At 50.4% G+C, this 57671-nt stretch carries 51 protein-coding genes (2 of these 51 cut by a window edge); 14 read left to right on the top strand and 37 right to left on the bottom strand.

Annotation, left to right across the window (positions count from 1 at the left end; all coding sequences use genetic code 11):
* From BLP63_RS05975 to BLP63_RS05945, 7 genes are all read right to left on the bottom strand, one after another.
* A protein-coding gene (locus BLP63_RS05975) for an ABC transporter ATP-binding protein (protein ID WP_092589995.1) crosses the window boundary here: on the bottom strand, window positions 1-1801 show its 5' portion. Its footprint begins 14 nt before the window's first position; 1801 of the gene's 1815 nt are visible here — the first part of the coding sequence; the start codon lies at window positions 1799-1801; its stop codon lies off the left edge, out of view.
* A gap of 329 nt (window positions 1802-2130) precedes the next feature.
* Complete coding sequence (locus BLP63_RS05970; protein WP_092589994.1) at window positions 2131-2373, bottom strand: hypothetical protein; 243 nt, start codon at window positions 2371-2373, stop codon at window positions 2131-2133.
* A 3-nt stretch (window positions 2374-2376) separates the two neighbouring features.
* Window positions 2377-4614, bottom strand: coding sequence for a hypothetical protein (locus tag BLP63_RS05965; RefSeq protein ID WP_092589993.1), 2238 nt, complete (start codon window positions 4612-4614; stop codon window positions 2377-2379).
* A 69-nt stretch (window positions 4615-4683) separates the two neighbouring features.
* Window positions 4684-5238, bottom strand: a complete 555-nt coding sequence (locus tag BLP63_RS05960) for a cob(I)yrinic acid a,c-diamide adenosyltransferase (RefSeq protein ID WP_242870815.1) — start codon at window positions 5236-5238, stop codon at window positions 4684-4686.
* 24 nt (window positions 5239-5262) lie between these two features.
* Entirely contained in the window at window positions 5263-6189 is a 927-nt protein-coding gene (locus BLP63_RS05955; RefSeq protein ID WP_092589992.1) for a CobW family GTP-binding protein, read from the bottom strand.
* A gap of 95 nt (window positions 6190-6284) precedes the next feature.
* A complete protein-coding gene (locus BLP63_RS05950; protein ID WP_092589991.1) occupies window positions 6285-6833 on the bottom strand; it encodes a BMC domain-containing protein in 549 nt (182 codons plus the stop codon).
* The gene (locus tag BLP63_RS05945; RefSeq protein WP_170829324.1) at window positions 6818-8704 is read right to left on the bottom strand and encodes a diguanylate cyclase; all 1887 of its coding nucleotides are present in this window, start codon (window positions 8702-8704) and stop codon (window positions 6818-6820) included. Before BLP63_RS05945 ends, BLP63_RS05950 begins: the two co-directional genes overlap by 16 nt.
* 250 nt (window positions 8705-8954) lie before the next feature.
* On the opposite strand from BLP63_RS05945, the gene BLP63_RS05940 reads away from it, so the two are divergent.
* A complete protein-coding gene (locus BLP63_RS05940; RefSeq protein WP_242870814.1) occupies window positions 8955-9365 on the top strand; it encodes a Fur family transcriptional regulator in 411 nt (136 codons plus the stop codon).
* A gap of 84 nt (window positions 9366-9449) precedes the next feature.
* Here BLP63_RS05940 and BLP63_RS05935 read toward each other — a convergent pair whose 3' ends face one another.
* On the bottom strand, window positions 9450-10067 hold the full coding sequence (locus tag BLP63_RS05935) for a cyclase family protein (RefSeq protein WP_092589988.1): 618 nt from the start codon (window positions 10065-10067) through the stop codon (window positions 9450-9452).
* Between the two features lie 12 nt (window positions 10068-10079).
* Window positions 10080-10664 (bottom strand): ArsR/SmtB family transcription factor, encoded by a 585-nt coding sequence (locus tag BLP63_RS05930; protein WP_092589987.1) that lies wholly within the window; start codon window positions 10662-10664, stop codon window positions 10080-10082.
* A gap of 245 nt (window positions 10665-10909) precedes the next feature.
* Here BLP63_RS05930 and BLP63_RS05925 point away from each other — a divergent pair, with 245 nt between their 5' ends.
* From BLP63_RS05925 to BLP63_RS05915, 3 genes are all read left to right on the top strand, one after another.
* On the top strand, window positions 10910-11413 hold the full coding sequence (locus tag BLP63_RS05925) for a helix-turn-helix domain-containing protein (RefSeq protein WP_092589986.1): 504 nt from the start codon (window positions 10910-10912) through the stop codon (window positions 11411-11413).
* An 18-nt stretch (window positions 11414-11431) separates the two neighbouring features.
* Entirely contained in the window at window positions 11432-13948 is a 2517-nt protein-coding gene (locus BLP63_RS05920; RefSeq protein ID WP_092589985.1) for a heavy metal translocating P-type ATPase, read from the top strand.
* 99 nt (window positions 13949-14047) lie between these two features.
* Window positions 14048-14248, top strand: a complete 201-nt coding sequence (locus BLP63_RS05915) for a heavy-metal-associated domain-containing protein (RefSeq protein ID WP_092589984.1) — start codon at window positions 14048-14050, stop codon at window positions 14246-14248.
* Between the two features lie 65 nt (window positions 14249-14313).
* Here the strand turns inward: BLP63_RS05915 and BLP63_RS05910 are convergent, their stop codons facing one another.
* The 15 genes from BLP63_RS05910 to BLP63_RS05840 form a co-directional block, all read right to left on the bottom strand.
* Complete coding sequence (locus BLP63_RS05910) at window positions 14314-14895, bottom strand: cyclase family protein (RefSeq protein ID WP_092589983.1); 582 nt, start codon at window positions 14893-14895, stop codon at window positions 14314-14316.
* Between the two features lie 6 nt (window positions 14896-14901).
* Complete coding sequence (locus tag BLP63_RS05905) at window positions 14902-15543, bottom strand: hypothetical protein (RefSeq protein ID WP_170829323.1); 642 nt, start codon at window positions 15541-15543, stop codon at window positions 14902-14904.
* A 3-nt stretch (window positions 15544-15546) separates the two neighbouring features.
* Window positions 15547-16071 carry a hypothetical protein gene (locus BLP63_RS05900; protein WP_092589981.1) on the bottom strand — a complete coding sequence of 175 codons (525 nt, stop codon included), beginning with the start codon at window positions 16069-16071 and terminating at the stop codon, window positions 15547-15549.
* Between the two features lie 73 nt (window positions 16072-16144).
* Window positions 16145-17503, bottom strand: coding sequence for an MATE family efflux transporter (locus BLP63_RS05895; RefSeq protein ID WP_170829322.1), 1359 nt, complete (start codon window positions 17501-17503; stop codon window positions 16145-16147).
* 396 nt (window positions 17504-17899) lie between these two features.
* On the bottom strand, window positions 17900-19042 hold the full coding sequence (locus BLP63_RS05890) for a CaiB/BaiF CoA transferase family protein (RefSeq protein ID WP_092589979.1): 1143 nt from the start codon (window positions 19040-19042) through the stop codon (window positions 17900-17902).
* 70 nt (window positions 19043-19112) lie between these two features.
* Window positions 19113-19901 carry a cyclase family protein gene (locus tag BLP63_RS05885; protein WP_092589978.1) on the bottom strand — a complete coding sequence of 263 codons (789 nt, stop codon included), beginning with the start codon at window positions 19899-19901 and terminating at the stop codon, window positions 19113-19115.
* Between the two features lie 98 nt (window positions 19902-19999).
* Window positions 20000-21259 carry a YlbE family protein gene (locus BLP63_RS05880; protein WP_242870813.1) on the bottom strand — a complete coding sequence of 420 codons (1260 nt, stop codon included), beginning with the start codon at window positions 21257-21259 and terminating at the stop codon, window positions 20000-20002.
* 21 nt (window positions 21260-21280) lie between these two features.
* Window positions 21281-21460 carry a fdrA domain protein gene (locus tag BLP63_RS05875; RefSeq protein WP_092589976.1) on the bottom strand — a complete coding sequence of 60 codons (180 nt, stop codon included), beginning with the start codon at window positions 21458-21460 and terminating at the stop codon, window positions 21281-21283.
* 20 nt (window positions 21461-21480) lie between these two features.
* Complete coding sequence (fdrA, locus tag BLP63_RS05870) at window positions 21481-23046, bottom strand: acyl-CoA synthetase FdrA (RefSeq protein WP_092589975.1); 1566 nt, start codon at window positions 23044-23046, stop codon at window positions 21481-21483.
* A gap of 29 nt (window positions 23047-23075) precedes the next feature.
* Window positions 23076-24011, bottom strand: a complete 936-nt coding sequence (locus tag BLP63_RS05865) for a DUF2877 domain-containing protein (RefSeq protein WP_092589974.1) — start codon at window positions 24009-24011, stop codon at window positions 23076-23078.
* 134 nt (window positions 24012-24145) lie between these two features.
* A complete protein-coding gene (locus BLP63_RS05860; RefSeq protein ID WP_170829321.1) occupies window positions 24146-25852 on the bottom strand; it encodes a PucR family transcriptional regulator in 1707 nt (568 codons plus the stop codon).
* Window positions 25853-26129: 277 nt separating this feature from the next.
* A complete protein-coding gene (locus BLP63_RS05855; protein WP_092589972.1) occupies window positions 26130-27377 on the bottom strand; it encodes a uracil-xanthine permease family protein in 1248 nt (415 codons plus the stop codon).
* Window positions 27378-27636: 259 nt separating this feature from the next.
* Complete coding sequence (locus BLP63_RS05850; protein ID WP_092589971.1) at window positions 27637-29955, bottom strand: xanthine dehydrogenase family protein molybdopterin-binding subunit; 2319 nt, start codon at window positions 29953-29955, stop codon at window positions 27637-27639.
* Between the two features lie 16 nt (window positions 29956-29971).
* Window positions 29972-30496: a (2Fe-2S)-binding protein gene (locus BLP63_RS05845; protein WP_207646422.1), complete on the bottom strand. Its 525-nt coding sequence runs from the start codon at window positions 30494-30496 to the stop codon at window positions 29972-29974.
* Window positions 30493-31326: an FAD binding domain-containing protein gene (locus BLP63_RS05840; protein ID WP_170829320.1), complete on the bottom strand. Its 834-nt coding sequence runs from the start codon at window positions 31324-31326 to the stop codon at window positions 30493-30495. The genes BLP63_RS05845 and BLP63_RS05840 overlap by 4 nt, the downstream gene beginning before the upstream one ends.
* A gap of 366 nt (window positions 31327-31692) precedes the next feature.
* Here BLP63_RS05840 and BLP63_RS05835 point away from each other — a divergent pair, with 366 nt between their 5' ends.
* Both BLP63_RS05835 and BLP63_RS05830 read left to right on the top strand, forming a co-directional pair.
* Entirely contained in the window at window positions 31693-33798 is a 2106-nt protein-coding gene (locus BLP63_RS05835; protein ID WP_170829319.1) for a vWA domain-containing protein, read from the top strand.
* A gap of 28 nt (window positions 33799-33826) precedes the next feature.
* Window positions 33827-35125 carry an AAA family ATPase gene (locus tag BLP63_RS05830; RefSeq protein WP_092589968.1) on the top strand — a complete coding sequence of 433 codons (1299 nt, stop codon included), beginning with the start codon at window positions 33827-33829 and terminating at the stop codon, window positions 35123-35125.
* Between the two features lie 57 nt (window positions 35126-35182).
* Here the strand turns inward: BLP63_RS05830 and BLP63_RS05825 are convergent, their stop codons facing one another.
* The 4 genes from BLP63_RS05825 to hflK are packed head-to-tail and all read right to left on the bottom strand — an operon-like array spanning window position 35183 to window position 38700.
* Window positions 35183-36121, bottom strand: coding sequence for an AEC family transporter (locus tag BLP63_RS05825; RefSeq protein WP_092589967.1), 939 nt, complete (start codon window positions 36119-36121; stop codon window positions 35183-35185).
* Between the two features lie 24 nt (window positions 36122-36145).
* On the bottom strand, window positions 36146-36769 hold the full coding sequence (locus BLP63_RS05820) for an MBL fold metallo-hydrolase (RefSeq protein WP_092589966.1): 624 nt from the start codon (window positions 36767-36769) through the stop codon (window positions 36146-36148).
* A gap of 1 nt (window position 36770) precedes the next feature.
* The gene (gene hflC / locus BLP63_RS05815; RefSeq protein ID WP_207646421.1) at window positions 36771-37769 is read right to left on the bottom strand and encodes a protease modulator HflC; all 999 of its coding nucleotides are present in this window, start codon (window positions 37767-37769) and stop codon (window positions 36771-36773) included.
* Window positions 37762-38700 carry an FtsH protease activity modulator HflK gene (gene hflK, locus BLP63_RS05810; RefSeq protein WP_092589965.1) on the bottom strand — a complete coding sequence of 313 codons (939 nt, stop codon included), beginning with the start codon at window positions 38698-38700 and terminating at the stop codon, window positions 37762-37764. Before hflK ends, hflC begins: the two co-directional genes overlap by 8 nt.
* A 272-nt stretch (window positions 38701-38972) precedes the next feature.
* Here hflK and BLP63_RS17275 point away from each other — a divergent pair, with 272 nt between their 5' ends.
* From BLP63_RS17275 to BLP63_RS05800, 3 genes are all read left to right on the top strand, one after another.
* A complete protein-coding gene (locus BLP63_RS17275; RefSeq protein WP_330387100.1) occupies window positions 38973-39299 on the top strand; it encodes a pirin family protein in 327 nt (108 codons plus the stop codon).
* Window positions 39250-39672 (top strand): pirin family protein, encoded by a 423-nt coding sequence (locus BLP63_RS17270; RefSeq protein ID WP_330387099.1) that lies wholly within the window; start codon window positions 39250-39252, stop codon window positions 39670-39672. Before BLP63_RS17275 ends, BLP63_RS17270 begins: the two co-directional genes overlap by 50 nt.
* Window positions 39673-39854: 182 nt before the next feature.
* Window positions 39855-41933 (top strand): LTA synthase family protein, encoded by a 2079-nt coding sequence (locus tag BLP63_RS05800; RefSeq protein WP_092589964.1) that lies wholly within the window; start codon window positions 39855-39857, stop codon window positions 41931-41933.
* A 91-nt stretch (window positions 41934-42024) separates the two neighbouring features.
* On the opposite strand, the gene BLP63_RS05795 is transcribed toward BLP63_RS05800, so the two are convergent.
* From BLP63_RS05795 to BLP63_RS05785, 3 genes are all read right to left on the bottom strand, one after another.
* Window positions 42025-42840, bottom strand: coding sequence for a hypothetical protein (locus tag BLP63_RS05795; protein ID WP_092589963.1), 816 nt, complete (start codon window positions 42838-42840; stop codon window positions 42025-42027).
* Window positions 42841-42921: 81 nt separating this feature from the next.
* On the bottom strand, window positions 42922-44400 hold the full coding sequence (locus BLP63_RS05790; RefSeq protein ID WP_170829318.1) for an Ig-like domain-containing protein: 1479 nt from the start codon (window positions 44398-44400) through the stop codon (window positions 42922-42924).
* Between the two features lie 363 nt (window positions 44401-44763).
* Complete coding sequence (locus BLP63_RS05785) at window positions 44764-45534, bottom strand: MerR family transcriptional regulator (protein ID WP_092589961.1); 771 nt, start codon at window positions 45532-45534, stop codon at window positions 44764-44766.
* 287 nt (window positions 45535-45821) lie between these two features.
* Between BLP63_RS05785 and BLP63_RS05780 the strand changes: the two genes are divergently transcribed.
* Together BLP63_RS05780 and BLP63_RS05775 are read left to right on the top strand one after the other, a co-directional pair.
* Window positions 45822-46196, top strand: coding sequence for a VOC family protein (locus tag BLP63_RS05780; RefSeq protein WP_092589960.1), 375 nt, complete (start codon window positions 45822-45824; stop codon window positions 46194-46196).
* A gap of 15 nt (window positions 46197-46211) precedes the next feature.
* The gene (locus BLP63_RS05775; RefSeq protein WP_242870812.1) at window positions 46212-47447 is read left to right on the top strand and encodes a DEAD/DEAH box helicase; all 1236 of its coding nucleotides are present in this window, start codon (window positions 46212-46214) and stop codon (window positions 47445-47447) included.
* Between the two features lie 407 nt (window positions 47448-47854).
* Here the strand turns inward: BLP63_RS05775 and BLP63_RS05770 are convergent, their stop codons facing one another.
* Window positions 47855-49216, bottom strand: coding sequence for an MATE family efflux transporter (locus BLP63_RS05770; protein WP_092589958.1), 1362 nt, complete (start codon window positions 49214-49216; stop codon window positions 47855-47857).
* Window positions 49217-49851: 635 nt separating this feature from the next.
* Here BLP63_RS05770 and ilvB point away from each other — a divergent pair.
* Both ilvB and ilvN read left to right on the top strand, forming a co-directional pair.
* Window positions 49852-51474 (top strand): biosynthetic-type acetolactate synthase large subunit, encoded by a 1623-nt coding sequence (gene ilvB / locus BLP63_RS05765; protein WP_170829317.1) that lies wholly within the window; start codon window positions 49852-49854, stop codon window positions 51472-51474.
* A gap of 35 nt (window positions 51475-51509) precedes the next feature.
* On the top strand, window positions 51510-51992 hold the full coding sequence (gene ilvN, locus BLP63_RS05760) for an acetolactate synthase small subunit (RefSeq protein WP_092589956.1): 483 nt from the start codon (window positions 51510-51512) through the stop codon (window positions 51990-51992).
* Between the two features lie 110 nt (window positions 51993-52102).
* On the opposite strand, the gene BLP63_RS05755 is transcribed toward ilvN, so the two are convergent.
* From BLP63_RS05755 to BLP63_RS05740, 4 genes are all read right to left on the bottom strand, one after another.
* Window positions 52103-52393: a CC/Se motif family (seleno)protein gene (locus BLP63_RS05755; protein WP_092589955.1), complete on the bottom strand. Its 291-nt coding sequence runs from the start codon at window positions 52391-52393 to the stop codon at window positions 52103-52105.
* Between the two features lie 52 nt (window positions 52394-52445).
* Complete coding sequence (locus tag BLP63_RS05750; protein ID WP_092589954.1) at window positions 52446-54071, bottom strand: carbon starvation CstA family protein; 1626 nt, start codon at window positions 54069-54071, stop codon at window positions 52446-52448.
* A gap of 112 nt (window positions 54072-54183) precedes the next feature.
* Window positions 54184-54693: a hypothetical protein gene (locus BLP63_RS05745; protein WP_139159781.1), complete on the bottom strand. Its 510-nt coding sequence runs from the start codon at window positions 54691-54693 to the stop codon at window positions 54184-54186.
* A 245-nt stretch (window positions 54694-54938) separates the two neighbouring features.
* A complete protein-coding gene (locus BLP63_RS05740; protein ID WP_092589952.1) occupies window positions 54939-55469 on the bottom strand; it encodes a YtxH domain-containing protein in 531 nt (176 codons plus the stop codon).
* Window positions 55470-55711: 242 nt separating this feature from the next.
* Here BLP63_RS05740 and BLP63_RS05735 point away from each other — a divergent pair, with 242 nt between their 5' ends.
* Window positions 55712-57319 carry a peptide chain release factor 3 gene (locus BLP63_RS05735; RefSeq protein ID WP_242870811.1) on the top strand — a complete coding sequence of 536 codons (1608 nt, stop codon included), beginning with the start codon at window positions 55712-55714 and terminating at the stop codon, window positions 57317-57319.
* A 231-nt stretch (window positions 57320-57550) separates the two neighbouring features.
* Here BLP63_RS05735 and BLP63_RS05730 read toward each other — a convergent pair whose 3' ends face one another.
* On the bottom strand, window positions 57551-57671 hold the 3' portion of the coding sequence (locus BLP63_RS05730) for a DUF4177 domain-containing protein (RefSeq protein ID WP_170829316.1). 74 nt of this gene lie beyond the right edge of the window; the window shows 121 of its 195 coding nt (coding positions 75-195); its start codon lies beyond the right edge, outside the window; its stop codon occupies window positions 57551-57553.

The following is a 57671-nucleotide window of genomic DNA, read 5'->3' as shown; positions in this document are numbered from 1 at the left end:
CCGCTTCCGAGGCGGCATTCTGAATCTCCCAGACCCGCTTGTAAAGCCCATCCTGCTGGATGAGCGCCTCATGGGTATCAAAGGCAGATACCCTGCCGTTTTCAATGATTAAAATACGGTCAGCCTCCATAAGTGTTGTAATCCGGTGGGAAATCAGCAGCACTGTGGCACCTGCGCTATTCGCCATAAGCCCCTGGCGGATCTGTCTGTCCGTTTCTGTATCCACTGCGCTGAGAGAATCGTCAAAGACCATGACGGGCATGGGCTTCAGCAGTGTCCTGGCAATAGCCACCCGCTGTCTCTGTCCGCCGGATAAGGAAACGCCTTTCTCTCCTACCACCGTTTCATACCGGTGATCGAACTGCTCGATACTGTGGTGAATCGCAGAAATTTCAGCTGCCCTGATAATTTCAGCCTCACTGGCTTCTGCCCGGATCGCAATATTTTGACCAATGGTTCTGGCATAGAGAAAAGCTTCCTGGAGCACGAGTCCAATATTGCGGCGCAGGTGCTGTTTGGCAATGTGCCGGATTGGAATCCCATCCAGAAGAATTTCCCCTGCTGTCGGTTCGTAGAGCCGGGTCAGCAGATATGCCAGAGTCGACTTTCCCGAGCCCGTAGGGCCCAGTATGCCGATAGTCTCCCCCGCGCCAACCTCAAAATCAATCCCCTTCAGGATATCTTCTCCCTTGGGGTAAGCAAAATGTACCTTTCGAAATTCAATGCGCCCCTGGATCTCAGGCGTCAATAACTTGGTCTCTGACCCATCCATCTGAAATTCTGATGCTTCATCCCGTTCCGCAGTCAGAATCTCATCAATTCTCTTCACAGCGACCATAGTCTTCCCAAATTCGCTGAGTACTCTACCCAGCTGACGGATTGGAAAAATGAGCATATTTTCATAAGTAATAAAGGCGACAACTGTGCCCAGGCTGACCGCCCCTTCAATGGCCCATTTGGCGCCAAAGTACATGACCAGCGCGATCTGCAGCAGGCACACGAAGTCAGACAAGGACCAAAAGTAAGCGAAATTGAGGATTAACTTATACACCTTTTCTTTCAGGTCCAGATTAAGGCCGGAAAATTTTTCGTATTCGAAGGGCTCTCTCCCAAGGGCTTTGACGACCTTGATCCCACTGAGATTTTCCTGAAGCATAGAAGTGACCTTTGCTTCAGCTTCATCCGCAATTTTGAACCTTTCCTTGACCCTGAAAAAAAACCAGATTGAAAAGGCAATGACCAGTGGGATTAAACTCAGGGCAATAACGGTGAGCCTTGGATCCAGTGTCCACATCAGTCCGGATACAATGCCCACCATGAGAACAATGGAAACAATCTCCACGACTTGTACAGAAAGAAATCTGCGAATGGTCTCTACATCAGAGGTCGCCCTTTGAATCAAGTCACCCGTATCATGCGTTGAGAAAAATTCGAATTTTACTTCATGCAGATGCTGCATGACCTTGTCTTTTAAATTTTTAGCTATGGCTTCTGACGCCGCAGCGCTTGCAACCCCTTTTATAAAAAGGAATAAGGCTCGCAGCAGAGATGCCGCCAGGATCAAAATGGCCACGCCAAAAAGAGTGCTGACGCTTATGCGCTGCATCCACCCAGCGAAGGCGGTGTCCGCTTCTATACCACCAATGACTTGGTCTATCGCAAAACGAATCATAAGTGGAATAGTTAGCGCGAATAAAGTCGTCAATAAAACCGCTGCCATAGCGATCATATAGAGTAACACGTTCCCCTTCATATGCTGAAGCAGCTTTCTTAAATTGCTTGAATGTAACTGGCGCGACATGCAGACTTTATCTCCTTTCGCAAAACAAAAATAGTGCAGATTCCTCTGCACTATTTTACATTTTTTACCTTTTATAGGCGTAAAAATAGCCGCAGAAGAATTTCCTGCGGCTCTATAGACGGAAAAATTAAAAGTCTACAAAATAGAAACCACAGGCTGCAAGTATGAAACTGTAGAAATAACTGAAACGTTAAATGCAATCTTTGTCATCATCATGACCGCAACCTCCTTTGTGAATTTTTGCAGCGCCAATGTGAGGCGGACGTGTCCGCCACTCAAGGACTACATTTTCATTATAGTGTGATTTGTCTCTTTGTTCAATCTTTATTTTATACTTCTTTAGCTTTTAAATAACTGGCAACCTGATCCGCGCCAACCTCTTCGACCATTTCATTGATCAGGCCCTCAGTGAGGTTCGAAAGGCTCAGCAGCGTTGTGACCAACGCCTCCATGTCACCTTCGTTCTGATACTTTTCAATCATATCTTTCAAATAAGTTTTTTGTTCGGTAAAGATTTGCTCCGTTCTCTCATTCTGAAATTCAAAAAATCTGTCGTCAATAATTACTCGCATGATTTACCTCTTCCTGAAACGGCTAAAAAAGCCTTTTTTTGTGGCACGTTCCTCAACCTGAAGGACAACATCCTCCATCTTATTCTCCAGCTTAAGGAATTTGTCCTGCTCGTTCTTTAATAAAATTTGAAAATTTCTGATCAGCTCATCTTTATTTTGAAGCTGATGGTCTTTGATTTCAAGCTGCTGTTTCAGATAATCGATCTGTTCTTTTAACGTATCAAAGACAAAAGACCATTCCTCCATGGACATACCGCGGTCGCTGTTTTGAACGGCAGCACTCACTGTTTCTGAACGAGAGGGCCTGACAGGTTCAGCGTTTCCGGCAGCCGTCCTGACATGGTTGCCTGCATAACGCTCTTCCTGTGAAAGAGGGACTTTATTTTGCCCGTGGTCTTCTTTCCCACCCATCTCTTCATGCTCAGCTTTCTTGGTCCAGCGGTGCTCCACGCTTTCTCTCTTAAGTTCTTTCAACCATGGATGCTCATGCTTATGGGACTCTGCCTTCTGAAATGGTTCGACCTCAGGTCTCAACAATTCAGCTTCATCCCTCAAGTCCGTCTCATCTTTTGACTTATCCGGGCCTTCACTCAAGGTTTCTTCCATTACTTTGTCAGCTGATTTTACCACGATTTCATCTATAACTTTGTCTTCATCCTCATCTCGGACTGCGATTGAAACTTCATCTTCAATTACATCTGAAACTTGATCCTCAATTTCTTCCGATACTTCATCCTCTATTTCGTCTGTGACATCATCTACAACTTCATCTGAGATTTCATCTTTGACGTCATCCGCTGTTTCATCCGTTATTTCATGAAAAATGGCTTCAAAAGGCTCTGCCTCATCTTCTTCCTCAATTGGCACTTCGTGGAACGAAGTCACATACTGGTACTCGCGAAAATCAATTTTTGGTTTCGAGGCTTTTGGTGGTTCAGGTAACGGCGCTTCAGCGAAATCAGCGGATTCCTCAGTCAGCTCAGCTTTATAGGGATCATAATCCTGAGACAAAAAGCCAGCTTCATCTTTCAGGATATCGACACTTTCCTCTGGTGCTTTAACATCATCAACCTCTGGCAGTTCCATTTGTGTTGGATGTGCCTCTGTGATAGATTCCGCTTCAGGTTTTTCGACATCTCCCGTCTCAGGAACTTCTACGTGATCAGGCTCTGAAACTTCGACCAATTCCTGATCAGACGTTTTGCCGGAGCCCGCCTCGATACCTTCGTCGTATTCCTCCTCGAGGCTCTCGTCGTATTCCTCCTCGAGATTCTCGTCGTATTCCCCCTCAGGAGTTTCGTCGTATCCCCCCTCAGGATCTTCGTCGTATCCCTCAGCATATTCTTCATTCAAAATCTCAATTAATCTCGACTTCAAATTCTGAGGCTTGACTTCCCCCATATCTCCATAATTTTCATTTAAAATTCGGATTAAACGTTCCTGAAAATCCTCCTGGTCAACGTTCAGCTTGATGGGATCATCAGCAGAAGCCTGCTCATTCTCGTCGCGGGCCTTAGCCTGTGCGCCATATTCCTTTAGTTTCGCTTCAGACTCAGACCGCATGGTCGTTCCCTCCTCAGGGACTTCGTCGTATTCCGCCTCATGGACTTCGTCGTATCCCTCCTCAGGGACTTCGTCGTATCCCTCCTCAGGGACTTCGTCGTATCCCTCCTCAGGGACTTCGTCGTATCCCTCCTCAGGGACTTCGTCGTATTCCCCCTCAGGGGCTTCGTCGTATCCCACCTCAGAAAAATGCGTCATGTCTAACTTTGAAAGTGCCGAAGCTGCGGACTCTGAATTTTGTGCCAACCTATTAACCGTATCCCTGTTATTCGCTTCTTCAAGGTTTGGAATCGCGGAATCCTGCTTTGATTCAACGGTCCTTGGGGTCAAGGCTTCTACTTTGGCCAGAAGCTCCAGCATCTTTTGATGCCGCTGACTCTTGTAAAAAACATGCTCTTCTATTGACATTTCCTCTACGGGTTCCCCAAACAGAATCGCCTTCAGGGCCTCCTCAGAAGGCAAAGACTCAGGCGCCTCAAAGTCGTTGGTATCCCAGTCAATACTCAGGTTTGATCCAGTTGACTCTTTAGTCTCAAGAGAAGCCATAACAGGTTCAAGGGCTTTTGCCGCCTCCTCAACTTCCTCCGGAGGTGTCGGTTTGGGATCTATTCGAAGCCCATGATTGTGTTTTAATCTGAATCTACCGAGCAACTCATCTTCAGCAAACTTCTTTCTCACGGTGACACCCCCTGTCCGTCGTTTCTGGAGTCAGGTAAAAATAGTTGATTTGCGATAGTATAATTAACGTTAAAAATCTACACGCTCATAAGTCTCCTCAACAAATCTTGAAAGCGCGTAGAAGAGGTCTGACAAGCGGTTGACATATTTTAAAAGCGTATCGCTGATTTCTCCATGTTTATAGAGCGGCACCATCAGTCTCTCCGCGCGTCTGCATACCGTACGGCAGATGTGAAGGTGGGCGCTGGCCAAATTATCTCCTGGGATGATGAAATAAGTCGGTGTCTCAAATGTTTTCAGATAGTCGTCTATTGTATCCTCAAGGAAATCGACATCTTCTTGCTGAATTGTGGTCTTCAAAATACTGAGGTCAACAGTGGCAAGCTCCGCGCCCACGTCAAATAGTTTTCTTTGAAGATCATGCAGCAGACGCGTGGTCTTCTCATCCTCTATATAGTGCTTGGCAAGACCAATAAAGCTGTTGAGCTCATCAATGGTTCCATAAGCCTCCACCCTTGGCTCATCCTTATAAATATTGGTGGTATCATACAGATTGGTTTTGCCGCCATCTCCGGTTCTCGTGTAAACCACCATTTCCTCCGGTGATCTTTTATCTTCTTTCACTTCACATTCACCTCCGCGGTTTTCTCAGTTACTGAGCTTCATTTCTGTCCCGACTTCGGTTTTCCATGCGGTGTCGACCACTCTGATAATCTGTGGGCCTATCTTGGAAAGGAACACCAGGGTCGAGGCCTCAAGCATTTTTTCTGTTTCAGCGTAATCAATTGTCCGGCTGACCACGTCTACCTGAAAACGTCCTTCAAGAGTCTCTACAAACCCTTTGATCCTGTAAGCGGACTGAGAAACAGCTTCCAGAAAACGGGTCAGATTGCCCTGGGGCACTGGACTCTGATAGGACAGCATTATGGTTTTTGGTTTGTTCTCTTCGGTGTTGTAACTGTCTCTCAGCTCTGGTACAAATACCTGCTCTATACCCTTTTCCACAAAGCTGAAATCCACGTCGAAATAACTGCTGCGCATAAGCCGGAGCTTTGGTTGAATGCTGACAATGACGGACTCCACTTCGAGGAGTGCCTCTTCGCTGACCCGGTCAATTTTGTTGACAATAGCAATGTCTGCACACTCAATTTGACGCTTCAGCGTTACCAAGTCACTGATTTGCTCCATAAAATGAAGCGCGTCCACAATACAGATTGTCCCGGCGTAGTCGTAGACCTCTGGATTTTCGACCCCTACGACTTCTAAAATCTCTGCTATATTAGAAGGATCTGCCAGTCCGGAAGATTCTACAAAGACATAGTCCAGGTCATAGCTGGCCATTTCGTTGAGCGCCCGTATGAAGGACAGTTTAAGACAGGAACAAAAGATTGAGCCTCTGTTGAGCTCAATCATGGTAAGGTCGTCTGAGTCGAGAATTGGGCCATCAATGGAAACACGGCCAAATTCATTCATAATAATGCCAATTTTTTTATCTGGAAGGTTTTCCAATAAGGCTTTCAAAAATGTAGTTTTTCCGGCACCAAGAAAACCGGAGAGCAAAAAAAGCTTGATCATAGGCTGACTCCTTTGTACATCAATAGGTGGATTTGAGGTGGCTGCGTCTTTAAACCGCCAGATTTTAAAAAGATATGCAGTACAAGCAGCCGCGATTATTTCAGGCTGTCAATCAGGGCCTGGTCAGGAGACGGTATCGCAATAGCCTCTTTAATTTTATCCTTATTTCCTATTTTTTCAACCCCAACGCTGAGTGCATTTTCGACGGAGGCTATATCTCCTGTAAACAGGACGACAGCTTTGCCGCCGAGGCCTAAGCTGATGTGTAGCTTAAGGAGTCGAACATTAGCTGCTTTTCGAATGGCGTCCGCACCTAAGAATCCCATGGCAAGGGTTTTGGTTTCGAGGATTCCAAGTGCTTTGATATCACTTTTGTCCATGATGCCGTGAATGGATTCAAGGACACCATCAGCAATACTCGCGATGACGTCTGCCTCCAGCACATGTACTCCACCGGCTGCCTTTCCTGTTTCCACCGCGCTTTTTACCGCTGCGACTTCTCCCGTAATAATAGCAATATATTTTCCAATACATGTCATGCGCGCGTCGATCACTTCAACCTGGGCTCTCTTAAGCATTGCGTCCAGGGCTTGAATGCCTGCGGCGATGCTGCTGAGTTCGAGAATTCCTACTGCGTTTGGCATATAATTTCACTCCTGTCATACCATGTCATTTTCAGGACCTCCTCGACGAAGATCCTGCTGAGCTCAGGGTCAAACTGCTTGCCTGAGCTTCTTACAATTTCACTCACCGCAACTTCAGGATTCAGGGCTTTTCTGTAGGGGCGGTCGCAGGTCATGGCGTCGTAAGCGTCCGCCAGTTGGATCATGCGGGATTCAAGGGGGATCTGGTGGCCTTTCAGACCCTTGGGATAGCCTGACCCATCCCAGTTTTCATGGTGTGCCAGGGTCAGGTCAGCAATTTCAGACATGTCATTAACCGCGCTCAGAATCCGGTAGCCAATTTCTGGGTGCCGCTTCATTTCCAGCCATTCGTCCTCGCTTAAGCTGCCGCTTTTGTTAAGTAAATGTTCGTAAATGGCAATTTTTCCTATGTCATGCATTAACCCAAAAGTCTTAAGGGCCTCAACCCGGGTGTTCGAAAAGCCATAAGCCGTGCCTAAAGCACCGCATAACTGACTCACCCGCCTTGAATGGAGTTCCTCCCTCGGATTCTTTTCGTGAAGGGTATTGAGAATTGCCTGGACAATCTGTCCCCGCATACTTGGTCCCTCATAAAGCTTATTGGAATACATCATGTTCTCAGCGTCTTTGAAGACCTCCTGAGTCAGTTCCTCGGGGTCACTCTTGACTGAGAAGCCTATGGAAACAGAAATCAATATAGAATCAATCTTTTCGTCACGGCTGGCTTCCTTGATCCGCTCGACCACCTCAATTGCAGTTTTCTTGTCCGTTTTAGGAAGCAGCACGACAAACTCGTCACCACCCCAACGGGCTATGATATCCTCCGCCCTGCAAATGCTGCGCAGTACATCAGCGGTTTTTACCAGAAGGCGGTCTCCCATTTTATGTCCAAAGGCATCATTGGTAATTTTCAGGCCGTTGACATCGCACATCAAGATAGTCAGCGGCAAATTTCGTTCGGTATCCAGTCGCTCCAGCTCCACTTCGAAAAATCGCCGGTTGTAGAGACCCGTCAGCTGGTCATGATAGCTGAGGAATCTGAGCTCATATTCAGAACGTTTTCTGACGGAGATGTCGTTAAAGATCTGATAAGCACCTACCACCTCATCTCCAATCAGAACCGGGACCCCCTTCATGCTGACTTCGCGAATCTCGCCGGTACTGTTCAGCCGCTCGGTTTCGAGTTCGAAGGCTTCCCCTCTGAACAGCTTTTCCGTCAGCTTTCTGGCTGCCTCCATATGATCGGAGCCTACCAAAATATTATCCGGTTCTTTGAATCTGAGATCCTCATTGTAATAACCAAAGAGCTGAACGAACTTTTCATTGAGGTCGACAACTTGTCTGTGATGATTGAGTATCAAAATAGCGTCTGTAGAATTTTTGAACAGCGCTTCAAACTGATTTTTCTGAAGCATTAAACCATTCTGCGCGGACTGACTCATAAAGAGGGATTCTTCAAGTTTTTGATTAACTTCCCTGAGTTTGCTCTGATCTTTTTTATATTCCCGGCTGTTGTGCCGAATCCTGAAAAGGAGCATATTGATGCCGGCTGTCAGCTCGCTGAACTTCGTCGCCCCTGAAATTTCAAGCATTTCAAGCTCAGGATTATTGAGGTCTACTTTCCTGATATGCTGCTCAGCGGCCTTAAGGGGCTTGATGTAAAAGCGCCTGTGATAGAGAAGAAGCAGGATCGCCATTATGGCCATTAAAGACAACACCACGACGTAAGTCATCATAAGCGGCGGATATTTCAAATCCGCTCCATTCTGGATCAAAGGTTCCAAATAGCGGTAACTGTAGCCCATAGCAGCGACAATGGCAAGCGCCACCACCACAATGAAAAATTTATACAGCGTTGCAGCAAATCTCAAAATAATCACCAGCCTTGAACTTGGTTTGTATCCATAAGTAATCTGCTTTGGCATAATTATTGGGCTAGCGTTTTATAAGATCGGTCGATTCCAAATTTGACACGCTACCTTTAAGAATGTTATAATTCTGACATCATTTCAGTTCTCATTTCTTTTCAAACTATTTAATATAATAAAACCATCTGATAAGAATTTTGGATGTCTGAAAACTCCGCTAAACGTCCTTTAAACTATACGGAGGTGAATCCTATTGAAAAACGCAAGCGCCATTCTATTGGATAATGGTATAAAACCCTCTTATCAAAGAATCCGAATCCTGGAATATCTGATGACCCACCGCACACATCCCACAGTCGCAGAGGTCTATAATGCTTTGATTGATGAGATCCCAACGCTGTCAAAAACCACGGTCTATAATACTTTAAAGCTGCTGATTGACCATGAGATCGTCAGCGAAATCCTAATTGAGGAGAAAGAAGTGCTTTATGATGTCGCAGAGGAGGACCATGGTCATTTTAAGTGTGTCTCCTGCGGCGCCCTCGTGGATTTTGATCTTATAGATGCGCCGCCGTCCGTTCCGGAAGGCTTTGTCGTACAGTCCGTTCACATCTATTATAAAGGACTTTGTGACAAATGTAGAGAGAAACAAAATAACGCTTAAGGCGTTTGACATTGTCTTCATAGCTGGGATCTTTGGCCGTCGGCCAGAGATCACCAGTTTTTTTTTGCAATCAATCCCTGAAGTTTATACCCCTTCCAGCAGAAGCGCCCGTACTGGAGATGCTTCGGCACCCTCAATTCTCAGCGGCAGCGCGACTAACCTGTAGCTTCCATAGGATACCGCCTTCAGCCGAAGGCCAATCAAAAGGGCACAGCCACGCTCAAACAGCAGCTCAATGATTTCCCGTTCACTTTCTTTTTCAAGTGCTATGGCATCAATACCTACACCCTTGACGCCAATCCGCGCGAGATATTTGGCGGCGTCTCTCGTTAGCTGCACATCTTTTGAGTGATTTTCTTCCAGACTGTTGCGAGTCTTGATTAAAATAAATTCACCGGTTTGAATGCCAAAGAGCGCGAGATCCGTCTCCGTGATTTCCTCCCCCGCTGTCGATAAATCGACGAGTCTGCAGGTCGTAAGGACACAGGTTGGGCTCATGAGATCTACACTGTCCCCATCCGGCCTTGCAAGAATTGGCGCGATCAGGTGGGTACCCGTTCGCAGATCTATATCCAGTCGGCTTCTTGGCAGCGCATGATCATCAGGCGCTGTCTGATGACTCAGTTTTGGGCATAGTTGCAGATCTTCCTCTGGCACAGCCATGTGCGCATGAATTCGCATGGAAATATCATAATATTTCACCTCTATGCCCCCCTAACGTTCCTCTTTGATGGCACTGCATAAAAATTGATACGTGCCACACGCCTCCTCTGGACAAGAGTGCTCCATATACTTCTCTACGAGGGTTGTCATTTCACCGTAAAAGCTTTCATAATCTTTCTGCTGAAGCTTTAAAGTGTTGTGGATCAAGAAACCCGAGCGGTTTTCAGCCGTTGGTGGAAGCTGCTTCTCAACTTTCTTGCGAATATTGTCAATAAACGTGTCTCTGAAAGCATTAAAAGTTGATATGTACAGATTTTCTGACTTTGAGTACACTGAGCTGCGGACTTTGTCAGAGATATTGGTGTAATCGATCACAAAAGAGTCCACTGAAGTCTTGTAGAACTTCGCAATAATGCCATTGATCTCTTCTGTATGATCCAATTCTATAATGCCAATACCCAATAACTTCTGAACATGATAATGCACTTTTGCAGGCGCGAGGGTCAGCGCATCAGCGACTTGTTTCGCTGTCGCAGGCTTATTGAGGTGGTGAAAAGCTTTGAAGATGGTCATTCTAAGCGGGTCTGACATGATCTTGATCTCTTCTGGGGATTTTAAAATGCGTTCAGTGCCCAACTTGAGTTCACCCTTTCTATAAGTAAGTGCGGCATGTTTTATTTTTTTGATCGTTTAAGACAATTTTAAACATTTTTCGTGTTATTTACAAGGTATCGTTTGAGGATTGTAAAATTATTTTATATGTCTCGAATTGTACACCTTTGATCTTTTCTGTACTATAATGTCCACCTTTGTCTTGACAAGTTAATTGATAGGGATTATCATTAAACTATAAGAAAGCAAAAACATTTGGAGGGACGCACATGGAAGATAAATTATTTACCATAGAAGAAGTCGCAGAGCGCCTTGGTGTTCATTCAAAGACCATACGGCGCTACCTTTACAGCGGCAAGCTTGGCGGGCAAAAGGTAGGGAGCCAGTGGCGCATCAGCCAGTCCGCCCTGGACGCGTTCCTGAAGTCCGGAGAATCCAGCTGCCACCATAGTCCGGCAGCGCCTTCCTCAGACGACTTTTGCGTGTACATGGACACGGACCTTGAGACCTTTTCCACTGAAAGAAAGCTGAGAATCTGTTCAATCATAGACTATGATGTGGACTCTGCGAAAGAAATCGCGCCGCTGTCCATTGCCCTGATGCAGGCCATCGAAACTGTGGAGAACTGTGAAGACTGCCGCTTCAATCACGTCTATGAGCCGAGTGAAAAAAGGGTCAGATTTGTACTGTGGGCCTCTCCCCTTGTCATGATTCATGCCATGGAGGCTATCCAAAAGTTTGACCAAAAGAAAACCAATTTTAAAGAAGATTAAATTAAGGAGGTGAGCCTCATGAGCGAATCAAAACTCAACTCACAAACAACAACCCTTCAGACGAAAGCGCCCGAACCCCAAAAGTCTACCAAAGACAAGAGGCTGACTTTTGACGTGGACGGCATGACCTGTGCATCCTGCTCCGCTGCCGTAGAAAAGGCCGCAAAAAAACTGCCAGGCGTTGAAATGGCCGCCGTCAATTTGATGACCAATCAGTTGACCATCACTTACGAAGACGCGCCGCCTTCTGAAGCAGACATTATAAAGGCAATTGAGAAAGCGGGTTATGATGCCAAGCCTCACCGGGACGAAAAAGAAGTGGTCATCCCTGTAGACGGCATGACCTGCGCTTCTTGCAGCGCGGCTGTAGAGCGCACTGTGAAAAAGCTTCCCGGAGTCATGTCGGTGTCTGTAAACCTTGCCACCAATAAAGCGGCTGTCAAGTATGACGGCAATCTTCTGAGACTGAGTGAAATAAAAAAAGCCATTGAGAAAGCGGGTTATACGCCTAAGGAGATTGAGAGACAATCGGCAGAAGCACTTCTTGACGACCAGCAGCAGGCCATGAACCGGCAGTGGTGGCGTTTCAGGATCGCCATAGGCTTCGCGGCAGCGCTCTTTTATCTGGCCATGGGCCACATGCTGGGCTGGCCAATCCCCGCAGCGCTCCACCCTATGCACCAGCCCCTCAGATTCGCTCTGGTCCAGGTAGTTCTATTGATCCCAATTGTGGCCGCGGGCTACAAATTTTATACGGTGGGTTTCAGGACTTTATTCTCCGGACACCCCAACATGGACTCGCTGATCGCGGTAGGCACCACGGCAGCTATTGTTTACAGCGGCTATCACACCTGGCTGATCGCAAACGGCGACTTGTCCCATACGGATCTTTACTATGAAACCGCGGGTGTCATCATTGCCCTGATCATGCTTGGGAAGACTCTTGAGCAGCGTTCCAAAGGACGCACCTCCGAAGCTATTCAAAAGCTCATGGGCCTCCAGCCTAAGGAAGCCACTGTGCTCTTCCCGAACGGGCCAATTTCCATCCCTATTGATGAAGTTGCCGTGGGCGATCTGGTTTTAGTCAAACCAGGCGAGAAAATCCCCGTTGACGGGGTGATTGCCGATGGTGTGAGTGCCGTCGACGAATCCATGCTCACCGGTGAAAGTCTACCCGTGGAAAAGAAAGAAGGCGACCGGGTCATAGGCGCCAGCGTGAATAAAAACGGCGCCCTGAAAGTCATGACTGAACGCGTGGGTCGCGACACCACCCTGTCAAAAATTGTAGGTCTCGTTGAGCAGGCTCAAGCGACCAAGGCCCCTATCGCCAAAATGGCGGACATCATTTCCGGATATTTCGTTCCGGTGGTCATAGGTCTTTCCATTCTTGCAGGACTTCTGTGGTATATTGGCACCCGTGACGTTTCTTTCTCACTGAGAATTTTCATTTCCATCCTCGTCATTGCCTGCCCATGCGCCCTGGGTCTTGCGACACCTACAGCCATCATGGTTGGCACCGGCCGCGGCGCGGATCAGGGAATCCTGATCAAGAGCGGTGTCGCGCTTGAAACGGCCCACAAGGTCAGCGCGATCATCCTGGACAAAACGGGCACCATCACCGAAGGCCGCCCTTCTGTCACAGACCTCTATACCGTCAATGGCTGGACGACGTCAAAAATCCTGTCTTTGGCAGCCGCTGTAGAATCCATGTCAGAGCATCCCCTTGCGGAAGCCATTGTGCGAAAAGCCAAAGCGGAGGGTCTTACCTGGACTGAAGCCACAGCGTTTAAGTCCGTCACAGGAGGCGGCGTCAGCGGGCAAGCAGATGGCTACAACCTTCTGATTGGCAACCGGCGTCACCTGGAAGGCACAGTCCTTTCCGAAGACGTTTTAAAAGCGGCGGACCAATTCTCAGAGCTTGGCGCAACCCCTGTGTTCGCCGTCATAGATGACCAGGTCGCCGGGGTCATCGCCATAGCGGACCCTGTCAAGGCTACAAGCAAAGCTGCTATTGCCAAGCTTCATGACTTAGGCATCAAAGTCGCCATGTTGACCGGTGACAACGCGAAGACCGCGAAGGCTATTGCCGCCCAGGTTGGACTGGACCGGGTCATGGCAGAGGTTCTGCCGGAGGACAAGGCTGGGGAAGTCAAAAAACTCCAATCTGAAGGCCACGTCGTCGCCATGGTGGGTGACGGCATCAACGACGCCCCTGCTCTGGCCCAAGCGGATGTAGGGATCGCTATAGGCTCCGGGACGGATATCGCCATGGAATCCGCGGATATAGTCCTCATGAAAGATGACCTCCAGGATGCGGTATCAGCGATCGCCCTTTCAAAAGCCACCATTCGCAACATCAAGCAGAACCTGTTCTGGGCCTTCGCCTACAACACTGCTGGTATTCCGGTAGCTGCCGGTCTGCTCTATCTCTTTGGCGGACCTTTGCTGAACCCTATGATCGCAGCCGCAGCCATGGCCTTCAGCTCTGTTTCGGTGGTCACTAACGCCTTGCGGCTCAAAACTATAAAGCTTTAGTTGTGAACGCCCTGCCAATTGGCCCTCATCCGGGCTTCAAGCGCCTGGCTGGAGATATAGCTAAATTTAAACTATCCCACTTACAAAGGAGAATGTCTTATGAAAACACTTAAAATTGACGGTATGAGCTGCGGCCATTGTGAGCGCCGCGTCAAAAATGCCCTTGAAGAAATTGACGGCGTTCAGGTCCTCAGCGTCAGCGCGGACCAAAATATTGCGACAGTTGAGACTGATGTCGAAGACGCGGTCCTGATGGCTGCTGTCGAAGAAGCGGGCTATACGGTTACAGCGATCGAATAAGGAAATGAATATAACAAAAAAGACGGGTGGGAATATATCCCATCCGTCTTTTTAATATAAACATGTCATATCACGTCTTCCACCAAAGCCATCACCCGGCACGGCAGTCCGCTCATGCCTTCAAACTTGATGGGGAACGTGAAAATCTCAAAGCGTGCATGTTTTTGACCTTGAAGCAAAGCGCCAAGATTACATAAGTTCTCTACGACGAAAACGCCCCGGTCCGCGCAGTACTGATCCATTGGGGTGTGCTCGCTGCCTCGCCGGATGCCCGCCGCGTCTATTCCTATCATGGCGACCTTTTTTTCAATCAAGGCATCAATCAGCGAATGTTCGAGCTGTGGGTGAATGCCAAAATAAGCTTCTGAACCGTAAGCCACGTTCTCAATCCTACCGGTACGAAAGATCACAAAATCCCCTTCTTGCACCAGATTCAGCGCTTCGGCGCTGAGCGAAACCTCCTGACCTGTAAAAGCCACCTCGGTCACATCAAGCACAAGTCCGCTGCGCCTGGCGTTTTCAAGAGGAAACGTCAGGTTCATGACGTCAAAATGGGTGCCCAGATGCCCAAAAGCAGTCATTTTTTCGTTGGCCCTCGCTTTTTCGGAAAGCTCAGGCGTTACGGCTACGGTCAAATCGATCCACATCTTCCTCTACACCTCTTTTTCAGCCTCGACAACAACCTCATCCACAGACCGATCCTCAATCTGAGCTTCAGCCTCAACCTCATCCTCTGCCTCAAGCCCCTCATCAGACTTGCTGAATTTCACCCTGCCGCTGGTCGCCGCTTTAAGCTTCTTTTCAGCCTTCTTCACTTGCTCCAGCAGATTTGGGTTTGGATTCAGATTCTTGACTTCAGCAATCAATGCCTTAGCCGTTTCAAAGTCCTGCTTTTCCGCGTAAAGAACCGCTAACTGAAATTTCACAATGCTGAGGTCATCCGCATGGCGAACTTTATGGGTCAGGGAGGTTTCAAAGGATTCTATGGCTTCATCTGTCTTCCCTTCAGAGGCTTCAACATACCCCTTTGCCATGAAGTGATAGGAGCGGTAAGCCGGGCTCAGCCACTCTGGACGGATGGTTTCCTTAACATGAAACTTTGCCTTTTGAAGATTATTGTCCCGAATGGCTTTGATAGCAAGGGCTACAGAGCCCTGACGCACAATTGCGAAGCCAATAAAAAGGGCCGCCATGACAAACAGAGCCGCCAAGCCTTGATTCCCGGTAAAGTAAAAATAAACGGCAATCGCGGCATACGTTAACGTGAGTGCAAGCTTCATCAATCTTCCTGTCATTTGCTACGACCTGTCCTTTCTTTTGGCATAAGAACCCGTTGCTTTTTTGACTATTTTTTCGATATCCTTCATAGTGGCCTCATCCAGGGTTTTAACGGAGATCCCAACCCGCTTGGGCTTTTTGTCTCCTTCAACCAGGAAAGAAACGCGGTTTGTTCCAACTTTGCCTTCCATAACTTTGCTCCAAGGATAAAAGCGACCTCTGACTTTTCCAAATAAATCTTGAAAAGCGACGCCAGTGTCAGTAATCATGAGGTCGTCTGCCTGGAGATAAACCATCATGAACATGAGGGAGACCCAGAAGGAAACCTCAACGCTTCGCTGCGGCGTCATTTCAACAGGACCCAGGACAAAGGCCGCCAAACTGCCGGCGATGAAAAAGAGATAGACGGCAATGAGACCGCCCTTGTAGCGGCTTTTTAAGCGGTACCGTACTTTTCCAGTGTTTTTGTTACCCGGTTGAAGCAGCATGATGCCTAAAAAAATGGTGCCAATCAATGTTCCGACGGAATGGACAAACGTAGTCAAAGGAAAACCTCCTGAAGTAAGATTGTTGCCATGGGTTGGCCTGCGTGACCATCGGCAAAAGTTTTAGTTGTATTTACAGCTCATGAATAACGTTGTTGAGCCATTTCTGGCTCATATAGCGCCTGAAGGTCAAAAGGGTCTTCAGGACTTCTTCGAGCATAAGCAGCGCTACGGTGATAATGACGCCGGCCTGGAGCCAGACAGCACCCGCAAAGGCGAGGGGCACGCCTACAAGCCACACCGCCGCCACTTCCACGTAGAGGGCATATTTGGTGTCGCCGCCGCCCCTGAGAACGCCCACAATCATCATGAGATTGAAGGTCTTTGAGAAGGTAAAGGCCGCGTACAGGTACATCAGAGACGTGGTGGTACGGGACAGGGCCGGCTCAAGACCAAAGAGGCTGATGATGCCGCCTGCGCTGAGGGCTATAAACACCGCAATCAGCAGGGCGCCAGTCTGGGAGAGCTTCAGGAAGTGGCTCGCGTACTGCCTGGCCAGGCCTTCCTCGCCAGCGCCAATCCTGTTGCCAATCATGACCTGGCAGGCGGCGGCCATGCCCATGAAAATGACCTCATAAAAGCGAAAGAGCGAGTTGGCCACCTGATAGCTGGCAATTGCCTCCGCACCAATCCTGGCAATGGCTACATTGTAGAGGACGTTGCCAATGGCCCACAGCGTTTCATTGGCAACCACGGGCGAAGCCTTATCCAGGATCTTGATCATGTAGGCTTTGCTGAAGGAGACCAGCTCCCTGGGACGCGCAGCGAGGACGTGATCTGTCTTATAGATGATGGTCAGGATCACAATGAACTCTATAAGCCTTGCGATCAGCGTCGCTATGGCCGCACCCCGAACGCCCAGCTCCGGGAGGCCCAGCTTGCCAAAGATGAGGCCGTAATTCAGTATGGTATTAACGATCAGGGAGAACGCACTGACAATGGTTGGCATTTTGGCCTGCTCAATGCTGCGGGCGGCAACCGCAAAGCTGAAGGACACCGCTGTGAAAATGTAGCTCCAGCCCACTATGCGCAGATAATCGCTGCCAAGTCGGACAATTTCCGGATTGCCGTCACTGAGAAGGCTCATGATTTGTGTGGGTGCCAGGATGGCTGCCAGCATAAAAAGTCCGGTGATGGCGACGCCAAAGGCCAGGGCGACGCCCATGGTCCGTTTGATGTTGGCCAGGTCCCGCTTGCCCCACAGCTGTGCAATGAAGACAGACGCGCCGCTGTTGATGCCAAACACCAGCAGGATCATCACAAAAAAAACCTGGTTGGCCAGTCCTACGGCGGCAATGGCTTCCTTGCCCACTTGGCCAATCATGACCGTATCCACCATGTTGAGGGAGGTTTGGATCAAATTCTGGATCATCACCGGGATCCCTATTTTGAGCATTGTATTGATAAATTGGCGGTCACTGAACCAGCGCATGTTGTCCTCCGTCATCACGTCATCTTTCTTATTATAACCGATCCCGTCTTATTTCAGAACATTATTGGCCCAGCTATATAAATAAATTTTCATGTCACTGGCAACCTCATATTTGTGATAATTGGATGCGACTTCCTGGGACACAAACCATCGGCATCATACTTTCCAGCCTCACAAAGCCGTCCGTTACACACCACCCTCCGTTACACACCGCTATACCCCAATAATCCCTATGTCTCTCAAGTATGCCATGTTAATTCAAAAAGAAAGCGGCGAGCCATATCCCCTGCGGCCCCCCGCTTCCTTTCAATCTCTCAAACTCAATTCTATCGCTGAGCGCGCAGCTATGCCCCCCATAAGTCCACGCATTGGTTCCAAACACTTTGCTGCATTTCCCTAATCGCCCAAAAATTCCTTCAGCACTTCTTCGGTATGCTGTCCAAGCGTGGGCGCCGGTGAATGAATCTCCCCTGGCGTCGCGCTGAGCTTGATAGGAATCCCTGGCATTTTAAGCCTGCCTGCCACGGGGTGCTCGACCTCGACAATCATCTCCCTGGCCAGGACCTGCTCATTGACAATGACTTTGTCCACAGAATTTATAGGACCATTTGGCACGCCGGCGTCATCTAAAAGCCGTTGCCACTCCGCCGTGGTCCTTTTGAGAATCACTTCATCGATCAGCGGCTTTAAAGCCTTATAGTGCTCAAGCCGCTTTGGATTCGTCGCGAACCGCGGGTCCTCAGCCAGCGTTTCCAGGCCCGCCACCTGGCAGAAGAGACGCCAGAGGTTATCGTTGCCGGCGGCGATCATAATCTCCCCGTCCGCAGTCTCAAACGGCTCAAAAGGCACAATGGACGCGTGCTTGTTGCCCGCTGGCCCCGGAACCTCACCCGTCACCACATACCGGGCAATGGCATTTTCAAGTATGGCCACCTGAGAGTCCAGCATGGCGACGTCCACTTTCTGACCCACACCCGTTTTATTTCTGTGGTTCAGCGCGGCCAGAATTCCAATGGCTGTAAACATGCCCGCGTTGATATCCCCTACGGACGGTCCGACCCGCGTTGGCTTGCCGCCCTCCTGGCCAGTGATGGACATGATGCCCCCCATAGCCTGAACGACCCCGTCATAGGCCGGACGCTGGCTGTATGGCCCTGTATGGCCAAACCCGGAACTCGCCGCGTAGATGATCCCTGGATGATACGCCTTGATGTCCTCATAGCCAAAGCCCAGTTTTTCCATGGTCCCCGGCCTGAAATTTTCCACCACCACGTCCATTTTCAGCAGCAGCGCTTTCAAGGTCGCTTTGCCCTCAGGACTTTTCAGGTCCAGGACTATGCTGCGCTTGTTTCGGTTCAAGCTCATAAAATAGGCGCTCTCACCTTTCTGATAAGGCCCAAAATGCCGGGAGTCGTCTCCTTTCACTGGCATTTCAACCTTGATGACATCCGCCCCGAGATCCGCCAGGATCATGGTGCAGTACGGTCCTGCCAGAACCCGCGTCAGGTCGAGGACCTTTAAACCTTCCAGTGGACCCATGGTCATCCCTCCAGTTCATAGGGTGTTCCCGCAGTGGCGCACCTGCCGCCGCGTATGGTGTTTCCTGAAACTATTCCTTCTCGTCGTAGGCGACAATGCGGCAGATGCTGGACTCGCCGCCCACGAATCTCCACGGGTAGCAGCCTACAATCAAACGCTTGTTGAGGACTTTATCAATTTCGCCGCCCAGATTTTCCGCATGGATGATATCATCCGGGAACAGGTCAACGTGCATCAGCTGATAATCATCATCCGGGAAGAAGTCTTCGAGGCTCTTGCCGTATTTGGCCTGAAGGTAAGCATCCGCTTTCTTCGCTTCCTTAGGCTCCCAGTCGCGAATCTTCGTGTTCATAGGGTGGTCCGCAGAGCCGCAGTCCACACCAATCCACTTGATGTCCATCTCCTGGCACCACTGCGAAAACTCCTTGGTCGGTCCCGGATGGCGCAGCATATAGCGGCGCTCGTCCGCCTCAGGCTGATCCCAGGCATACTTGTGGTAGCCTGTGTTGATGATCAGGATGTCACCCTTCTTAACCTCGACGCGGTCCGTAATGTCCTTGGACGTATAAATGCCATAGTCCTCCGCAATATCCGACAAATCGACGACAACCCCTGGTCCAATAAGATCCTCCAGCGGAATGGAGGCAATATCGCGGCCGTGGGTGCAGAAGTGCAGCGAACCGTCCAGGTGCGTTCCAACGTGGTTGGAGGTCGTAATCAGCTGGCCATTGGCGCCGTTTGGCGACAGGCGTTTGAAAAACTTCACCTGAAGCGGCTCATAGGTTGGCCACGGCGGTGTCAGATGGCTGAGGCCCTGTGTCAGATCAAACATTTGTACTTTGTCCCAGAATTTTAACATGAATTTCCCTCCTGTTTTCATCTTTTTTAAGTGCTTTTAAACATAAGACTGGCCGATGGTCACAAAACCCACCACCCACCAAGGAATTACCTCTTTCCTTAAATGACGCCTCGCGCCTGGGCATCCTCCACGAACGCCTCGAGTGCATCCTCGAAGCACTTCATAGGCGGACGAACAAGTCCAGCGCCAACCTGTCCCACACCTGCGTCCTTGTGGGCGATCCCGGTGTTGATGATAGGCCGGATCTGGGTTTCAATGACCTTCATGATGTCAATGCCTGTAGGTGAGCCCCTGAAGTTCATGGTTGGCAGCTTATAGGCCGCGCTCTCACCAAAGGTGATCTCATACATGGAGGACGTAAAGTTGAAGGCATCCTGCGGCGTGCCGCCCACAAACTGGACAATGGCCGGTGCCGTTGCCATGGCGAATCCGCCAATCCCGCAGGTTTCCGTGATGACGCTGTCCCCAATGTCCGGATTGGCGTCATCCTTGGTAAACCCTGGAAAGTACAGGCCGTCTATAATCTCTGCCGGCGCGGTAAACCAGCGGTTGCCCAGGCCTGAAACCCTGATGCCAAAGTCCGTGCCGTTTCTCGCCATGGTGTATACCATGGTGGCATTCTCAATGCCTTCCAGCGGATCCAGCGCGCACTTGCAGGCCGGCATGGTCAGATTGAGGAAAAAGTGGTCGTTGGAATGCATAAATTTGAGGACGTCACGCTTATCTTCGTTGGTAAATTCCGTCATGACCAGGAATGGCGCAAGCTCCCGGATTAAAAGCGATGTGCCTGCTTTGTTTCGGTTGTGGCCTTCATCACCCATTTGAACCACTTGGGCAATCATGCTCTTGAGGTCAATGGGACCCGTAAGCTCAAGGGTCGCCTTCAGTACTGACGCCAAAACATTTTCCATCCATTTCAGACGCACAATGACTTCTTCTGAGTAAGCGCCGTAGCGGAGAACCTTGCCCAGGCCCTCGTTCAGGGTGCAGTAGGCCATATTGCCAAAAGCTTCGTTTCTCAGCTTCCACACAGGCATGCTGTAGGTCGTGACGCCAGCCATAGGGCCAACGGCACTATGGTGGTGACAAGAATCAAAAGTGATCTTTCCAGATGCCGCCAGAGCCTCCGCCTCCGCCGCGTCCTTGGCAAGGCCTTCGTAAATGAGGCCACCCATGATCGCGCCGCGCAGTGGTCCACTCATACGATCCCAAGTGATGGGCGGTCCTGCGTGAAGTACGGTCATTTTATCCATGCCCGGAATGTCTTCTCCGGCCGTTCCAATGCCTATAATGGTAGGCTGCGCTTTCTGAAGTCGATCAAAGGCCTCCTGATTGGCTTTGAGAATCCGCTCTTCCAATATTACCGCTCCCTTTCCCTTCTATTTTTTCCCCTTTAGTTTGCCAAGCAAACTCAGCATTTTTTCATTTCCGCCAGCCGTCGGACGCCAATCTACATGGACGACTTCTACCGACTGGTTTTTGAGGTCGTCATAAAAAGTCTCAAGTCCTAAATTGGCGACTTTTAATTCTTTTTCAAAAAGTCCGTTCAGCGGTTTCATCTTTTTTCGCCTCCCTTTACTTACTGCTTGTTCTGGATGGCCTTCATGATCTTGGCCGCCAACCTGACGGCCTGAGCATTGGAAGGCATGACTATGGCGCCCGCCTCCGACAAGGTTTCCCTGGAAGCCTTAAGCCCTTGGGGATCCCCCTCCGTCCCACAGACTGAGGCTATCACGGTTAAGTCGCCGCCGGCTTTCGCGGCATTGTCTCTGGCATCCTTGATCTGAGCCGCAACTTCTCCCGCGGGATCAGGATGTGAGCCATAACCCAGCACGACATCCATCAGCATCACCGCAACCTCGGCAGCCGCTTCCTCAACAATCCGCTCACTGCGCGTGGAAGGATCGATCATAGGGTGTGGTCTGCCAACAGTAAAGGCGTCGTCTCCAAAATCAATGATGGTATGCTCTGAGGAAACTTTGACGTCCTTTAGCTGATCCTCCGGCTTCAGCGGGATGTTGGACCAGATAGTACCAAGCTGCGGTCCCAGAAGCTTCATGGCTTCATCCGCCAAGGTGCCGCCGGTGAACAGACCTCTCAAGTATTTTTGGCTTGAGGTTTTTTTATTGGCTTCGTGGTCTGCCAGTGCGTCAATATCTGCCTCCGGGACATCAAATCCCGAGAAATCACCAGGGAGCTCTTCACCCCTCGATAGCGCCACGGCTTTTCTCGCGGCGTCCTCCAAACTGATGCAGGCTGCAGCGCCGGCAGCTTCTATGGCCCTGCGGTCACCGCCAATAAAATCAACGACCACAGGCTTGCCTGCCGCCTTAACCATACTGAGCACTTTCTCTGCAATCTCTGGTGCCGGTGGTTTGGAAACCAGCACTATAACTTTAGTTTCAGGGTCTTGTGTCAAAGCTTCTAACCCCTTCAGCATCATGAGTCCGCCAATTTCAGATTTCAAATCCCGTCCGCCGGTGCCAATGACCTGAGATACGCCGCCACCCAGCTGGTCGATCAAGGACATGATCTCTTGGGTTCCGGTGCCTGAAGCGCCCACAATACCAATGTTCCCCGCGCTCACAACGTTGCAGAAAGCCAGCGGAACGTGATTGATCATGGCAGTGCCACAGTCCGGTCCCATCATCAGGAGATCTTTTGACACAGCTTTTTCTTTTAAGCGTTTTTCATCTTCTATGCTGACATTGTCACTGAACAACATGACGTGAAGACCAGCATCCAAAGCCTTTTCAACCTCCTCCGCCGCGTAGCGTCCCGGCAGGGAGATCAGCGCCAGGTTAAGGTCTGGTATTGTGTTCAGCGCACTTTGAAGGGTCGCCGGTCTGTAGCTGCTTCCTCCAGAAGATTTTTTCTTGGTCAACAAATCATCCAGGGCCTCAGTCAGTTTCTCCATAGTCGTCTCTTCTGTCAATGAGGCCGTGACAAAAAAGTCGTTGGCAGATAGGGCTTCCAGTTCAGGGGTCATCAGGTTGAGGTTGTCCGCCAATTCTTTATTGAGCTCGGTTGCCATCCCCACCAGAATATCCACCACCCCTGGCAGCTTCGCCAGATCCTTGGTGATCAGCATCAGGGTGACGGAGTCGTAGTAGGCATTTTTGCGAATGGTCGTTTGGACTGCCAATTTATACACTCTCCCTTTTTAACAACGCATTATTGATCCAGTGACATAATCAGCGCGACAGCAGCCCCCGTCAGGAAATCCGTTCCTGAAGTGTCGCCATGGTCAAGGGCCTTCAAAGTTGCGGTTTCAAGATTGCCCTGAAAACCATAACATAACAGTTCAAGCAAGCTTCTGTATTTCTGGGCGATCCGGCCATGGGCGGCATGAGCCAGCATGCTTTCACTGACAAAGGTCGTCTTGTCCCTGGCCAGAACGGCCAATTTTTGATTGCGCTGTACCAATAACCGGCGCTCCATGAACTTTCCATAAGGGGCCCATAAGCTCGCCGCCATAAAGCCTGCTACAAAGTCATCTGTGGCAGGTGTCAGTCCCGGACCAAAACCGACAATCCTGGAAAATGCAGTCATGACTTTGGCATCCCCGCTCTCAGAACCGTCCCGGTATGCCAAAACAAACTGATCCAGACGGCCTTGAATAAAAGTCACATAAGGATTGGCAGCGCCATCTCTCATGCAGTTTTTGGGGTGAGGCACACAGGAAGTCCGGCACAGATATGGCAGGAGGCCTTCAGGTTTGCCCTTGTCCAGCAGCACCGTGATAAACTGCTCCAGCCTCTGATGCATGAGGGAACGCGGCAGAATCTCAGGCAAATCTGCAGATTTTAATTCTGCGGCCCATATCAACGCTTTCTTGAAATCGAGGCAGTCACTGCCTATGCTGAGCCGCTCGGCTTCCACGACCACAGAGGTTCCCTGGGTCCAGCCAGATTGCTTGAACGAGGCCATAGAAACTTGGCAAGTCATAGGCGCAAGGTCCAGCGCGCTGGAAACAAGGGTCATGAGCGTCCCATCTTGAAAACGCACATTGATCGCCCGGTCGAACACAGCATGGATCTCTCCGTGTTTTTCACCTGAACCATCGGCAAAAAAGCTCAGACAATCCTCTGACACACGAAGGACTTTCATATTAACCACCACGCAGACATTTTGAATTTCGTGGCAGGTCAACAAAAGCAGAAACCCGCCATTCAACTATAGAATACCAGAGTTGACCGACGGGTTCATTGTGCCCAGCTTCCAAAATAACGGAATTGTATTTGTCACTCAGACCTAAGGTCTGTGGGAATCAGATCCATGATTTTCAGCGCGATCTGAACATTGAGACGCGTTGATGGATCTTCAAGGTCGAGGCCTGAGATCTCCCGGATGCGCTGCATCCGGTAAATGATTGTATTGTAGTGGGTATACATTTCCTCAGAAACCCGTTTGAGGTTGCTGCCGCACTCAAAATAAAGCCTCAAGGTTTCAATCAGGTTGGTATCCTTCTCGCGGTCATAGAGGGCCAGCGGGGCCAACATTTCTCCAAAGAAAGACTTAAGCTCCGGCTCGAGGGCCTCAAAGGACAGAAGCTTATAGATCCCCAATGCGTCATAATGAACGGGTTTACCCTTCTCGCCGCACAAGTGATGGTTCGCCAGTGCGCGCTTAGCTTCACTTTTGGATTTTGACAGATGCTCAAGCTGCCGGTACTGGCGGCCAATGCCAACATCAACCACGTCTCTTAAGCCTTCAAGCTCAGTGTTGTGAAGAATTTCACTGGCGAAGTTCATGACGGCTTCTTTCGCTTTAGCTTCAGGGATTTCTTTAGGCTGACCGAAAAGAATGATCAGCCGGTCACTCTTTTGGGCAAAGTGAACTCTTCCCTTATTGGCTCTGGAAATGCGTTCGAGAATGCTGACCATTTTGGTGGCAATAGTCTGCATATAGCCGGCATTGTTGGGTGTCAGCTTCAGCAGTTCAGTGGAAGCGTCAAAATCAGCTATGACCACCGTATAGGCAAGGTTCGGATTAAACTCCATATAAACCGCGTGTTCCAGGGCCTTTTGCTGTCTGTAGGTTTCTGTGGAAAGCAAATCATCGAAAAATTCAACCTTGTGTCGGTTTGCACTCTCATAAATGGACATTTTTTTGAGAAGGTCCAGGGCGATCAACGAAGTGGACGCCTCTATGACAGAAAGCTCCATGGCATTCACGGTCTTATTTGTTTCCCACAGAATAACCCAGCCATAGTGACGGTCATCTGAACAGATCGGTATAGCGACCCTCCCAACAGGAGCCCCTGGCTGAAAGTCTCCTCTCAAGGCTGCACCTGATGCCTCAGTCTCCCTGACAGGCCCATCCTGACTTTTGTTCAATTCAAGAAAGCGTGCTGCGCTCTCCATTAAAATGGACTTTTGTGCTTCAGGCGCTGATACCACAATAGTTTTAAAAAGTGGTTCAACAATGGCGACAGGTACTCCGACGCTTTTATTAATGGCTCTGGCAATCTCCTGCAGACTGCCGCCCCTGAGCATGACCCGGGTCAACCGGCGATTAAAGTCATTCACCTGGCTGATAACGGCACTTTGACGGCTTAGCAGTTCGCTCATCACCGGCATCATGATGTCAGAATAAGAGACATCAAAAGGGATCTCGATCAAGGGGAAGTTATGGGCATTCGCTGTTTCCAGCACGGAGTCCGGCAAGGTGTTGACAAACCGCTTTGTTTTGATCCCCATACCCGCGAGCCCCAGCTTGTTGAAAGCAGGAATCATAGTGTTGAGACGTTCTATGTCATCTTTGATGGAAAAAGCCGTCGTAAGCAGAAACTCACCCGTCCTGACCCAGTCGACAATATCAGGGACCTCCATAACGTTGACCTTGGTCACGAGCCTGTCCAGCCCCTCAAACCCAGCCAGAACATGGGCTTCCTTCAACACGGTCATTTCAATCAAGTCCCTGACCTTTATGCCGATCACCTTGTCCATTTCACAGCCCTCCATATGTCATCCAGTAACAATACGTCTTTATTATAACAAATTCAGGACACTCGTAAAGGCCTTGATTTAAGAGGTTTGGTATAATAACCTCCCAAAGTCAAGAAATGAGCATTGTTGACATAAACCAAACACTGGCCTTTAGAGCGGCTTTTTCCAGAACTGAATCTCAAAGAACGGCTTGAACCTCCCGCAAGCCCTGTAGCTTCAAAAAGAAAAGCCCCTGGATGACCAAGGGCTATGATACGGGAAAAACGATATTTTTTTATTAAGCCGCTTCTTTTTCTGGCTCAGGCAGCACCACATTGAGTACGATTCCGACGATTGCCGCCAGTGCCATACCCTCAAGGCTCAGTTTGAAAAGGCCAAAATTGAGAGGTACAACTGCGCCGCCAAGGCCTAAGACCAATATGACAGCGGCAATAATCAGATTGCGTGACGCAGTAAAATCAACCTTATTCTCGACCAGTGTTCTGGCGCCAATGGAGGCGATCATTCCAAACAAAATAATGGAGATGCCGCCAATAACCGCTGTAGGAATTGTAGAAATAACTGCGCTGAGCTTAGGCACCAGACCGAGAAGGATCGCGAAAACAGCTGCGATCTGCATGATCTTTGGATCCCAGGCTTTTGTCAGTGCCAGGACACCCGTATTCTCAGAATAGGTCGTATTGGCAGGGCCGCCAAACATTGCGGAAACCGCTGTGGCAATACCATCCCCCATTAAAGTTCTGACAAAGCCAGGGTCTTTGGTGAAGTCTTTTTTGACCGTTGAGCTGATAGCGAGGACGTCGCCAATATGCTCGATCATAGTCGCAAGGGCAATTGGCGCGACCGTGAGAACTGCTTCTGCATTAAATTTGGCAACCTGGAAAGCTGGCACGCCGAATATGGCCGCTTCTTGAATTGGCGTAAAATCCACTCTGCCAAGTATGACTGCAAAGACATAGCCGCCTATCAAACCAATGATGACCGGGATGACTCTGAGGAAGCCCTTGGCAAAAACGCTGACCCCGGTGACAATGACAAACGCCACAATGGCGAGCAGCCAGTCTCCGGAAGCCATTGAGATTGCCGTTGGTGCCAGTTTGAGACCTATGACAATGATGATTGGACCGGTGACGACAGGCGGGAAGAATTTCAAAACCCGCTCCACGCCAAAGATCGCGATCAAGCCCGCAAGCAGCAGATAAATCAAACCCGCGACGACAATGCCGCCCTGGGCGTATTCCATCCCATGGACCTGAGCGACAGCAAGAATAGGTGCAATAAAGGCAAAGGATGACCCGAGAAAAGCAGGCACCTTGCCCTGGGTGATGAAATGGAACAGCAGTGTGCCAATCCCTGCCATGAAGAGCGCAACAGAGATGTTCATGCCCGTGATGATTGGGACAAGAACAGTCGCGCCAAACATAGTGAAGGTATGCTGTACTCCCAGGGTGATCATTTTAGGTACGCCGAGCTGGGTGACGTCACGTATGCCGTCGTGGTTGATATTTAGTTCTTCTTTACTCATGGGCAGCTCCTTTCATCCTCTAAGTATTTTCTCCCGTATCAATGAGAAAAAATAAGTTCACCAACATTATAACAGAGGCAGCGCCTTTGTCAGTCTGAAAATAGTAAATTGAGGCGAAAAATTTATTCACAAAAATTGAGCTCGAAGACTTGAAAATACAAGGGATTCCGGCCTGTGAAACATCTGTTTACATAACCCTTGACCAATTGATCCGGAACCCCATTTTACCCACTCCATTTCAAAGCTTAGTAAAATAGTGCTATTTTGATTGCCGTTCTTTTTCCTTAATGGCTGTCAGCACCCGCTCCGGCGTCATAGGCATTGTAGAAAGCCGAATCCCCACGGCGTTGTAGACCGCGTTGGCTATGGCTGGCGCTGTTGGCACCATGGCTGGCTCTGCGACACCCCGGGCCCCAAAAGGCCCTGTCTCCTCAGGATTCTCCACAAAAGACACCACAAGCTCCGGCATGTCGTCTGAAGTCGGGATTTTATAGTCCACAAAGGACTTGTTCAGGATCTTGCCATCCTTCAGTATCAGCTCCTCAAAGAGTGCCGTACCCATGCCTTGCAGGATTGCCCCTTCAAGCTGGCCTTCCAGCATCTGCGGATTCACCACCTGACCCACATCAAAAGACGACGCCACTTTCAGCACTTTGATGTGCCCAGTCTCCACGTCCACCTCCAGGTCAACACCCTGGGCACCATAGGTCCAAAATACCACAGGATGATCCCCAAGGCCCGTCTTCTTGTCTGCGTTTCGAATATTAGGCGGAATAAAGGCACCTCTGCCAATGATTGGTCCATGCACCCCGCTTCCGTCCTCAAAAGTAAGCCCAAGGGCCAGCTCGCTGATGGCGACCTTCCGGTCAGGGTAGATCTTGGAAACTATAAACCCATCCCGCATTTCAAGATCCCGTTTGTAAACCCCGAGCTTGATCTGGGCCAACTCGAAGAGCTGGGCCTTTGCGTCCTGGGCTGCTTCAAAAACTGCACGACCAGCAGAATACGTAATCCGGCTCGCCACCGTCTGCCACTCATAAGGTGTATGATCAGTATCTCCGGTCCTGACGGTAATCTTCTCTGGCGAAATGGAAAGTACTTCTGCTGCAATCTGTGTCATAACGGTGTCAGACCCCTGGCCAATATCCTGGGCACTGACCAGAAGATGGGCTGTGCCATCTTCATTCAGCTTGATGATTGCCGAAGATGCCGCGTTGTTAGGCATGGACGGCGCTTTCCAGCCGCAGGCAATGGCTTTGCCCCGTCGTTTGTTTGGGCCAGAGGCTGGTTCAACTTTATCCAGCTCAATGTCCCGAATCACGTTGTCGAGACATTCTATAAGACCGCTGACCTCGACAATTTCACCCGTTCCGGTACGTCCTCCGGATTTAAGGCCATTGATTTTACGGATTTCAACTGGGGTAATGCCAATCTGCTCTGCGACAATATCCAGGTTTTGCTCAATGCCAAAATGGATTTCGCTCATGCCAAAGCCCCTGTATGGGCCACCCACCGGGTGATTGGTGTAGACGCAGTAGGAATCCGTAAAAACATTGTCTATGTCATATGGCCCTGCGGAAGCATAACCAGCTGCTTTGACAATGTTCACGCCATATTCCGTATAGGCACCGCCATCCCAGATGAATTCATTCTGGACCGCCAGAATTTTACCATCCTTGCGGACACCCGTTTTTATGGTGGCGTGGAGTCCCTGGCGCACATAGGCGTTCTCAAATTCATCCTCCCGGGAGTAGGTCAGCTTCACCGGCCTGCCATTGGACCGCATGGCCAGCGGAATAATGATCCCCTCCAGGGTCGTGCCCGCTTTGGAACCAAAGCCGCCGCCCACTGCCGGCGAGATCACCCGCAGCTTGTTCAGCGGAACATCAAATGCCGCTGATAATGCCTGCCGCACCGCATAAGGGGACTGGCAGGACGCCCAGACCGTGAGGTAGCCATCCGCGTCCATCTGCGCTATGGCGGTATGTGTTTCTATAGGCACGTGCTGAACATGGGGCACATAAAACTTGTTTTCAAAGACGTAGTCAGATTCGGAAAACCCCTTCTCCGCGTCCCCTTTCCGCAGCTTATAGTGGTTAGATATATTGGTGCCTGGCTCTGGGAAGAACACCGGCGCCACTTTATAATCCCCAAGGTCCGGATGAACCAGAGGCGCGTTTGGTGCCATGGCTTCAATGGCGTTCGTCACCGCCGGCAGGACTTCGTAGTCCACTTCAATCAGCTCTGCCGCCGCCTTTGCGATGTCTTCCGACTCCGCAGCAACAGCCGCAACGGCCTCACCTCTGTACCGGGCTTTGCCAACCGCCAGAAAATTCTTATCCTCGAGGTAAAGGCCACCCCGTTTGGTATAATACTCGCCAGTGATGACGTCTTTGACGCCTTTAAGGCTGATGGCCTTCGACGTATCAATAGAGACTATCCTCGCGTGGGGATGAGGGCTCCGCTTGACCGCAACATACAGCATTCTTGGCATCTTCATGTCGTCTACATATTTCAGGGATCCGGTGACCTTCTTGACACCGTCTACCCGCTTTATGCTCTTCCCTACGAATTTCAAAGCGACTCCCCCTTTCTCAGTCTCTGCCTGAGCCTGCTCGGTTCCCTGAACCCGCTCGATTCCCTGAATCCAGTCCGTTCTGATCCGCGACGCTCTGAATGGCCTGGACAATCTTTTTATATCCGGTGCAGCGGCACAAATTCCCGCTGATGCCTTCCTTAATCTCTTTATAAGACGGGGTTGGGTTCTCCTCCAGCAGCGCCTTCGCCGTCATGATCATGCCAGGCGTGCAGTAGCCGCACTGCAGCGCCGCGTTATCTATAAACGCCTGCTGGAGCGGATCCAAATGCGTTCCGTCTGACAAGCCTTCAATGGTCTCCACAATGCTGCCCTCAACCTCTGGCGCCAGCACCAGACACGCGTTCACTGCCTGGCCGTCCATAATGACCGTACAGGCGCCGCACTCTCCGGCACCGCAGCCCTCTTTGGCACCCGTGAGATCGAAGTCCTCTCTGAGCATTTTCAGCAACGTTCTGTTTGGGAGCGTCTCGTGCTCAATTTCCTCGCCATTGAGAATAAAATTAACCGTCAGCTTTTTCACGATGCCGCGCCTCCTTTTTCAATCTGCTCAAGGCCACGCTTCAGCATAACCTTGACCATGTCCCGCCTGTAAGCCGCTGAGGCCCGCACGTCATCAATAGGCTTAACTTCCCATGCAGCTTGTTCAAGGATCGCATCAAGCGCCGCCCCTTGATTCAGCAGCGCCTCGGTTTCAGGCAGCCGCACAGGCGTTGGCGCTACAGCCCCATAAGACAGCCGCCAGCCGTCCTCTGCCTTCAGCAGCGTCATGCAAACCGTGGAGAGATCGACCTCCTTGCGTCTGGCCAGTTTCGAAAAAACGCCCATCCCCGCGGTTTTAGGAATCCGGACCCCTTTAACAATTTCTCCAGGCTTTAGGGAGGTCTTACGCACGAAAACGAAAAACTCGCGAATGGGAATCTCACGCTCCCCTTCAGGGCCAAAAACCTCCAGGACCGCGTCCAGCACCATAAGCGGCGTCGCTGTATCTGCCAGGGGCGAGGCGTTGCAGAGATTGCCTATACATGTCGCCCGGTTCCGAACCTGCTTTGAGCCCACCGAACACGCCGCCGCCGCCAAATAAGGAAAGTGATGGCCTATAGTTTCGTCCCCACCTACGCGATTCAAAGTCACCGCGGCGCCAATGGTCACTGTATCCTGATCCTCACGAATCCGAAAGAGCGACTCAATACCCTTTAAATCAATAACCGCTTCAGGCAGCGTCAAACCATCCCGCATTCTGATGATCAGATCCGTCCCGCCATTCAGAATATGCGCATTTTCACCATGGCGAACCAGCAGTTCAGAGGCTTCCTTCAAAGTCGTTGGTCTGAAATACTCAAATGGTCTCATTATCAATTCCCTCCCGGTATGGACGCGTAGCTGGATCTTGGCTCCAGCAGCCAATAAAATGAACGACAGTGGCAGAAAGCTTAAGCATCCCACTCGTCCATTGACGCATTTCCCCCACATTATCTTGTTACCTCTATTATAGGTTACTTTTATTATCATTATACTCTAAATTTTCTGTCATTTGTTCGGATTCCTTAGTGTACAAACCACAAGGACGCTGTCAACCTGTTGAAAACAGCTTATGATACGCATTCATAACCCTTTAGCTTGACACAAGCCTGCATTGTAATAAAGACAAACGAGTTATATAATTGGGTATAGATCTAAGGCAGCGTTTTCCAATTCTGAATAAGGCAGGTGATGAACGTGTCCGGGCTGACTCAGTTTCCAAGTATTCCAAAAGCCATTTCAAGCAATCTTCTGGACCAATACTATTTTGATACTCTGCGGGAACATTCAAAGCTGTTGACACGTTATCAAACCCTGCTGACCGCGCTGACGCCAGGCTTTTCAAATCTGCTGGAGGATTTGTTTTATCTTCTCTACAAAATCGAGCCTGTCCTTTTACCAGTGCCTACTTCCGGCCATGCGGTCATCTCAGCTTTGCAAGGCTCCTACACCCTTGATAAGCTCAGGGGGCGGACCGCGGGCAGCACGACAGAAAGCTATCTGGCCTTAAAACTGATGGTGGACGAGCTCCTGCTGCGGCTTAGGGGCACTGAGATCCCGGCGCATCTCGAGTCGCTTAGCAGCGCCCTGGACGCGCTTAAGGAAACTGAAATGGCCCTGAAGGAAAGCCTTGAAGATCAAAAAATCCGTCAAAGAATTCAGTCACAAGAAGACATAATTAATCCAGAAGACGCCCGGCACTTAAGCCAGCTTAAAAAGCCCCTGGGACTTCCACAAGACGCCGGGCTCAGCGATATTGCACGCGCACTGGCAAAAGCTTTAAAATCGCTGGCCGCATCCAAAGAACAGGATACTGTGATAAAAGAAGATGGCGCTTCCCTGTCAAAAACGGTCAAGCCTAAGGTTTCAGACACAAAAAAGGAAAATCTGGAAGCCAAGCTCAGAGCTTCATTGGCACCGGATCTCTCGGCATTTCTTGAAAAGCTGGATCAGGCTTTCAACAGCGAGCACCAGGTTGAATCCGAGGCACCCGGTGATCGAAATCAGCCATCTGATCGCAACGGCGCGCCTATGACACAAGAGGAACTGGCCGAAGACTTGTCTGGTCGGGCCCAGTCCCTCGCCGAAAAACTGGACGCTTCAGGCGCGCCCGCGCCGCCGGAGGCCTTGATGCCGGCCGGCTTCACTGCCCAGGAGATGACTCATGGGGAGGTGGATCAAAGGCGTCTGATAGAGGGTGGCGGCATGGGGGATCCCCTCTCTTCCGCGAACCTTGGTTATGCTGGAGATCCTGGCGCTGATGCCAGGCAGCGGGGTCAGACCCCAAAGAGAGATCCCCGGAGTCTCGAGCAGGCCCTGAAACAGTTGGGTGAACGGGTTCAAAGACTGGAAGGTCAGCTGGCTGAGGTCCTCAGGCCACTGGATGTTCAGCTGGCTGTGAATAAGACTATTGAGAGTATTGACAGGTTTACTGAGAATGTCAAGTCGCTGGGCGTCAATGCGGAGCTCGAGGTGACGGATGATTTTGATCATGTGCTGGAGCTGTATAGGGCGCTTGGGGAACCATCGGCTATACGCTTTTTGAATAAAGTGGGAAAAAAGCGGGAGATCGCCCGCAGGGCTCAGTTCCACAAAAAGAGAAAAATGCAGTACCTCAACGACAAAGTCGCCGTGGGAGACCGGTTCGACGCCCTGATCGACGAGGAAATCATGGCCCTTTCCATTGAGGAATTCAATGACGACTTCTATGACCGCTTCCTGAACCGCAGCCTGCTGGTTTACGAAATGGAAGGGCGGGTGGCCAGGGACAGAGGGCCTATCATTCTCTGCTACGACGGCTCGGGGTCCATGGAGGGGGTCAAGATCGAGGAGACAAAAGCGCTCCTGGTGGCCTTCATTGAAGTGGCCAGAATCCAGAAACGGCGGCTCATCACCCTTCAGTTCGCCTCGAAGACAGAGCCCCTGTACATCCAGGAATTCAACCCGAACCACGTGACTATTGATGAGATCATGACACTCCTTGGGCAATTCATTCGCGGGGGCACGGATTTTGAAACACCGCTGAAAACTGCGGTGGGACTTTTGAAAGAAGACCACTACCGCCGGGCAGACATCCTGATGATTACCGACGGGTTCAGCGACATCCGGGAAGGCTTCAAGCGGGAATTCATTCAGTGGAAAAAAGAAATGACTTTTAAGCTCTACGCCATTATCATTCACGGCGAAACCTATGGGGACTACGGAGACCTGGGCGAGATTTCTGATGAAATCCTCGAAATCCGGGACAGGGACTTGTCCAACTGGAACGAGAAAATAAGCGCGCAGCTTTTTGAAAGAATATAGATCACCGCTTAGACTGGGAGGGCATGCCATGACTACTGAGAATAGAGTTGAAACCGACTATGATAAAAATGCAAAGCCTGATGGGAGCGCAAGAGCTGAGGCCCTTGAGCGCAGAGCCGGACTGGACGCGGGGCTGTCCATGGATCTGAACGAGCTCAGCACCAAGCTCAGAGGTATTCAAGACTTTCTCAACCGCAAATACTACGAAGTGGACACCTTTGTAGAATGCATTTTGCTGTCCATGATCTCCAGGACCAACATGATTGCCCTGGGGCCTCCGGGGATCGCGAAGTCCGCGATTTTGAGGGAGATTGTCAACGTCATAGACTTTGACGTCTTTAACGGCACCCCCTACTTCCACATTCAGATGGGGACAGATATCAGCCCCAACAACGTGCTTGGTGCCCCGGACATTGAGTACTACAAGCGCCACGGTATTGTAAAGCGGGCGTATCAAGGTTTCCTGCCGGACGCTGCCATAGCCTTCTGCTCGGAATTTTACAGGATCAGCGATCAGGTTGCCAACTCCGGCATTCTGACCATCCTGAATGAAGGGGAATTCAAGAATGGCACAGAAACCGTCAAAACGAACCTCAGATTTTTTATGGCTGACACGAACTTCTTTCCCAAACAGTCGGATGACCTGGACGCAGACGAGACGGACTTCCGCCTGCAGGCTCTCCACGACCGCTTTCTGTCCAGGGTGCTGGTCTCTCCCCTCAAGGATGACGACAACAAAGTCCGCATGATCCTCATGGATGACCACACAGCCACGGACATCAAGCTGAGCCTCAAAGACCTGATGTGGCTGCAGGACCATCTGGAGCTGGTGGCCCTGCCGGAGAACATAGCCAGGGCCATGGTGGAGATTTCAAATATCCTGACCAAGAAGAACAAGATTTTTATTTCCCCAAGGCGTCTGAAACTTTCCAGAAATCTGATCCGTGCCAGTGCCCTGCTCAGTGGACGCGTCACCTGCAAAATGGAGGATCTGATGGCGCTGCAGTTCACCTTCTGGCAGAAGGAAGAAGATATTCAGAGGGTTCGGGATGTGATCCTGGATACTATAGGGATTCCGGAGTCCGATGGTCGCAAGTACGACAAAATGGCCCTGAGCATCATGCAGGAGCTCCAGTCCAACCTCGACAACACGCACAGTCTGCCAACCTTCAATCCGGAAAAGCTCTACCGCCAGGCGGTCAGCGACCTGACCAAGCTGCTGGAAATGATTCTGAAGAAGTATCCGGTACCAGAGGAGCACCCTGCCGTGGAAAAAGCATTTCGTCAGGTTGAGGCAGAAATCCGGAAGCTGCAGCTTGAGGTTTAAAATTTTAAAAGGAGTTTGGTTGGGGACAGTCCCCAACCAAACTCCTTTTAGTTTATGCTAAATTAAACCAAGACTTCTCAGCCCAAAGAGCCAAAAGAAAATGGTCACGACGGACAGCGCTGAGCCAAAGACTACCAGTTGCCCGGCCAGAACGTCGTCCGCGTCCATCTGTTGAGCCATGGTATAGGTCGACACCGCTGCTGGTGCAGCGTACATGATCACAAGTGTCACGAGCTCCGGCCCTGTGAACCCCAGCTTGACGCAAAGGGGCACAAGGATCCCCGGGATCACCACAAGCTTGGAAAACACACCATAGGCAATATATTTGGTGTTGTCTTTGACGGCACTGAAATTAAAAGAGCCTCCCAAGGCCAGAATGGCCAGCGGTGTCGCAGCTTTCGCCAAATCCCCCACGGTTTTTTCAACAGGGACCGGCAGGGTCAGACCTGCGTTCATGGCCAGGATGCCGGCCAAAGACCCCAGGATCAATGGGTTTTTTAATACGTTGAGCACCAAGCCCCAGGGACTGACTTTTCGTTTGCCAAACACCGACAGGACAATGACGCTGAGGGCATTGAAGATAGGCACCACTGTCCCCACCACTATAGCGGTGATGCCCGCCCGCTCCGGTCCGTAGATGGACGCGACAATGGGCAGGCTGAAAATGATGGAGTTGCTGCGGCCAATGCCCTGAATCAGCGTGGCCCGCCTGCGGTTGTCCTTTTCCAGCATAACGGTAACAACTGTGAAAACCCCAAAGATCGCAAAGGCCGAAACAGCGGCGAACAGGATGACCCGGGCATCAAAATGGCCATTTTTATCCGTGAGATAAATGTTGTTGAACACCAGTGCAGGGAGCAGCGCCTTAAAAGCTAAGCTGTTCAATACTTTCAAGGATTTAGGGTCAAACATGCCCAGATGCTTCAGACCATAACCAAGAGACATCAGCAGAAAAAGAGGCAGGATGATGTTTAATGAAAAAATAAAATTCTGCATATGACTGACTCCTCTTAAACTGAATTATACATAGCGCTTTAATATGGGTCTGACGTCTGCCATTACCGCAGCGGCATCATGGCCGGGATAGAGGGTCCACTCGTCTTTCCACTCGTTAAGTGCCCGCTTGATAGTGTTTTTAAGCTGGGCATCGCTGCCGCTGTAGAGGTCTGTCCGGCCCACGTCGTCACCAAAAATTGTGTCCCCCGTAAAGATCACCGGGGCGTTCTCCAGCTTCAGACTGATGCTGCCAGCAGTATGCCCTGGCGTATGGATCACCAATAATCCATGATTCCCAAAGGCTATCCTCTGACCTTCTGAAAGGGGGATATCCGCTTTGATGCGAATATCCCGCTCATTGGAATGATTGTAGTAGGGCGTCGCGAGGAGCATCTCCTCTGCCTTGTGGGCCATCAGCGGACAGTCGTATTGCTTCCTCAGCGCCGCCGCGGCGCCAATATGGTCCACGTGGCCATGGGTAAGGAGAATGCCCATGATCTTCAGGCCCTTTTCCTGTACCACTTTTATGATTTTTTTCTTCTCGTCCCCCGGGTCCAGGATCAACGCTTCTTTTGTCTGCTCATCATAGACAATATAGACGTTGGTCCGGTGGGATCCCAGGGCGCGCTGCCAAATACCGTAGCTCATGTTATTCCCCTGTGAGATATCTCAGATATGGCGAATTGATTGGGAGCAGCAGCACCGTTTCGCCGTTGATGGTCGTCTTGTAGGAGGTCAGTGTTCTGTAAAGGTTGAAAAATTCCGGATCCGCGCTGTAGGCATCATTATAAAGGCGCGCGGCCTCTTTCTCGCCCTCTGCCTGGATAGTCTTGGCGTCAGCTTCCGCTCTGGAAAGGATTTCAGAGACTTCCCTGTCAGTTTCTGCCCGAATCTTAAGGGCTTCAGCGTCACCTTGGGAGAGATATTGCTGGGCGGTACTTTCCCGTTCGGAAATCATGCGAAGGAAGACGGATTCCTCGTTGGCCGCCGGAAGATCTGCGCGCTTCATCTTGATGTCAATGAGCTCAATGCCGCTCATGTTCCTGACAAGGGTGTCGTTGACCTGGCCTTTGACCGTGGAGTCTATGCCGCCACGAGTACTGATGCGATCCTTGATAATGTCGACATAATTCATTTTGCCCAGTTCCGTGCGGATGCTGGAATAGACTATGTCGCCCAGTCGGTTCTCCGCCGCGTCAAGGGTTCTGAGGGACTCAATCATTTGAACGGGGTCTGTGATTCTCCAAAGGCTGTAGTAATCGACCATGATCCGCTTTTTGTCAAGGGTGTTGATCTCTGCCGGCGGTACGTCGTAGACCAAAGTGAATTTTGGCAGCCGCGTGAAGGTCTGGACGAAAGGCACCTTGAACTTCAGCCCTGGTTCGTCGATGACCCGGACAATTTCGCCGAACTGCCGTACAATGACAAACTCGTTGGCTCTGACAATGAAGAGATTGCTCTGAACGAAGACCACGGCTATGATCAGCAGGATGACGACTGGAATGCCTATAGAAAGTTTGCGGCCGGATGGACGTGGATTTGGGCTGTCTGAGCCACTGGCTGAAGCAGGCCTCTTAGCCTTGTTCGCTGCCATATTTTTCTTGAATTCGTCAATGATCACCTGAATGACTTGTTCCAATTTACTCATTGACAGCACCACCTTTCTTCAGCTGGTCCAGCGGAAGGTAATTCACCGTGCTGCCGCCGCCCTCCTGCATGATGTAGATCTGGACATCCGGAAGAACCTGCTCCAGCGTCTCTATGATCAGACGATCCCGCGTGATGGTCTTGTTGTTGGCATATTCAGAGTAAATAGCGTTAAACTGGGCCACGTCACCTCTTGCCTGCTCGATCCGGGCAACCTTGTCCCCTTCCGCGCGGCTGATGAGCGCAGCCTTTTGGCCATCTGCGTTATTGATTTTTTCAGCTCGGTAACGGTTCGCCTGGTTGATCTTCGTGATGCGTTCCTCACGGGCGGAGGCGACTTTTTTAAAGGCGTCACTGACCTGCTCGTTTGGAAGGTCGACGTCCTGCAAGTTGACATTTCGGATGGCGACGCCTATTTGATAAGCGTCAACCAGAGAGACCAAGGTATCCCGGGTGTCATTCATAATGCGGGTACGGCCATCTGTCAAAGCGTCATCCACCACCGAGCTTCCAATAACTCCTCTCAGCGAGCTGGAAGTGGCGTTCATAAGGATTTTGACAGGATCCTCAGTGTTGTAAAGAAAGGCAATAGGATCGACAATCTGCCACTGGACTTCAAGGTCCGCCAGGATGATGTTCTCATCACCCGTAATCATTTTGGCGTCCCGTTCCTGAACGGTCGAGCCATCGGGGCCTTCCTCATAGCCAAAGGTGAGAGAAAAAGTTTCTCTTGAAAGTTTGCGCACGTTCTGAATGGGATACGGCAGCTTGAATCTGAGTCCAGGCTGAACCAGATTGGTATCCGGCTTGCCAAAGGTCTCCAGCACGGCATATTCTGTCTGATCCACCGTGTAAAAGCTTGTGCCGCCAAGCCATAGAACAACCGCTGCGACAATGATTAAAACAATGAACGTTGGGGTTCGTTTGGTCATCATGGGCCTCCTGTTGGGATAATTTGTGCTGATTTCGAATGTGTGCGGTGATGTGAACGGTGTTGGCTATGCAGGTAAAATGGAGTGCTGTGTTTGATAAAGCTTAGGCTTGACTGAAAGCACACATTACTTCAATTCTGAAGGTTTTTAGAGCTTAAGTCAATTAAACATAGGAAAAAATTTATATAAGGCTTGATTATAATACTAATTAGTAGTATATTATAGTTAAATGATAACAGTTTTCAATTCGATACAAAGGAGGTTTAAATGATATGTTTAGAAAAATAGACCATCGGCAAATGGGGCGCAGCAACAGAGGTTGGCTGCGCAGCATATTTCACTTCTCCTTCGCTGAATATTACAATCCAGATAATATGAATTTTGGCGCTTTAAGGGTCATAAATGATGACTTGGTGGCCTCCGGGAACGGTTTTGACACGCACCCCCACCGGGATATGGAAATCATTTCGTATGTGGTGAATGGCGAGCTGACCCATGGTGACAGCATGGGCAACAAAAGCGCGCTGAAACGGGGGGGAGGTCCAGTACATGAGCGCCGGCACCGGTGTCTCCCACAGCGAGCACAATCTTGGTTCTGATGCGCTGCGCTTCCTTCAGATTTGGATTCTGCCGGATCAGAAGCGTCATAAACCGGCTTATGGGGAATTGAAGCTGGACTGGGCGCTTCGAAAAGGCAAATGGCTCCACATCGCTTCCGGTGTTGGCGGCGGCGCGCCCATTGAGCTTCACCAGGATACCAACCTGTACGCCCTTGAGCTTTCAAAAGGCGACCAAATTGAGTTTAAAGTCAAGGAAAGCCGCCAGGCCTACTTAGTCCTCATTGAAGGCGAGGCTGTCATCAACGGTCTGAGACTGGAAGCTCGTGACGCCATCGAATCCATTGAGGAGACCCTGAGGCTCCAGGCAGAGCAAACGGCGCATTTTCTTGTCGTTGAAATGGCCAAGGCTTGAAAAGCCGTGATTGTTTGGTGGGGGACTGGGCCCACCTGTTTGACACAGTGTTTGGTGCGGGACTGGGCCCACCTGTTTGGTGCGGGACTGGGCCCACCTGAAGTTTTGTCAATAAAACCTACTGTTGACCCCTTTTTCCAGTTCAGCTATGATTGGGCTATAACGAGAAAGGGGTCTTTTGCATGCTAAACGCCATTACGGGGATGCCTCCCGCTATATATTGGTTTGCTGTCATTATATATTTAGAAATAATGCTTCGACTTGCTACAGTAAAAAAATTCAAGAAGCCCGGACTGCACAACACTTTAATCTGGTCAGCATTTTACGCAAGTGTCCTGGCCCCCATGGCTTCCCCTTTTGGAGGCCTCGTCAAAGAAGGATTGGCAGCGATTTTTATAATTCTGCTTTTCTTCATTTTTGCCTCCCAGCTCGTCTACTTTAAAATATTCAAAATGCTCTACACCTTCTTTTCCATGGGGAATGCCGGCCAAGTGCTGGACTTTGTCAAAGACATCATTGCCTATATTGCCATGAGCGCTAAGTGGCTTTTGATTCTATCCCTGCCTTTGGTGCTGCATTTTTCAATATTTGCGGGTCTGACCCCAGAAGCTGCCATTCCACAAGCAGCGCTATCTGAAAATGCCTCAGCTTCAAATTCCATTGGGGGTCTGACCCCGTTTATGACCCCGTTTATAACCCAGCTTGTGACCCCCCTTATCCTCATAGCCGTCCTCCTGCTGATCGCGAAAATAATAATCCGCGTATCGAAAAACAAGCTTGGCGGTGCTTATGAAGCTTATTTCCGAAGCATGGATCCCACAGTTACCCTCAGCCATTTTGGCCTGCTGACCACCATGCGCCTGGACTTCCAGCGCTCTCTCCTCGGCATGAAATCAAAAATTTACGAGACAAATGCTGGCCACACCCGTATTTCAGAGGAGCTCACCCAACAACCCACCCCACAAACCACCCCTGATCCCACACCACAATGGCCAAACGCCCAATACAACGCTTTGCCAATAGACTTCAGTGCCTACGCCGCAAAATCCAAAGACCCGCGGCTCAAAGCCCTCCATAACTGGTTCGCCTCAGAAACCCCCTCGCCCAAAAACCCCTACACCGGTCGCTACAGAGGCTTCAACCTCATTTTCATCACCGCTGAAAGCCTGTCCCCCTATTCAATACACCCAGAACTGACCCCCACCCTCTACAAAATGGTCCATGAAGGCACTAATTTTACTGAATTTTACAATCCTATATGGGGCGTCAGCACTTCAGACGGCGAATACGTCGCCTGCACCGGCCTCCTCCCTAAAAGCGGCATCTGGAGCTTCATAGATTCCGCCAGCAAAAACATGGCCATGACCCTGGGCAACCAGCTCCGCCCTCTGGGCTACACCACCACCGCCTACCACAACCACCGCTACAGCTACTACAAGCGCCACCTCTCCCACCCCAACATGGGCTACACTTATTTTGGTCTCGGAAACGGCCTCGACGTCACCCCAACCTGGCCCGAATCCGATCTGGAAATGATCCAGCACTCCGTCCCAGAGTACATAAACCGCGAACCCTTCCACACCTATTACATGACGGTCAGCGGACACATGCGCTACAGCTTCCGGGGCAACGCCATGGCTGCCAAAAACAGGGCCGCCGTAGACCACCTGCCCCTAAGCAACGAAGCCAAAGCCTACCTCGCCACCCAAATCGAGCTCGACCGCGCCATGGCCGACCTCCTTAGCCAACTCGAAGCCGCAGGCGTCGCCGAACGCACCCTCATTGCCATGAGCGCGGACCACTACCCTTACGGCCTCTCGGATAAAGCCCTGGACGAGCTCGCCGGCCACCCGGTCGAACGCACCTTCGAACTCTATCGCAGCCCCTTCATCCTATACAGCCGGGGTCAGACCCCGGAAGTCATCACCACCCCCTGCTCGAGTCTGGACATCCTCCCCACGCTCTCCAACCTCCTGGGCCTCGACTTCGATTCCCGCCTCCTCATGGGCCGTGACATCTTCTCCGGCGCCCCGCCCTTCGTCACCTTCCTCAACAAAAGCTTTATCACCGACCGAGGCCGCTATGACGCCCTTTCCAAAGCGTTTTTGCCGATGGTCCCCGCCACCCCATCCCACCCCATCCCCACCGCCTCACCCAACTACATCCAGGAAGTCACCCGCCAAATCGATGACATCTTCCTCGCCTCCGCACGCATCCTCGAGCTGGATTACTACAATCACCTGGTCGAGCTTAAAAAATAATGATTTTCATAAGTACAAAAAAAGAAAGAGGGAAAAAACGTCTTCAGCGGCCAAACAAGCCATTCTGAGACACTTTTCTCTCTTTTTTCTTTCACACCAGTTCAAAAGAAACAAGGTGGGTCAGACCCCGTCCCCAAAACTGATTTAAATCAAGGATCACACGGTTGCCCCAACTGGATGCCACCACAGGAAACGGGCGCTCATCACCATCAGCCCCAAATCTCTCTTGTGCCTTGACACCCGTTATGACCACCCAGTGCCATTGAAAACGATCGGTGCTGTAACGACGCCCGGTAGCCGCACTCTGATATTCTACCCCTCTGAGCCCCTTATTGCCAAAATTGAGCATGGCCACTGGCATCCCTTTATTAATTTGATTTAATATAAAAGACTTGGCCTCATCCAGCCCCACGGCATGATTGGCTGGACGCCGTCCTTTTGTATTTTGAGGCCAGACGACCCGGAGTTGTACCCCTTTCCCTTTTGCCATTTCTATCACAGCATTCGAGAACCGCACCGGACTGTGAATGCCAAGGGAATCCGGCAATCTCAACACAGTACGCCTATGGACTTCGCGGCCGCCACGCCTGACCCAGGACTGCCACGGTGCTTTCATTGGGGTCAGACCCCGGTAAACCTCGTGCATGTGGGCAATAAAAAGCTCCCGTGTAAAGCAGCGATTCTCTGTGAAAAGACCCACGTCCGGGACGGCAGTGTTTTCCCCGTAAAGTACGCCAAAATAAGCGAGAATATTCGCCGCCGCAACGGTGCCACATCCCCCCGCCCTGCCGTTTTCCGTTTCGAACCAGGCTTGGTCGCCGCCATAAAGCCGGATCATTGATCCATTATTCGCGACAGAGGTCACACCTATAAATTTATCGAGCAGGTCTCTGGAATAGTCAATCAAAGCGGGCGCCTCCCTTCAAAATGAGGAAGTCGGGTTCGCAGGCCATAGGCCAGAGAACCCGACTTCCTAACCTATGCCAAATCAATAAAGTACAAAAGTTGACACTGCCGGACTTGGGTTCCACCCCGCCATTGTCAGTCTGACACTTTGCAGGATGTCAATGTTGACATGGGTTACCGTGAGAATGCCGTTTGAACCAATCGTTCCTACCCCATAGTCGTTGAATAAGACCGTCGCGCCTGGCTGACCCGTTACTTTAACGGTCACATCCGTCCCGGAAATTTGCGAAACAGCCACTTGAGGAGCGGCTAACGTCGATGGCGTCACCGTCAAAGTCAGCATCGCTTTAACCGATGTACCTGTAACTGTCCCCGTGCTGGTTTTCGTCCCAGCACTGCTTGTATCCAAAGACGCCGGGTTCCATGTCACAGGGACATTCTTCGTCGTCTTGTCACTCATAACAGCGGTCACAGCAGAAGGCAGCTTATAGCTTTCACCTTGTTTCACCGTGGCAGTTACCGAATTCAAAGACTGAATCGTTACGGGCGCTGGTGCAGGTTTAGGCGCCGGCGTTGGCTTTGGTGCCGGTGCTGGCTTCGGTGTTGGAGCCGGTTCAGGAACAGGTTGTGCAGGCGGGGACTGGGCCGCACCGGACTCTTCAGGCGGGGACTGGGCCGCACCGGACGTCTCCGGCTGGAGCGCCACTTGATCGCTGATGATCAGCGTCAAGTTGACCGGCTGATCATAGCCTTCAATTGTCCCTATGCTGCCCCGCACCCCAATTTCAGAGGTGTCGATGAGCCATGGTGACCAGGTGATGGGGACTTGGGTCTTGGAACCATCGGCTAAAACCGCGTTAATCATTTTGGGAAGCGCAAAGGCCGCATTTTTCTGGACGTTGAAGGACAAGTCCTCGACCTTCACAATAGGTGCCATGCCATTCTCAGTGAGATAGAGCCGCGCCACAGCGAAGTCCCGGCCCGCAGACCCCTGTATGCGGGGAATCCTGACCGTGCGGAGCATGTCATACTCAGGCGCTTCAAGGTGTCCAATCAGAAAGCTGAGGCTATCCGGAGCCTCCTCCGAAAAGCTGAAAACCAGCTTCAGATCTCCCGCCGCAGCAACCTCAGCGTTAGACCCCACAAGGGTCTCTTCCTTGCCATCCTCAGCGTAATACAAGTGCCCATCCCGGACAAAAAGGTCCACTGTTCCACGGGCCGGTTCAGGCACGTTGTCGAGGAGTGCCACTGCCTTTGCGGCCTTCAGCCTACCCTCAACGAAATCTGCGGGTCCACGGACCTGAGTGATGGGATCCTGCTCCTGACTGGAAAACAGCGCACCTTTTAGGCCAAAGACGTCCAGGTAAAATAAAGTGGCGAATAAAACCACGAAAACGGCTATCAGAGGATACCAGCGGAGCACGCGCTGTTTACGCGGCGGCTTTTCAAAGTCCGCTTTCCCAGAGGGGCTCGCGGGATCTGCGGTATTCTTCGCACCAGTCGCCTTTTTTTGAGACGGTTTTGGTCGGTCCCGTTCTGACGGCTTTTTTGACTTAAACATGAGCGACACCTCCTGCTTCAATGATGGCTTCGTGTGAGCTTGTTGATGAAATTGAGACAGCATTAATAAATTGCGAAATTTAAAATCAAAAGCTTTGCCTGTCTATCCGAGAAAAGGTCTGCGAAAAAAACTTCCTTCAAATTTCTCCTAACTTATTAATATTCATACCCAATTCAACCTATTCCCCACTGATTATTGTGCGTTGTCACGGTTTCTCGTTGTTTTTCAAGGTTTCACTTCTACAATATCAAAAAAGAGCAGCTGCCCGGAAGCCCTGGCTTAACACCTTCACCGGCTTCCATAGCACCTGCCCGTCATTCACACAGCATTGGCATTGAAAATAAGCCTTTCTCCAACACGACCCTAAGCCGGATCCAGCCCCACGAAAACCCGTATCGCATCCCGCAGGAACAACGCTGCCCCCTGTCCACACTTGTCATCATAGAACGCCGTAAACCGCTCATCCGCCACATACATCTCCGCAAGACCCGCGTGGGCCTCGCCAGAATACTGCGGCCAGTAAACCATAAGCCACTGCTTGTGCAGCGCCGCGACCTCCTGAGCGGGCGCGCCGCCGGGCGTACCTGTCTTCATTGCCGCCGCCAGTTTTTCAAGCACCGCCTCACTGAGGGCCTGTACCTCGGCATATTCCGCCTCTGTCATCCCCTCAAGCTTTTTGTTCGACGCGTCCGTCACCTCATTGCCATACTTCTCCCGCACTTCTTTCCCGTAACGCGCCTCATTGCTCTCAATCATGGATTTCTTAAACCCTTCAAACTTTTCCTTGTCCGTCATTTCAATTCTCCCCTCATTATAGGCCATAGTTTTTTCAACGTTCTTAATCAGCAGATCCAGCTGCCTGCGTTTTTCCAGCAGCGCCTCGCGATGGGACTCCAGCGCCGCCCGGGGACTATAGCCCGGACTGTCGAGAAGCGCTTTGATGCGCTCCAGCTCAAGTCCAAGCTCCCTGTAAAACAAAATCTGCTGCAGCCTGTCCACCTCGCTCCTGCCGTAAATCCTGTACCCTGCGCTGTTCACCCGCAGCGGTTTCAGAAGCCCCAGCTCATCATAATATCTCAGCGTCCGCGAGCTCACCCCTGCCAGCCGTGACAGCCTTTGAATCGTCATTTCCATTGCATGGCCTCCTCACTTCAAGGACCCTTCCCCCTTGCGTTTATTATACAACTTGACGTAACGTCAACGTCAATGGTATCCGCTGAATTTTTCATTTTAAAGAAAGAGCTTTGCCGATGGTCCCCTCTCCCCCCTCCCCCACCTTAATCATCCGGTCCGGCCCAGTCCCCACCTGAAGCGTTTGGTCGGGCCCAGTCCCCAACCAAACACCCCCTCTTATCCTAACGCACACATGTATGCTATAATAAAACCCGACAAGATTATTTACCATATAAGGAGCGAACCCCATGAACGCAAAATTTTTATGGACCACCATCACCGTTAAAAGCATTGACAGCGCTTTGCCATTTTATAGAGACCTCCTTGGCCTGACCGTTGACCGCCGCTTTAATCCCAACCCAAACCTTGAGCTCTGCTTTCTCAAGGACGAAAATGGCATTGAAGTCGAGCTGCTTGAGCATAAAGAGGCCGGGGAAGCAGGGATGCCCTCCGCGCCTGCGAATCTTTCCCTGGGCTTCCAGGTCGAGAGCTTGGACGATATGATGGGTGCCTGTAAAGAACAAGGTGTAGAAATCGTCAGTGGTCCTTTTGAGGGCGGCGGCGTCAAATTCTTTTTCGTCAAGGATCCGAATGGTGTTACCGTTCAGTTTGTCGAGAAATAGATGCGGGAGGATTTTGTGAAGAGTGATTTTGAGACTATTGGTGTATCAGCGCTTCTAAGGGAGGCTCTTACAGCTCAGGGGATTCAGGTGCCCACGCCTATTCAGGCCATGGCCATTCCGGAAATCGCGGCCGGCAGAGACCTGGTTGGCGAGGCTCAGACGGGGACCGGCAAGACCCTGGCATTCCTTCTGCCCATTTTCGAAGCGGTGGATCCCGCTCTGCCGGCGGTACAGGCTTTGATTCTAACGCCTACACGGGAGCTGGCTATTCAGATAACCGCGGAGGCCAGGAAGCTTTCAGAGTATTTGCCCCTGCACATCCTGGCAGCTTACGGCGGTCAAGACATCCAGGCGCAGATTAAGAAGCTGAAAGGATCTGCGCAAATTGTCATAGGCACCCCAGGACGGCTGCTGGACCACCTGCGCCGGGGGACCCTGCACTTCGACGACCTGAAGGTCCTCGTCCTGGACGAGGCCGACCAGATGCTCCACATAGGCTTCCAAAACGAGGTCGAGATGATTCTGAAACGGACGCCGGCCTCCCGGCAGACGCTGTGCTTCTCTGCAACCATGCCCGCGGGGGTGCGGAAACTGACCCACAAGCACCTGAAAGATCCGGTGCACGTGTCGGTGCCTGCCCCAACCATCACGCTGAAGGACATTGAGCAATTCGTGGTAGAGACCACGGACCGTCAGAAGCGGGGCGACTTGTTTTCGGTTTTGAAGAAAGAGCGGCCTTTTATGGGCATTTTATTTTGCCGCACAAAATACCGGGCGGATGCCCTCTACGCCGCCATGTCCCAGGAGGGCTTCAGCTGCGAGCTTCTGCACGGCGACCTGACCCAGGCGAAGCGTGAAAAGGTCATGAAGGCTTTTCGCAAGATGGATTTCCAGTTCCTGATCGCCACGGACGTAGCCGCACGGGGCCTCGACATTGAAGGCATCACCCACGTCTTTAACTATGACATCCCGCCAGACGCGGAGAGCTACATCCACCGGATTGGCAGGACCGGACGGGCTGGGGAAAAAGGCCGAGCTTTCACCTTTGTCGCGCCTAAAGACAAGCCTGAACAGCGGGTCATTGAGGAAGGCATCAAGCTGAGATTGACGCATTATCACGTCGAGCGTTCTGCCCATGTTAGTCCAGAGGCCCGCCCAGAGGCCAAAGCCACGCCCGTGGTCTCAAAAGCGGACCGCCGGCAGCAAAGTATAGCAAAAAGTAAAAAGCGCGCTGGCGCGCGCAGGCGTTAACGTCAAAAGCCCACCAGAGAACGAGGCAATGCATGCCTGCCTTGCGGCAACCGGCCGCTGAATGCCGGCTACCCGCCTCTCCCACTGGTGGGCTTTTCTTTTTGGAAAAAAAGAAGGCAAGCCGCCCCCTGTGCTGCTTGCCCTCTCATTTGAAGCGTCTCTCAACCGACACTTTGATTTTACAGCTCGGCCTTAATCCCTGTCACTCATCCCCACTTGCGTGCCTGTCACTCGGTCCGGCCCAGTCCCCAACCAACTTTCTCGGCCCGGCCCAGTCCCACACCAACTTTCTGGTCTGTCCTGTCCCGCACCACAAGTCTCTGTCCCGCACCACAAGTCCCTGTCCCGCACCACAAGTCCCTGTCCACAACCGCGCTTTTCGGCCCGGCCCAGTCCCACACCAAAAATCATTCCGGCCCTGTCCCCAGCTGAGGTTCTTCCTTTGGAACCCCATATCTGAAAAGCAGCGCCACCATAGCCAGCATAATCAAACCCTTGATAATGGAGCTCCCGGACATGGCCCACCAAACCCCCTCAAGCCCCAGCCACGCCGGTTTTGACAGCAGATAAGCAAATGGAATCCGCAGGCCCGTAAAGATGATGCTCACCACCGCAGGATAGATGGGTTTGCCCAGGGCATTAAAGCAGCCGGAAAAGGTCATTTCAATGCACATGAACATCTGGGAAAAAGCTATGATCTTCAGATATCCCGCGCCAATGGCCACCGTGGAAGCCTCCCTGACAAAAATCCGTATCAGCGGCTCGCTGAACACGTAGAGCAGCAGCGTGGTGCCTACCCCGTACATCGTCATGATTTGGCCAGCTTTAAGGGTCCCTTTTTTCACACGGTCGTACTGCCCCGCGCCAAAGTTTTGACCGACAAATGCGCTCAGCGCCGCGGCAAAGCCTTGTGCGGTCATATAAGTAATGGATTCAATCTGAACACCTATTTTTTGTGCCGCGATCGCATCCGGACCAAAGGAAGCGATCACTTTGGCGATCAGAATCGAAAATATGGTAAACAAGTTCCTTTGAGAAGCCACCGGGAACCCCAGCGAAAAGATCTGCTTAAAAATGTCCACTGAAAAAGGTTGCAGGAGCGCAAACGACTTGAACAGCCTGCCATGCTTCAGCATGAAAATGAAAATGCATGTCACGAGAATTTGAGAGATTACCGTTGCCATGGCAGCGCCTCTGACGCCAAGTCCAAAAACAAAGATAAAAATTGGATCCAGGATAATGTTGGTCAAAATGCCTATGCCGTTGACTTTAAAAGGGAGCCGGCTTAGCCCCGCCCCATTGAACATCGAAGAAATGACGGGATTTAAGAATGAGAACAGCATCCCGGTGGCCATGATCACCAGATAGGAAACCGCGTCGCTTTCAACCTTCGCGGCCCCCAGCCTGAAAAAGCCAATAAGCTCTTGCTTCGTTAAAATTAAAAACAAACCATAAGCCACGCCAAAGGCAGCAGCCATATAAAGCGCTGTTCCCGCGAACTGTTTCGCCTGACTGACCCGTCCCGCCCCCAGATTCTGAGCAATCTTAACTTCTGTACCTACTTGAACCAAAGCAATGATGGACATGCTGAGCCACACAAAAAAGCCTGCTGTCCCTATTGAAGCGACGCTGTCACTTCCCAGACGCCCAATCCAGATCATGTCGACAATCTGATTGGCCATTTGCATAAAAGCCGTTCCCATGATGGGCAGTGCCAGCGTGATCAGCGCTTTTATGATATTGCCCTTCAACAAATATTCCGGATTCAATGTGTTTACCCCCAAATGGCGACCTGATCGACGCTTTTAAATCCTTATAATTTTATACGAAATAGTTAAACGTGAAAAGATGTTTTTGGTTACACTTTCTGCCCGCATCAAGTGCTGAACTAACCCTGAATATAATACCAAATATAACCATAACCGCAAAGTCTTTATTTTTCTATAGTCCAGCCGTTGAAAACTTTTTATAAAATTTCGCATTAAATTTTCTAAATATTCTTGACATGTTTCCTTCCAGTCCCTATAATAAGACCAATATCTAAAGGTGTTGACGGAGTTAAAGGTATCTCCCGTGATCCAAGAGAGTCGCTACTGGTGGGAATGCGGCATCACGACATACTTATGCTCGCTCTCGAACCGTCTGTTCGAACAGGACACAACCGCAAAGCCTCCATCTCCACAGGATTTGCAGGGCAATGTGTTCCCCAGTAGGCCAGGCCGCGCGCCCGCGTTACAGGGCAAAGGTTCTGTCATGAATGACACGACCTGATTGAGTGATGTCTGTTACAGACATACTTAGAGTGGTACCGCGGAGCAGACTTCGCCTCTAAAAGACAGAGGCGGGGTTTTTTTATTACCCAAAACAGGAACGTCACACCAGAAATGAAAGGAGCCAGATGCAAATGAGAGTAGCGGACATTATCATCAAAGCGTTTGAAATGCAGGGAATTACAACAATCTTCGGTTATCCGGGCGGTGCCAACCTCCCCCTTTATGACGCACTCAGACTGAATACAAATGTCAAACACGTCCTTGTCCGCAACGAGCAGGCAGCGGCTCACGCGGCCAACGGCTATGCCCGGGCCAACAAGAAAATTGGCGCCTGCATGGCGACCTCCGGCCCTGGCGCAACGAACCTGATCACAGGGATCGCCACAGCGTATATGGATTCCATCCCTATGATTATCGTCACCGGTCAGGTTAAGTCGGATTTAATTGGCAAGGACGTCTTCCAGGAGGCGGATATTGTCGGTGCCACGGAATCCTTTACCAAACATAATTATCTCGTCAAAAATCCAAATGACATTCCAAGAGTCCTCGCAGAGGCCTTCTATATTGCCACCACCGGTCGTCCAGGTCCAGTTCTGATTGACGTGCCCCGTGACGTCCTGGATGCCCGCATCCCTTTCTCTACCCTGCCTGAGGTCTCTATCCAGGGCTACAATCCAACCATTGAAGGTCATGCGGGTCAAATCAAACGCGCCCTTCAGAAACTGAATGCGGCTAAAAGGCCTATCATTTTCGCAGGCGGCGGCGTCATTGCCGCTAAGGCTACAGAGGAGCTGCGCGCCTTCGCGAACGCAGGACGTATTCCAGTCATCAACACGCTGATGGGCCTTGGTTCCTTCCCAATGGATTCGCCTTTGTTTATTGGCATGATTGGGTATCACGGTCACGACTTTGCCCTGGAGATGATCAGCAAGGCAGACTTTGTCATGATCGCAGGCTCCAGGATGTCTGACCGCGCCACCCTGAATTTTAAGTCCCTCAGCCCACAGGCGGACGTCGTCCATATAGATATTGACCCGGCTGAAATAGGGAAAATCTTTAATCACCAGATTCCTATGGTTGGTGACCTCAAGATGATCCTTAGAAAATTCAACGAAAAAATTACCCCTCTGGATACAGAGGGGTGGCTTGAAGAAATCGCGCAGCTGAGACCGAAGCTCGCTCCGGTGGAGCTTGAGGCTACAAATACAGTGACGCCAAAAATTGCCCTGAGAGTTTTGTCAGAAAAAGTGGGCAACGATGCTATTCTCGTCGCGGATGTCGGACAGAATCAAATCATAGCGGCACGCAACTTCCCTTACAACGGAGACCGCATGTATTTGACCTCTGGGGGCCTCGGCACCATGGGCTACAGTTTACCAGCCGGCATTGGCGCCACTTATGGCGCGCCGGACAAGCAAGTCATCACCGTCGTGGGTGATGGCGGCATCCAGATGCTCATTGCAGAGCTGGGAACCTTGAGACAGTCAAACAATAATTTAATAGTGCTTCTCTTCAACAACCACAGGCTTGGCATGGTCAGAGAGCTTCAGGACACCCAGTTCAACAGCAATTATTACGCCGTCGAATGGGAATTCACGCCGGATTTTGTCAAGATTGCTGAAGCGTATGGACTTCCCGCTGTTCGCGTGAATTCGAACGCAGACCTCCCAGGCGTCTTCGACGCAGCCCTCGCATCCGGCGGCCCATATTTTATCGAATGTATGGTCGACCCTGAAGAAAATTGCCTGACTTAACCCAAGTCCAAGTACGCAGTGTAGGAGGCTCACATATGATAGTTCAAAAACGGTTTATTTCCCTTTTGGTTGAGAATAACGCAGGCGTCCTGAGCCGCATAGCCGGTCTGTTCACGCGGCGCGGCTACAACATTGATTCCCTGACGGTTGGAGAGACACAAAACCCAAGGGTCTCCCGCATGACCATAGTCATGACCTGTGACACACCAACGTTTGAGCAAATCAAGAAACAGCTTAACAAGCTGGTCGAAGTCATTAAAATCACAGAGCTAAAGAATGAAAATGCCCTGATGCGCGAGCTGATCCTGGTCAAACTGAAGGCAAATGATAATGACCGCTCAAAAATCATTGAGATCAGCAACATATTCAGAGCGAAGGTCATCGACGTCACCTCATCCACCATGACCATTGAACTCACCGGCGACGAACCTAAAATCAGCGGCTTTCTTGAAATGATGCGGCCTTTCGGGATCATTGAACTCATCCGGACAGGGTTCTGCGGCATTGAGCGCGGCTGATGCTGACCATTATGATGACAATTCCAAAACCGTAAAAGTAAAACCCCCTGGCCATCAAAACAAATGGTCAGGGGGTTTTGTATTGTTCTCACTCTTTTAACACAATCATTTTACAGCATATTCAGCCCTTCCGCTTCCAAAGATTTCATCCCCAAAAAACGCTTCACGTGGATTCTGATCTCGCCTTTTTTGGCGTCAGCGCCTTTGAAAATATAAATCTTCAGGCCGTCCTGTTCCAAGACGTCGTACTTATGGACAGGATCTTTAGGGGGGCCAAAATGCACATGGGGCTCGCTGACAGGGATACAGCTGTTTCCTGCAGTAAACAGATCCACCGTCAGCGCCTTTTCGCCCTTCGAAGCCGCAAAACTTAGAACCTCCTCAGAGAGAATCAGCTTCATGATATGACACCCCCTCATAAACATAATTGTCCTTTAAACCCACTGAATCGAACTATTTAGCCTCTTTAGGCTGAACGACTTCCTTCGTGAACAGGATTTTGTAAGACAGCTTGATGAGCACCAGCGCGAGGACGAACAGGACTGAGCCAAAGATGACCAGCGCGTAGTTGCCGGCTGCCAGGTTGGCCCTGACCAGGAATACGAGTGCCGTCAAGGTAACCGCGAACATGAAGACCATAGGAATCTTGATCATGTTATGGGCTTTGCCAGCCTTCTTCAGCCAAGCCGCAGATGCCAGGAGTGCAAGTGCTGCAAGCAGCTGGTTCGCTGAGCCAAAGACAGGCCATACTTTCGCGTAACCTGTAGCGCCAAGCCATCCACCAACGGCCACTGTGACTAAGGTCGCAAAATAACGGTTTGTCAGCAGCTTGGTCGCCCCAGTTGCCTGGACTTCGCCTTTATCAAAGAATTCCTGGAAGATAAAGCGGCCAATCCTTGTGCCAGAGTCCAGGGAGGTCAGCGCAAAAGCTGAAACGGCAAGGGCTACGAAGGATTTTCCAAGTGCCAGGTCTATGCCGATGGTCGTCATAAACGTACCCACACCATCTGCAAAGACGTTTGTAGGCCCGCCTGCTGCCAACAACTCAGTCATTCTGTCAGCGCCTATATAGGCAGCCGTAATCAGAGCTACTACTGCAAGGACGCCTTCAATTAACATAGACCCATACCCAATCAGCTTGATGTCTTTTTCTGAATCGATCTGTTTGGAGGAGGTCCCTGAGCTGATGAGGGAGTGGAAGCCTGAGATCGCGCCGCAGGCCACTGTAACGAACAGGATTGGGAACATATAGCTGGTTCCGACTTTAAAGCTGGTTACCGCTGGAAGCGCAATATCCGGTCTGTAGAAAAGAAGACCAATGACAGCGCCACCAATCATGGCATAAAGCAGGAATGAGTTGAGATAATCCCGCGGCTGCAGAAGAATCCATACTGGTGTAACAGACGCGACGAAAATATATACTAATATGAAGGCATACCAAGTGTTGAACGAAGCGACAATTGGGAACTGAACGCCTACCCAGACACTGGCAAAGAGAAGAATGACGCCTACAATGGTTGCCGGCAACAGGCCAATGCCCATTCTGTTGGTAGCGAATCCAAACAGGATCGCCAAGGTAATAAAGAGCAGTGACGTTGTCGCGACGGAAGGGACACCTACAAAGCTGTTGGCCACAATGTTCGCGAAGGCTGCGATAACTAAAAGCAGAGTCACCCATGCGAACATATTGAACAATTTTTTACCTGTGTCCCCAATGGTATCCTCAATAACGTTGCCTATGGACTTACTGTCATGTCGAACAGAAGCAAAAAGTGACGCGAAGTCATGGACCCCGCCGAGGAAAATACTGCCTACGACAATCCAGAGAAACACAGGAACCCATCCAAACATAGCAGCAGAAATAGGTCCAACGATTGGTCCAGCACCTGCTATGGACGCAAAGTGATGGCCCAGGAGGACTGGTGCCTTCGCAGGAACATAGTCCACACCGTCACCCATGGTGTGAGCTGGCGTCCTGCGGGTGTAGTCAAGGCCCCACTTCTTTGCGAGCCACGAACCGTATGTAACGTAAGCGATTAAAAAGACAATGATGGAGATTGCAATGAGTAATAATGCCATAACTCTACCTCCCTGATGGTGTATTGAATCTCGGACATCTGCAGCTGTCCGCGATTACCGGAAAATAGCAGGGCCCGTCAGAAATTGGCCCTGAAATTGAGACTGCCTGTTTTCAGGCCATCTCAGCATTAACAGACGGCACAAAAAACTTAGCCGCTTTTTGGGCTTCTTTGCTCGCCGTTACGCTTTGGGTCTGCGTCTCTATTAAAATGATCCTGTATGAAGTCCAGCCTTTCAAACCAAACCAGTAGGACTGTTGCTTCCTGTAGCGCTCTATGTACCGTTTCAGGGCAGGATCAACAGGTCCCGGGGTCATAATTATTCCTGTCAGCGCTGTGGACATGTGCTCGTCACTTGGCACGACATACTTTTTAGCGGCCTCCAGGAGAGCAGTTTCCAACTTGCCGACAAAATTCTGATCCACTATATCAACTTCCTTGACGAAACAATATTCATTGTTGTCAAAGGCATACATGACCGCTGACTTAAAAAGAAGGTAAGCCTCATTTCTAATGTTGGAACGCGCCGCTAAATCAAACTCAACGCCGCCCCAGCGGCGTTCTGCCTCAGGCATGAAGTCAAAATGGCGTGCCAGCTTGTCTTTAAGTCCTTCTAAATGCATGGATGTCATCCCTAACACCTCGCTTACACTTTTGATTAATTGTAGCATAATTCTGAATTCTATAGACCTCTGCACGCACGAGATGCCAAATCTCGTACATGAAATACCTGTGCACGTTGAAAGTGAATAATTTAGTATAATTCCAAAAGAAAAAGAGGCATAGACGCGTGCCTGAATGCAATATCCTCAGCTCAAGGCCCGGATGAGATCCATTAAACGTCATATGCCCCACTGTCTGTTAGAATTTACTTATTAGTTTCTTCAGCTGCCTTAGCCACTTCGTCCTCGACCGTTTCCTTGATTTCCTCAGCGCCTTCTTTGACCGCTTTTGCTTTGGATTTAGCGGCCTTTTTGACTTCCTCCGCTTTCTCTTCGCCTGCCTCTACAGCGTCCTCAAAGAAAGCCTCAGCGTCTTCCGCAAATTCTTCAAGGGCATCTTCAGCGTCCTCAGCAACTTCTTCAAGCTGGTTCTTTTTGGAACTCAGCAAGCCACTTGCCTTTTCTTTGAGATCCGTTGCCTTTTCCTTTGCGCCTTCAAGGGCCCCGGAAGTTGTGTCGACGACTTTTTCGACTTTTTCTTTCACTTTTTCCGCACCCTCAGCTGCCGTTTGCTTGACATCTTCACGGAGCTCTTTGCCGGACTTAGGTGCCGTAAACAGTGCCACTACGCCACCAAGAACTGCACCTATCCCAAGACCTGTGCCTACCTTTTTCGCATCCTCAATTTTTTGTTTCCTTGCGATCGCTGCTTTTTTCTGTTGAAGTTTTTTCAACATAAGAACCACTCCTTTTGCGTTGATTTTTCATTTCCTTACCACCATTTATAACCAGTTGAAGTACTTCTAAACACAGAGCTTTGAAAATCTATACCGTCTTTCTTCAACTTCTTGACTTTTAACAGGAATAAAGATACTATTTTAAGTTGAGTATGTTAAAAACACCTACTGTAAAAAGACCTTTCGAGAACTCACTTTAAGCGAATAGTGTTAATCCAATTTCTTATAAAAGGAAGCTGACTATGTCTGATATGAACGCAATGCTGCAAGAAAATGTAAAGAAGCGAAGAACCTTCGCTATTATCTCCCACCCGGATGCCGGCAAAACGACCCTGACGGAAAAACTTCTCCTTTACGGAGGCGCCATTCGCGAAGCGGGCTCAGTCAAATCAAGACGCGCTGCCAAGCACGCGGTCTCAGACTGGATGGAAATCGAAAAGCAGCGGGGTATCTCCGTTACCTCCAGCGTACTTCAATTTGAATACAATGGCTACTGCGTCAACATCCTGGACACCCCAGGTCACCAGGATTTCAGCGAAGACACTTACCGAACCCTGATGGCAGCAGATAGTGCCGTCATGGTCGTAGACTCCAACAAAGGTGTCGAGGATCAGACGAAGAAACTCTTTAAAGTCTGTAAAATGCGAGGCATTCCCATCTTTACCTTTATCAACAAGCTCGACCGTGAAGGCCGGGATCCTTTTGAGCTTCTTGAGGATATTGAGAAGAATCTGGGCATCCATTCAGTGCCAATCAATTGGCCTATAGGATCAGGAAAAGATTTTAAGGGTGTTTACAACAGGCAAACAAAAATGATAGAGCTCTTTGGCGAAAGCAGCCATGGTAAAGCTGTCGGCACGTCTGTAACGGGCGATTTGGACAATCCTGAAATCGCCGCCCTTCTTGGGAACGCGCTCCACAAGAAGTTATCCGAGGACTTGGAGCTTTTGGATATAGCCGGAGATGAGTATGACCTGGAAAAAATCTTGACCGGTCAGCTGACGCCAGTGTTCTTTGGTTCTGCCCTTACTAATTTTGGTGTGCGCCCGTTTCTGGAAACCTATCTTGAGGTCTCCCCGCCACCAGCGGCCAGATCCAGCAATTTGGGCCCTGTAGACCCTGTCAGTGACAATTTCAGCGGGTTTATTTTTAAGATTCAGGCGAATATGAATCCCAACCATCGGGATAGAATTGCTTTTCTTCGCATTTGCTCTGGTAAGTTTGAAAAAGGCATGACCGTAAACCACGTGCAGAAGAACAAGAAGGTGACGCTGTCCCAGCCCCAGCAGTTCCTTGCACAGGACCGGGTGATCGTTGAGGACGCTTATCCCGGGGATATTATTGGAATTCACGATCCAGGCATTTTCAACATTGGGGATACGCTTTGCCAGGATAAATCCCAGCTGAAGTACGACGGGATTCCTATGTTCGCGCCGGAGCACTTTGCTAAGATTTATACCAAAAATGCGCTTAAACGCAAGCAATTTGTCAAGGGAATTTCTCAGCTCTCGGAGGAGGGCTCGATTCAGGTTTTCCGGCGACCAAATGTGGGCGTGGAAGAGCTGATCATTGGCGTCGTTGGTGTGTTGCAGTTTGAGGTCCTTGAATACAGGCTCCTCAATGAATACGGCGTGGAGGTTCAGCGTCAGCCGCTGCCGTACCGTTATATCCGCTGGATCAAGACGGATGGGCCATTTGATAAGAAGGCCTTCTCTCTGCCTATGGACACACTGATTGTTGAAGATGAGTATGAGCATCCGGTGATCCTGATGCAGAATGAGTGGACCATTCAGCAGGTCTTGGACCGAAATAAGAGTGCGCGATTGGAAGAGATTGCGGAGAGGGAATAGCCAGCAGATGATCCAGCGCCTCCTCTGACTTAAGAGGTGTATTACCTAAGCAACATGGACATGATATGATTTCGTGAGAAACAACTGACCTGAATCCAAAATTGAACTTTTCAATCAGCTCATATCTTGGCATTATGATCTCATTAAATTGGTGGACGCCCCTGGAATGATTCTGTTAGCGCAGGATCGTTATAATCCAGAGGCGTCCTCCTTTCTTTTTGAGACAAATTCTTAATCCTCATTGTTTCTTCCAAGTGTGTACATAACATAATGGGTCTCACCGAAAAAACGGTTAAGCGGAGCTACAGTGATGACCTCCCACCCTTGTTTTGCAAGTTCATTCAAAGCATTC

It is taken from the genome of Acidaminobacter hydrogenoformans DSM 2784, from assembly GCF_900103005.1.
Lineage (GTDB): Bacteria > Bacillota > Clostridia > Peptostreptococcales > Acidaminobacteraceae > Acidaminobacter > Acidaminobacter hydrogenoformans.
The sequence above is the reverse complement of the archived record's forward strand: the minus strand, read 5'-3'. Positions and strand labels throughout refer to the sequence as shown.

Bases quoted from the DNA above. Each gene is read 5' to 3' on its own strand.
- BLP63_RS05970 (WP_092589994.1), bottom strand. From the start codon at position 2,373: ATGCGAGTAATTATTGACGACAGATTTTTTGAATTTCAGAATGAGAGA.
- BLP63_RS05955 (WP_092589992.1), bottom strand. From the start codon at position 6,189: ATGATCAAGCTTTTTTTGCTCTCCGGTTTTCTTGGTGCCGGAAAAACT.
- BLP63_RS05950 (WP_092589991.1), bottom strand. From the start codon at position 6,833: ATGCCAAACGCAGTAGGAATTCTCGAACTCAGCAGCATCGCCGCAGGC.
- BLP63_RS05925 (WP_092589986.1), top strand. From the start codon at position 10,910: ATGGAAGATAAATTATTTACCATAGAAGAAGTCGCAGAGCGCCTTGGT.
- BLP63_RS05920 (WP_092589985.1), top strand. From the start codon at position 11,432: ATGAGCGAATCAAAACTCAACTCACAAACAACAACCCTTCAGACGAAA.
- BLP63_RS05915 (WP_092589984.1), top strand. From the start codon at position 14,048: ATGAAAACACTTAAAATTGACGGTATGAGCTGCGGCCATTGTGAGCGC.
- BLP63_RS05910 (WP_092589983.1), bottom strand. From the start codon at position 14,895: ATGTGGATCGATTTGACCGTAGCCGTAACGCCTGAGCTTTCCGAAAAA.
- BLP63_RS05905 (WP_170829323.1), bottom strand. From the start codon at position 15,543: ATGACAGGAAGATTGATGAAGCTTGCACTCACGTTAACGTATGCCGCG.
- BLP63_RS05895 (WP_170829322.1), bottom strand. From the start codon at position 17,503: ATGCGCTGGTTCAGTGACCGCCAATTTATCAATACAATGCTCAAAATA.
- BLP63_RS05890 (WP_092589979.1), bottom strand. From the start codon at position 19,042: ATGGGTCCACTGGAAGGTTTAAAGGTCCTCGACCTGACGCGGGTTCTG.
- BLP63_RS05885 (WP_092589978.1), bottom strand. From the start codon at position 19,901: ATGTTAAAATTCTGGGACAAAGTACAAATGTTTGATCTGACACAGGGC.
- BLP63_RS05875 (WP_092589976.1), bottom strand. From the start codon at position 21,460: ATGAAACCGCTGAACGGACTTTTTGAAAAAGAATTAAAAGTCGCCAAT.
- BLP63_RS05865 (WP_092589974.1), bottom strand. From the start codon at position 24,011: ATGAAAGTCCTTCGTGTGTCAGAGGATTGTCTGAGCTTTTTTGCCGAT.
- BLP63_RS05860 (WP_170829321.1), bottom strand. From the start codon at position 25,852: ATGGACAAGGTGATCGGCATAAAGGTCAGGGACTTGATTGAAATGACC.
- BLP63_RS05855 (WP_092589972.1), bottom strand. From the start codon at position 27,377: ATGAGTAAAGAAGAACTAAATATCAACCACGACGGCATACGTGACGTC.
- BLP63_RS05840 (WP_170829320.1), bottom strand. From the start codon at position 31,326: ATGAGACCATTTGAGTATTTCAGACCAACGACTTTGAAGGAAGCCTCT.
- BLP63_RS05830 (WP_092589968.1), top strand. From the start codon at position 33,827: ATGACTACTGAGAATAGAGTTGAAACCGACTATGATAAAAATGCAAAG.
- BLP63_RS05825 (WP_092589967.1), bottom strand. From the start codon at position 36,121: ATGCAGAATTTTATTTTTTCATTAAACATCATCCTGCCTCTTTTTCTG.
- BLP63_RS05820 (WP_092589966.1), bottom strand. From the start codon at position 36,769: ATGAGCTACGGTATTTGGCAGCGCGCCCTGGGATCCCACCGGACCAAC.
- hflC (WP_207646421.1), bottom strand. From the start codon at position 37,769: ATGAGTAAATTGGAACAAGTCATTCAGGTGATCATTGACGAATTCAAG.
- hflK (WP_092589965.1), bottom strand. From the start codon at position 38,700: ATGACCAAACGAACCCCAACGTTCATTGTTTTAATCATTGTCGCAGCG.
- BLP63_RS17275 (WP_330387100.1), top strand. From the start codon at position 38,973: ATGTTTAGAAAAATAGACCATCGGCAAATGGGGCGCAGCAACAGAGGT.
- BLP63_RS17270 (WP_330387099.1), top strand. From the start codon at position 39,250: ATGAGCGCCGGCACCGGTGTCTCCCACAGCGAGCACAATCTTGGTTCT.
- BLP63_RS05800 (WP_092589964.1), top strand. From the start codon at position 39,855: ATGCTAAACGCCATTACGGGGATGCCTCCCGCTATATATTGGTTTGCT.
- BLP63_RS05790 (WP_170829318.1), bottom strand. From the start codon at position 44,400: ATGTTTAAGTCAAAAAAGCCGTCAGAACGGGACCGACCAAAACCGTCT.
- BLP63_RS05785 (WP_092589961.1), bottom strand. From the start codon at position 45,534: ATGGAAATGACGATTCAAAGGCTGTCACGGCTGGCAGGGGTGAGCTCG.
- BLP63_RS05780 (WP_092589960.1), top strand. From the start codon at position 45,822: ATGAACGCAAAATTTTTATGGACCACCATCACCGTTAAAAGCATTGAC.
- ilvB (WP_170829317.1), top strand. From the start codon at position 49,852: ATGAGAGTAGCGGACATTATCATCAAAGCGTTTGAAATGCAGGGAATT.
- ilvN (WP_092589956.1), top strand. From the start codon at position 51,510: ATGATAGTTCAAAAACGGTTTATTTCCCTTTTGGTTGAGAATAACGCA.
- BLP63_RS05755 (WP_092589955.1), bottom strand. From the start codon at position 52,393: ATGAAGCTGATTCTCTCTGAGGAGGTTCTAAGTTTTGCGGCTTCGAAG.
- BLP63_RS05750 (WP_092589954.1), bottom strand. From the start codon at position 54,071: ATGGCATTATTACTCATTGCAATCTCCATCATTGTCTTTTTAATCGCT.
- BLP63_RS05745 (WP_139159781.1), bottom strand. From the start codon at position 54,693: ATGCATTTAGAAGGACTTAAAGACAAGCTGGCACGCCATTTTGACTTC.
- BLP63_RS05740 (WP_092589952.1), bottom strand. From the start codon at position 55,469: ATGTTGAAAAAACTTCAACAGAAAAAAGCAGCGATCGCAAGGAAACAA.
- BLP63_RS05735 (WP_242870811.1), top strand. From the start codon at position 55,712: ATGTCTGATATGAACGCAATGCTGCAAGAAAATGTAAAGAAGCGAAGA.